This is a genomic window from Nonomuraea maheshkhaliensis (assembly GCF_039529435.1).
Taxonomy (GTDB): Bacteria; Actinomycetota; Actinomycetes; order Streptosporangiales; family Streptosporangiaceae; genus Nonomuraea; species Nonomuraea maheshkhaliensis.
Genome location: NZ_BAAAMU010000049.1, coordinates 1 through 54,774 on the forward strand (window position 1 = coordinate 1; position 54,774 = coordinate 54,774).

Below are 54,774 nucleotides of genomic sequence, written 5' to 3' on the forward strand. Positions count from 1 at the left end.
CGTCCTCTCGGCGCTGCCGGGCACCCGCGTGTGCGCCGGCCTCAGCGGCGCGCTCACCGGCGCCGCCGCGCTCAAGGGCGGCGTCGAGGAGGCGGGGCACGCCCGCCGCCTGGCCGAGGCCCGCGACGGCGGCGTGGTGACCAGCGACGAGATCTACACTCACGCGCTGCTGCTGGCCACCGTGCCGGGAGACGTGCGCCGCTCCTTCTCCTCCCGCCTGCTGTCGCCGCTGCTCGACTACGACCGCAGGCACCAGTCCGACCTCGTGCGCACGCTCGGGATCTTCCTCGACCGGGCCGGCTCGTGGAACGCCTGCGCCGAGCTGCTCCACGTGCACGTCAACACCGTGCGCTACCGCATCCGCCGGATCGAGGAGCTGACCGGCAGAGACCTGTCCACGATGGCCGACCGGGTCGACTTCTTCCTCGCGCTCAGGGACACCGCGCCGCCCCGGTGACGGGGCCGCTCAGGTGACTGGGCCGCTCAGGTGACTGGGCCGCTCAGGTGGTGACCGAGTCTCTGGCCGGTCCCGCGGCCTCACGCTCCTTGATCGCCCGTTCCAGCCAGTACGCGCTGCCCATGCTCTCGGCCAGCGCGACCGCCTCCGCGCCGCGCCGCATCGCCTCCCGGCCCTGGCCGAGCAGGCGGTGGGCGCGCGCCAGGTAGACCAGGCAGCCCACCTCCGTCATCTTGCTGAACCGGGCGGGCCCCGAGGCGTCGGTGAGCACGGACAGCGCCGTGGCGAGCTCGCCCAGCTCGATCAGCGCCCTGCCCCTGGCCAGCGCGAACTCCACCAGCCGCAGCCCGTCGCCCGCGCGGCGGGCCATCTCCGCCCCCTCGTCCAGCGCCCCCAGCGCCTCGTCGAAGCGGCCGAGCTCGATGCAGACGCGCCCGATCGTCAGCAGCGCGTAGAGTTCCCCGACCCGCGACCCCATGCCGGACGCGATCTCCCGCTGGGCCCGCGCGTGCTCCAGCGCGTCGTCGAACTGCTCCCACTTGACGTGCGTGGAGGCCAGGTTGCCGTGCGCGCGCTGCTCGTTGAACCGGTCACCGAGCTGCCGGGCCAGGCGCAGGTGCTGTTGGCCGTGCTGGAAGACGGAGCGGTCGCCCCTCAGGTACAGGCCCGTCGCGAGGTGGGCGTGCCCCTCCATCGTGATCACCGGGTCGTCGAGGCGGCGCCCCGTCGCGAGCAGCCGTTCGCCGAGCGAGACCAGATCGGCCACCCGGTAGGCCCGCTGCTGGTACCACCACAGCGCGAAACCGATCGCCGTGCCCGCCCGCGCGATGTCGTCGTCCTGGTCGGCCATCGCCTGGAAGGCGGCAGCGAGCAGGATGGGCTCCTCCTTCCTGAGCCAGTCGTGCGCCTCGTCCGCGCCGCCGAACCTGCGGCCCCGCTCCCTGACCTCCGGATACGAGCAGTGGACCCGGTGCGGCTGGCTGGTGACGGCCGCGGCCCGCGCGGACGCGGCGTAGTAGCCGATCGCCCGCCGCAGCGGCAGGACGCGCTCTCCGGCCTCCATCAGCGCGCCGGCGAACAGCCGCACAAGGTCGTGGATGCGGTAGCGCCCCGGCTCCGTCGCCTCCAGCAGATGGGCGTCACACAGGCGTTCGAGCGCGCGCTCGACCTGGTACGGCGGCGAACCCGACAGCGCCGTCGCCGCCTCCACGGTGATGTCGGGCACGTGGAGCAGGCCGAGCAGGCCCAGCAGCCGGGCCGCGTCGCCGTCGATCTCGCGGCTGCTGCCGTTGAGCGCGCCCCAGCTGGCCGCCAGGCTCGACCGTACGGCCAGCTCGCCCGCCTCCAGTTCCCGCAGCCGCTGCCGTTCGTCGGTGAGCCGCGCCGTCAGCGCCCCCACGGCCCAGTCGGGGCGGTCGGCCAGCCGCGCGCCGGCGATCCGCAGGGCCAGGGGGAAGCCGTCGCAGAGGCGCGCCAGCCGCGTGGTCTGGCCGAGGTCGGCCGAGACGCGGTCGGCGCCGACGAGCTTGGACAGCATGGCGGTCGCCTCGGCGTCGGACAGCGGGCCCAGCCGCAGCTGAACGCAGTCGTCGCCGGCCACGAGGGACTCCCGGCTCGTCACCAGCACCGCCGTCCCGAGCGGCGCCGAGACGAACGGCCTGACCTGGCCCAGGTCGGCCGCGTTGTCGAGGAGCACGAGGAGCCGCCTGCCCTGCAGCTTGCTCCGCCACAGCGCGGCGGCCTCGTCCTCGTCCACCGGCACGGCGTCGTCGGGCGTGCCGATGCCGCGCAGCAGCCGGCTGAAGATCTCGTGCGAGGACAGCCGGGCCACGTTGGGGGTGCCGCCGCGCAGGTCGACGTACAGCTGCCCCTCGGGGAACCGGTCGCGCACCGCGTGCGCGACGTGGACGGCCAGCGCCGACTTGCCGACACCCGGAGGGCCGCAGATCACCACGAACGGATGCGGCGGATCCTCGTCCCAGGGGTCGAGCAGCGTCCGGAGCCGGACGATCTCCCGCGAGCGGCCGACGAACGCGAGCAGGTCGCGGGGCAGCTGACGGGGGATGAGGGGATCGGGCACGGCCGGCCCGCCGGTGCCGGACAGGACGACGCGGTGCGCCTGGCGCAGGCCCGCACCGGGATCGGCGCCGAGCTCCTCCGACAGCACGCGCCGGGTCTGCTCGAAGAGCGTGAGCGCCTCGGCCTGGCGGCCGCACCCGTGCAGGGCCAGCATGAGCAGCTCGCGCGGGCGTTCGCGGAGCGGATGGCCGCGGGACAGGTCCTGCAGCTGGGCGAGGCAGTCTCGCGGGCGGCCCAGCCGCAGCAGCGCCTCGGCCTGCGCCTCGACGGCGGTCAGCCGCAGCTCTTCCAGGCGGGCGCGCTCGTCGTCGCAGAAGGGGCCCGGCACGCCGCTCAGCGGCCGGCCGCGCCAGAGGGGGAGGGCCTCGTCGAGCTCGCGCACCGCCGCTTCGAGGTCGCCGGCCCTGCTCGCCCGCGCCGCCGCGGCCACCCGCCCGGCGAAGACGTGGGCGTCGACCTGCTCGGGATCGAGGTTCAGCCGGTAGCCGCCGGCGGTGCGGGCCAGCACCCCAGGGGGCTCGCGCCGACCCCTGCCGGGCTCGAAGGCCCGGCGTAACCCGGCGATGTAGGTGTAGACGCTCTGCGCGGCGCTGGGCGGGGGAGAGTCTCCCCACACGCCCTCGATCAGCTGGGCCAGGGTGACCACCCGGCCGGCCCGGACCGCCAGCATCGCCATGATCGCCTGCTGCAGCGGAGGGCCCGCATCGATGACCGCGCCGTCGAGCGCGCCGGTCACCGGTCCCAGCAGACCTATGGTCAGACCGGCCGCCCTCGGACTCCCGTGATCGACTGTCGGATCCACGTAGGGAGCTTAGACGCTCGTGGAGGCGGCAAGGGCCCCGTGACGCATGTAGAAGAAATGTAGATGCGGTCGATACCTTGTCATTCGACCGTGCTGGGTGTGTATTAGGTCACAGGGGCCCTGTCTGACCGGCCGCTCAGTATGGGCTGCGTGGACGGCAGGTGGCGGGACCAGCGGGTCCCTTCACCGGCCGCGCCATCGCGTGAGTCGGACACGGAGTGCGGTACGTGTCCGGGGTGTCGCCTTGTCCTTTCCCGGCACCGGCCGGTTCAGCAGCAACCGATGTCGGTGGCCGCGCTGGAGAGGGAAGACGTCGCGGCACCTGCGGCCGTAACATTACCTCCAAGGGCTACCGCGGCGCCGATCGCGACAGCCAGGATTGACAGGGCAATGCGCATGCGCATGGGGGTTTCTCCCTCGCCTATGTGAGTTGCTCGGACTTATCTTCTCAGGGAGCGGCTGCTGTGACCACATCTGACCTAGTCGGACTCCGTATCAAGACGGTTCGGCGGCAACGCGGCTTGTCACAGGCGCAGCTGGCCCATCCCGAGTTGTCCGACAGTTACGTCTCACTGATCGAGAGCGGTAAGCGTACTCCCACCCCTGCGGTCTTGGAGCTGCTCGCCAACAAGCTGGACTGCTCGCTGTCCTATCTGATCAACGGCGTCACCGCCGAACAGATGGAGGACATCGAGCTCGCTCTCGGCTATGCGCGGCTCGCGCTCGAGAACGGCGAGGTCGCCGAGGCCCGCACGCGTTTCGCGGAGCTCCTGGGAAACAGTAACTTGGCAGGTCTGACCGCGCTGCGTCAAGACGCCGAATTCGGGCTGGCCCTCGCCACGGAGGCCGCGGGAGACCTTGACCAGGCGATCTCCATCATGCTCAAGCTGCGCGAGGAGGAGCTCTCCCCCGAGCGCGCCATCGAGGTGGCCGTGGCGCTGTGCCGCGCCTACCGCGAGAGCGAGCGGCTCAGCGAGGCCGTCGAGGTCGGCGAGCAGCTGCTCAGCGGCAACGCCCGCCAGCCTTGGAACGATCTTCTCGTCGAGCTGGCCGCAACCCTGCTGATGGCCTACTACGAGCGCGGCGACATGCTGCGCGCCAGGCAGTTCGCGGCCGAGCTGCTCAACGCCGCCGACACCCTGGGCACGCCGCGCTCCATCGTGGCGGCCAACTGGAACGCCTCCCTCGTCGCCCGCGCCACCGGTCACAACGACGAGGCCGTGACCTTCATCGAGCGGGCCCTGGCCGTCCAGCTCGAACACGGCCAGCCGCGCAACACCGCCAGGATGCGGGTCCAGTCCGCGCGCACCCGGCTGCGCACCGGCGCCCAGGACCCGATGAGCGTGCGCAACGTGCTGCGCGCGGCCATCACCGAGTTCGAGCAGACCTCCACCAGCACGATCGACCAGGCCGTCCTCTACCTGGAGCTGGCCTGCGCCGAATACATGACCCACGACCTCGACAGCGCCGCCGAGCACGCCGTGGCCAGCAGAAACCTGCTCCCCGAATACGGCCACGTCATGGGCGCCGAGGCCAACCTGCTGCTCGGCCGCATCTACGGCGAGGTCGGCAGGATGGAGGAGGGGCGCAGGCACGCCGCCGCCGTCGAGGGCTGGCTCTCGCCGCTGCCCGACTCCCGCCGCTCGGCCTCCCACTGGTACGCCACGGCCGAGACGATGGAGCAGCTCGGCGACGCCGACGGCGCGGTCGACGCCTACCAGCGCGCCCTCGCCTGCGCGGGACTGTAGAGCGGAGACCGGACCGGGCAGTGGCGTCGGTAGCCTTGGGGGTGTCATGAAGAGATCCCCGATCGCGGCCCTCACCGCGATGCTCGCCGCCGCCCTGCTCGTGTTCGGCGCCGCGGCCCCCGCGCTGGCGCACGACGTCCTCAAGAGCAGCTCCCCGGCCAAGGGCGCCAAGGTCACCTCGCTCGACGAGGTCAGGCTCGAGTTCAGCGCCAAGATGCGCATGCCGTTCGTCATCGTGCGCGGCGCCGGAGACGCTCAATACCAGAGCGGCAAGCCCGAGATCGACGGCGCCGTGGTGACGCAGGCGGTCGACGGGCCGCTGCCCGACGGGAAATACACGATCGCCTACCGGGTCGTGTCGTCCGACGGGCACCCGATCGAGGGCGAGATCCCGTTCCGGGTTGAGGGCGCGACGCCGTCCCCCAGCCCCTCTGCCGAAGCCACCGCCACCGGCTCCGCGCCCACCGAGACGCCCGCCGAGACGGGCAGCGAGACGCCCGCTGAGACGCCCGCTGAGACGGGCAGCGCCGCCCCGCAGGCTGAGCAGAGCGCGAGCCCGCCGTCACCCGCCGCGAGTGCGCCGGAGAGCCAGGCGGCCGCCGACCGCGCCTCGGCCGGACAAGACGTCTCCTTCCCCGTCTGGCTGATCGTCGTCATCGGCGCCCTCGTCGGCATCGGCATCGGCTTCCTGCTCAGCGCGCGGAAGAAGCAGCCATGAGCAGGGCCGTGCGCCTCACCCTCGCGGCCTCCGCGGCCGCGATCGCCGCCCTGGTCATCGGCATGATCGCCGGAGGCAGGGCGTTCCCCAGGATCATCCCCGGCCTGCCCGACTCCGGCGCGGTCGTCCGGTGGGGCCTGCCGCTGTCGAAGCTGCTGATGGACTCCGCCGGCGTGGTCACCGTCGGCCTGCTGCTGATGGCCGCCCTGCTGCTGCCCAACGACAAGGGCGTGCTCGGCAAGAGCGCCCTCGACTACGTCAAGGCCGCCTCGTGGGCGGCGCTGGTGTGGGCCGGATCGGCCTTTCTCGCCATCGTCTTCGGCGTCGCCGAGTCCATCGGCAGGACCGTGCCCCAGATCCTCGAACGCACGATCCTGACCAGCTACGCCACCCAGACCACGCAGGGCGTCGCGCTGACGCTCGTGGTGCTGTTCGGGGTGGCCATCGCGCTGTTCTCGCGCGGTGCCATCACCGCCGGCGCCGCCGCCGGGCTGCTGGTGTTCGCGCTCGTCACGCTGCTGCCCGCGCCGCTCACCGGACACACCTCCTCCTCGCCCAACCACGACCTGGCCACCTCCTCGGTCTCGCTGCACCTGCTCTCGCTCGCCCTGTGGGTGGGCGGGCTCGGCGTGCTGGCCCTGCACGCGCTGCGCAAGAAGCCCCAGCTCGACGTGGTCGCCACCCGGTTCTCCCGGATGGCGCTGTGGTGCTACGCCGGAGTGGGGCTGTCCGGGCTGTTCGCGCTCGTCGCGCGGCTGGGCGCGCTCTCCGACCTGTGGGTCTCCGAGTACGGCCTGCTCGCGCTGGCCAAGATCGTGGCCTTCGTGCTGCTCGGCTACGTCGGCTACTGGCACCGCCAGCGCACGCTGGCCGACCTGCGGGCCGGCAAGCCGCGGGCGTTCACCCGGCTGGCCGGCGGCGAGACGCTGCTCATGTTCGCCACCGTCGGCGTGGCCGTGGCGCTGTCGCGCACGCCGCCGCCCGAATACGCCGTCCCCGCCGACCGGGCCTTCGAGCTGCTCGGCTTCCCGCTTCCGCCGCCGCTCACGCTGGCCGGCATCTTCACGATGTGGTGGTTCGACCTGTTCTTCGCCGTCGTGGCGGCCGCCCTGGCCGGTCTCTACGGCGTGGGCGTGATCCGGCTGCTGCGGCGCGGCGACCACTGGTCGTGGGGACGCACCGCGGCCTGGTACATCGGCGTGGCCCTGCTGGTCTTCTCCACCCAGAGCGGCCTGGCCCGCTACGCCAAGGTCATGTTCGACATCCACATGATCGAGCACATGACGCTGTCCATGGTGGTGCCGATCTTCCTCGTCCTCGGCGGGCCCGTCACGCTGGCCCTGCGCGCGCTCAAGCCCGCGGCCAGGAGAGGCGACAGAGGCCCACGCGAGTGGATCACCACGATCCTGCACAGCCGCTTCACCAAGGTCGTCACCCACCCCCTCGTCGCCACCGCCATCTTCATCACCTCCACCTACGCGCTCTACTTCACGCCGTTGTTCGAGTCGGCGATGAACGAGCACCTCGGCCACATCTGGATGACCCTGCACTTCCTGATCAGCGGCAGCCTGTTCTTCTGGGTGATCATCGGGGTCGATCCCGGGCCGCACCGGCTCCCGTACGTGTGGCGGCTGCTCATGCTCTTCGTGACCATGCCGTTCCACGCCTTCTTCGGGATCGCGCTCATGATGATGGGCTCCGTGATCGCCTCAGGCTGGTACGAACAGCTCGGCCGCACCTGGGGCGACACCCTGCTGCAGACCCAGCGCGACGGCGGCGCCATCGCCTGGGGGTTCGGCGAGATCCCGACGCTGATCGTCCTGCTGGCCATCGCCGTGCAGTGGTACAAGGACGACGACAGGCAGGCCCGCCGGGCCGACCGCCGGGCCGACCGCACCGGCGCAGGAGACCCGGAACTCGACTCCTACAACGACTACCTCGCCCGTCTCAACCGCGCTGACAAGGGCGAGTAGCGGTTCGGTCATGGCCTTCTACCTTCCGACTACAAGTCTCTGGACCGACAGGTAGCCTTTCTTACAGGGGAGACGGGCATAACCCCACTGACTAGCGTGCGCAGGCCTTGAGGGGGGCGCGCAGCGCCGGTCGGGGAGCGCTGGAGTGGGGACCGGCGCTGGGCCCGGGTGCCAAGGAAGGCGAAACCATTGTCGGAAGAGACACGGATGCGCGGGGGGCAGAGCCTGGCCGAGGCGCTCGAAAGCTACCTGGCCGAATGGTCGGAACGGACGGGCATCGCGGTCGAGACCTGGGCACTGCCCTCGACCGACGTGCCCTCCCGCGTCTCGAGCGGCGTCATGGCCACCATGCGCGAGGCCCTGTCCAACGTGGAGCTGCACAGCAGGGCCAGGACCGTGTCCATCGCCGTGACGGCCGGCAAGAGCGGGCTGCGCATGACGATCAGTGACAACGGCCAGGGCTTCCCGCTGAGCGGCAACGGGCGGGGGATCGCCAGGATGCGGGCGGCCTTCGCGGAGATCGGCGGCACCCTGTCGGTGAACAGCGTGCTGGGCGAGGGCACGACGGTGACGGGGGTGGTCCCCAGCCACCGCTGACGCGTTCACGTGCTCCCGCGCCTGGGGCGCCTGCTTCCGGGGCCTTGGGCGGGTGGTCTTGGGCGGCCGGGTCAGGGGAGGGTGAGGATCTCGCTGCCCGTGTCCGTGACGACGATCGTGTGCTCGAACTGGGCCGTGCGCTTGCGGTCCTTCGTCACGGCCGTCCACTTGTCCGGCCAGATCTCGTACTCGATCGTGCCGAGCGTCAGCATCGGCTCGATCGTGAACGTCATCCCGGGCACCAGCTCCACCCGCAGCGACGGATCGTCGTAGTGGGGCACCATGAGGCCGGAGTGGAAGCTGGTGCCGATGCCGTGGCCGGTGAAGTCGCGCACCACGCCGTAGCCGAACCGCTTGGCGTACGCCTCGATGACCCGGCCGACCACGTTGAGCTGGCGGCCGGGCGCGACCGCCTTGATGGCCCGCATCGTCGCCTCACGCGTGCGCTCCACCAGCAGCCGCGACTCCTCGTCCACCTCGCCCACCAGGTAGGTGGCGTCGGTGTCGCCGTGGACGCCGCCGATGTAGGCGGTGATGTCGACGTTGACGATGTCGCCGTCGCGCAGCACGGTGTCGTCGGGGATGCCGTGGCAGATGACCTCGTTGATGGAGGTGCACAGCGACTTCGGATAGCCCTTGTAGCCGAGCGTGCTCGGGTAGGCGTTGTGGTCGAGCAGGAACTCGTGGCCGATCCGGTCGAGCTCGTCGGTCGTGACGCCGGGCCGGACGTGTCTGCCGACCTCTTCGAGAGCCTGGGCGGCGATCCGGCCGGCCACCCTCATCCGCTCGATGGTCTCGGGGCTCTTCACGTCGGACTCGCCGGTCTTGGGGCGCTTCTTGCCGACGTACTCCGGCCGCTCGATGTGCGCGGGGACCTTTCGCAGGGGTGAGACTCGCCCTGGCTGGAGCAGTGTCGTCATGAAACCTGAGTCTACGGGGCAGAATTGACCTTGTGAGCGAAGGCCAGTGGTGGTTCTGTCTCAAGCACATGCGGGTCGAGCCCGACGAGGGCTGCCCCAACAAGGACCGGATGGGTCCCTACGCCTCGGAGCAGGAGGCGGCGGGGGCACTCCAGCGCGCCGCCGACCGTAACAAGGCGTGGGACGAAGCCGACCAGGACGATGACTGACGGCACGCCGGGACCAGGGGACTATTAGGGGACGATCGCGTATGCCCTGACCGGGAACGTGCCCATGCCGGTGATCATCGGTGGCGCTGCGTGAAAGCGGAAGCCCTCGATGGGCAGCGCCGCCAGGCCGGTCATGTGTTCCACCAGGGGGATCCCCGCCGCCAGCAGGATCGAGTGCGCGGGGCGTTCGCCGTGCGCCGGGGTGTCGTCGATGTTCAGGGAGTCGATCCCGACCAGGGCCGCGCCCTGCTCGGCCAGCCACGCCGCCGACTCGGGGGCGAGATAGGGGTGGCCGTGCAGGTAGGCGTCGGTGCCGAAGTGCCGGTCCCAGCCGGTGTGGATGAGCACGGCCCGGCCCCGTACGTCCAGCTCCTCGCTGACGCGCACGGCGCGGCCGGCGTCCGTGGTGCGCGCGGTGCCGCGCACGTCCGGCTCCGTGCCTGCGTGTACCGCGCGGACGACCAGGCCGGGAAGGTCGGCCAGTTTGGTGAGCGGCACCTGTGACAGGTCCGGGCCGCCGGCGTAGCGGTGGAAGGGGGTGTCGAGGTAGGTGCCGGTGTTGGCGGCCAGCGTGATGGTGCCGATGTGGAATTCCGTACCCGGCGCGTACACCTCCCGCGAGTCCTCCCTGCTCAGGTGCACACCCAGGCGCGGGCCCGGAATGCCGGGATAGGTGCGCATGCCGTCGGTGATGCGGTGGCTGAGCTCGACGATCATTTGTGCACCGTCCCGATCCGGGCCAGTTTGACCAGGGCCACCATGCCGATGGCGGCCCACACGAGGTTGAGCCCGGCCGACGGCCAGGCGGCGTTGTAGGCGCTGTTGATCATCAGGCCGAGCGAGCCGGCGAGGTTGATGAGCTGGTACGCGGTCCCGTCGCCCGACAGGCGGGAGGACGAGACGAGCGCGTAGCCGGCCAGCAGCAGGGCGGCGCCGAGCCAGCCGGCGACGGCGAGCAGGAGATCCATGGCGTCATTGTCGGGATCGCGGGCCTGTAGCACAAATGAAGGATCCTTCACGGCGCGCGTAAGCTGACCTGCATGGACATCGACCCCCGGCGGCTGCGCGTCTTACGCGAGGTCGCGCGGCGCGGCGGCGTGATGCGGGCCGCCGAGGCGCTCTACCTGACGCCCTCCGCCGTCTCCCAGCAGCTCGCCCAGCTGGAGCGCGAGGTCGGGCTCGCGCTCATCGACCGCTCCCAGCGCAGCGTGTCGCTCACCCCGGCGGGGCGGGTGCTGGCCGGCTACGCCGAACGGGTCGAGGAGGAGCTGAACGAGGCCAAGCGCGAGCTCACCCGCTTCACCGAGCGCCTGGCCGGGCCGGTGCGCATCGCCGCCTTCCCCACGGTGATCAAGCACGTGCTGGTGCCCGCCATGCGTGCGCTGGCCGTACGCCATCCGAAGATCTCGCTCATCATCCACGAGATCTACGGGCAGCCGGCGCTGCAGGAGCTGCGGCTCGGGGCGGTCGACCTGCTCATCACCGAGCAGGACATGAGCCTGCCCGCCCTGTCGCAGCCGTCGCTGAGCACGAGGCTGCTGTACGTGGACGAATACCGCATCGTGGTCCCGCCGGACTGGACGGAGCCGCCGGCCACCGTCGCCGACCTCATCCGGCTGCCCTGGGTGGCGGGCGAGCCGAACCAGGCGTGCGGGCAGGCGCTGGAGCGGCTGGCCGGGCTGCACGGGTTCGAGCCGCGCAAGGTGCACGTCATCACCGAGTTCGGGCCGACGCTGGCGCTGGTGGCGGCGGGGCACGGGGTGGCGATCGTGCCCACGCTGGCGCTGCTCGACGTGCCGGAGGGCGAGGTACGGGTGAGCGAGGTGCGCGACGTGGGGGCCCGCAGGCTGGACGCCGTCACCCGCGTGAGCCGTACGCGGTCGGGGGAGCCCGACCCGGTGCAGGCCGTGGTGATCGGCGCGATCGAGGAGGCCACCGCGGACCTGGCAGCCTCCCTGCGCGGGCGACTGGGAGAGCCGCCGGCCGAGTCCGGCGAACGGTCGCGGCCCGAGCCCGGCGAACGGTCGCGAGCCGAGCCCGGTGAGCGGCGGGGCGAGCCGGGTGAACGGTCGCAAGCGGGGCAGGCTGGGCGAGCTGGACAGACTGGGAGGGGCGGGCCGTCGCGGGAGGAGTCGGGCGAAGCGGGTTAGTCGGTCAGGCGGGGGCCGCTGACCTTGTCCAGGAGGCTCGCCAGGCGGGCGCGCAGGCCGGGGCGCCGTTCGAGCTCGCCGGCCGCCGCGCTGACCAGGTGCTGCGCCCCGTCGAACGTCACCGGCCCGTCGCGCGGCACCGTGATCGCGTCGTGCGCCAGCCCGGTCAGCTCGGGATCGCCGCCCTCGATCGCCAGGACGGTGGCCCCGACGCGCCGCGCGTCGTCCACCCGTTCGAGCAGCGGGACCGGTGCCTGCCGTTCGGACAGCACGAACAACGTCTCCCCGCGAGCGGCCCGCTCCAGCCGGTCGAGGCCGACGCGCAGGTGCGGGGGAGCGTCCACCGGCGGCGACCAGCGCACCAGAGTGGGGGCGAGCTGCGGCAGACCGGACAGGCGGGCCTCGTCGGCGAGGTGGGCGGTCACATGCCAGGGCTCCTCGTCGGGGGTGCCCACCACCAGCAGCCCGCCCGGCGAACGCGTGGCACGAAGCGCCAGGCCCAGCTCGCGGGCGCGGTCGAGCCAGCCGGTCTCGGCGAGCAGTTCGCGCAGGAGTGCCACCGATCCTGAGTCCATCACCCCATGGTGCCTGACGGGCACGGACGTGGTGACCGATTCGGTGCCGATGCACGGGCACGAGGCGTGCTCCGCCGGGCGTCGCCGCCGCAAGAAGGGCCCACCCGGATCGCGGGCCCGGCGGGCCTGACATGATCTGGCTATGACAGACGTGAACGGGCTTTCCATCGCCATCCTCGGCGGCACCGGTGACCAGGGGAAGGGGCTGGCGCGGCGCTTCGCGCTGGCGGGGCACCCGGTGCTGATCGGCTCGCGCAGCGCGCAGCGCGCCCAGGAGGCGGCCGACTCCATCGGCGCCGGCGCGACCGGTGACGAGAACGCCGCCGTCGCCGCCCGTGCCGACATCGTGATCGTGGCGGTGCCGTACGAGGGGCACAAGGCGCTGCTGGAGTCCCTCCGGGGCGAGCTGGCCGGCAAGATCGTCGTTGACTGCGTCAACCCGCTCGGGTTCGACAAGCAGGGCGCCTACGCGCTTCCGGTCGAGGAGGGCAGCGCCGCCCAGCAGGCGGCGGCCGTGCTGCCCGACAGCCGGGTGGTGGCGGCCTTCCACCACGTGTCGGCCGTGCTGCTGATGGACCCGGCGGTGGACAAGGTCGATCTCGACGTGCTGGTGCTGGGCGACGACCGCGAGGCCACCGACCTGGTGCGAGCGCTGGCCGAGGCCATTCCTGGGGTGCGCGGGGTGTACGGCGGGCGGTTGCGCAACGCGCACCAGATCGAGGCGCTGACCGCCAACATCATCTCCGTCAACCGCCGCTACAAGGCCCACGCCGGCCTGCGCATCACCGACATCTGACCCTCTACGGGACGATCTCCGGCCTGGGCGGGCTCACGAGGAATGCGCCGCCACAAGTGATCGGCTCATCAGACATGGGCGGCCACCGGACACGGGTGATCGAGCGCGGGTTCGGCGGGCGTTCGGCGGCTGTTACAGCCAGCCGCCGTCCTCGGCGATCCGGATGGCGTCGATCTTGTTACGGGCTCCCGTCTTGGTGATCGCCCCGGTCAGGTAGTTGCGTACCGTGCCGGGGGACAGGTGGAGGCGGGTGGCGATCTCCTCGGCCGAGGCGCCTCTGGCCGCCTCCCTGAGCACGGTGGTCTGCCTGGGCGTGAGCGGGCTCTCGCCGTACTCCATGGCCGAGGAGACCAGCTCGGCGTCCAGGACGCGCAGCCCGGCGGCGGTGCGCCGGGCCCAGTCCGCCAGCCGGTCGCCGAGGGCCTCCTTGACCAGGAACGCCTGGATGCCGGCCGCCAGCGCCCTGCGGACGTGGCCGGGCTGGCCCATGGCGGTGAGCACCAGCACCCGGCAGGACGGCAGGCGCTCGCGGAGCACGGCGGCGGCGGTGATGCCGTCCACCACGGGCAGGTCGATGTCGAGGACGGCCACGTCGGGCCGCACCCGCATCGCCTCGGGGACGATCTCGTCGCCGCGGGTCACCTCCGCGACCACCTCGATGTCGGGCTCCAGGCGGAGCAGGGCGGTGAGGGCGGCGCGGATCATGTGCATGTCCTCGGCGAGCAGCACCCTGATCATGTCGCGGCCTCCGCCCCGACGGCCACCTCCATGGCCAGCACGAACCCGCCCTGGCCGGTCCGCGCGGCGCCGGCCGTACCACCCGCCTGGGCAGCACGCTCGACCAGGCCGGTGAGCCCCGAGCCCGGCGGCCCCACGTCGTATCCGGAGCCGGGTTCGACGCTGGATGCGGGGTCGGGGGCGCCGTCGTTGGCGAGTTCGAGGCGTAGCGTGCCCTCCTGCAGCGACGTCGTGATCGTGCAGGTCGTGGCCCGGCTGTGGCGCAGGACGTTGGTCACGCCCTCGCGTACGGCCCACGCCAGCGCCTCCTCCGACCGCCTCGGCAGCGTCACGTCGGCCAGGTGGGCCTGGACGCTCACCCCGGACGACTCCATCAGCGCCACCGCCCGGTCGACCTCGCCCGTCAGCGACATGGCCCGATAGCCCCTGGCCACCTGCCGCACATCCTGGGCCGCCTCCCTGGCGACCCGCACCAGCTCGCCCACCTCGGCGCGGGCGGTGCCGGGGTCGCGGTCGATGAGGCGGCCGGCCAGGTCTCCCTTGAGCGCGATCGCGGTGAGGCTGCGGCCCAGGCCGTCGTGCAGGTCCCGGGAGATGCGCAGCCGTTCCTTCAGTACGGCGGCGTCCGCCAGCTCGGCCCTGGCCTGTTCGAGCTCGGCGGTCACCCGGGTGAACCGGACCAGCGCGTAGATCATGGCGCCGGTCGTGGGCACGGTGACCACGTAGAACAGGGTCACGTGGGCGACCTGCGGGCCCCACCAGAGCAGCGTGCCCTCGTACAGCATGATCAGCCCGACCGCCGCGCCGGCCCAGCGCAGCGGCAGGTAGACCAGCAGCGTGCCGGCCAGCAGCGGCGTGGTCAGCGCCGACATGCCGCCCGGCAGCAGGAAGTCGGGCAGGTAGGTGGCCACCGCCTGCAGCACCACCGTCAAGGGGAAGCCTGGCGGGCGCTCGCCGCGCAGGCCCGCCCGCATGTTGACGTAGTGGGTGGCCACCACGACGAGGAAGACCACGACGGCCAGCACGCCGTACAGCGCGCCCTGGAAGAAGTAGACCAGGGCGATGATCGTGTACGCGCACGAGACGGCCGTGATGAGCGCGCTCGATAGCCGCCGGGCGGATGAGGAGACCACGACGTCGATTATGACCCCCAACGATCGGCCCCCTACGATCTGCGGGGTTCCCAGCGGAACCACAGCCGGACGGCGGCCAGGCCGGCGAGCGCCCACCCGGCCAGGACGAGGAGCGGCACGAGCAGGTCGCCGGTCCTGACGGCGTCCACCACGGCGGTGGTGGGCAGCAGGTCCAGCACCGGCCGTAGCCAGGAGGGCAGCGGGATGGGGCCCATCGCGCCCGCCGACACCCCGGCCACCAGGAAGACGGGCATGGTGACGGCGGCGGCCAGCTCAGCGCGCGGGACCACGGCCGTGTACGCGGCGCCGAGCAGCGACAGCACCGCCGAGCCCGCGACCACGACGGCGGCGAAGGCGAGCGGGTCCGGCGGGAACGGCACGTCGGCCGCGAACCGCACCGTGATCGCGCACAGCAGGATCAGCGCCACCGTCTGGGTGGCGGTGCCGGCGATCTGGCCCGCCAGGATCTGGCCGTCCGTCAGCCGGGTCGAGCGCAGCCGCTTGAGCACGAGCTGGTCGCGGCGGCTGGTCAGGGCCACCACGATGTTCATGAACGCGGTGATCGCCAGCAGGATCGCGATCGTGCTCTGGAAGATCGCCGTGGCGTTGGCGGCGCCGTCACGGGTGACGTGGCGCATGAGCACGGGCATGCCCACGGCCAGGCCGACCGGCGTGATGACCGAGCCGAACAGCATGGACTTGTCCCGCCAGAACAGGCGCGTGCCGAGACGGTAGGTGGCGGCCAGGCTCATCGTGCGTCCTCCGCGAATCGTGAGCTCTCACCGGTTCGTGCGTCCTCCGCGCCTCGTGCGTCCTCCGCGAAGCGGCCAGGCGCGGCCGGCGCGTGCTCCAGGAAGAGGTCCTCCAGGGTGGCGGCGCGGACCTCCAGGCCCTCCAGTCGCAGCCCGCGCTCGGCCGCCCAGGTGAGCAGCGTCTGCGCGGCCAGGTCGGGGTCGGCGGCCCGGCACACGGCCAGCCCGTCCGTCACGGTGGCCGGCAGCGGCAACTCGCCCGTCCCGACGTGCGCGGGCAGCCGGAAGGCCACCCGCCCGCCCCTGGCCGCGAGCGTCTCGGCCATGCCGCCGGAGGCCACGATCCGGCCCTCGTCCATGATCGCCATGGCGGACGCGAGGCGCTGCGCCTCCTCCAGGTAGTGCGTGGTGAGCAGGATGGTGGTGCCGTTCGCGGCCAGGTCGCGGATGACGGTCCAGGTGGCGGCGCGGGCCCGCGGGTCCATGCCGGTGGTCGGCTCGTCCAGGAACAGCACGTCGGGGCGGCCCAGCAGGGCCAGCGCCAGGTCGAGCCGGCGCTTCTCACCGCCGGACAGCTGCCGCACCCGGGTGCGCGCCCGCGCCGTCAGGCCCGCCAGCTCCAGCGCCTCGTCCCGGGGGCGGGGCGCGTCGGTGAAGCCGCGCCAGGCGTCGACGGTCTGCGCGACGGTCAGCTCGGGGAAGAAGCCGGCCTCCTGCAGCATGATGCCGGTACGCGGGCGTACGGCGGCCCGCTCGGCGTACGGGTCGTGACCCAGCACCCGCACGCTCCCGCCCCCAGCCCGCTGGAAGCCCGCCAGCACCTCGATCGTGGTGGTCTTGCCCGCGCCGTTCCGCCCGAGCAGGGCGAAGACCTCGCCCTCGGCCACCTCGAACGAGACGCCTCGCACCGCCTCGAATCCCTGATGGCTCTTACGGAGCCCGTTCACTTCGATGGCTGTCATGCGCACCACTGTCGCCGGGCCCCGCCGCCCGCGACAGTGAAGAATTCACGACTTCCTGGACAGCTTGAGCAGCGCGTCCGTCACGCCCTCGGGATCGACGATCTGGTGCAGGTGCAGACCGGGCAGGCGGGTCACCGACCAGCCCCGCCGGGCCGCCTCCTCCGCCGCCGCGTCGTAAGGGGGCCCGAACCACAGGAACGAGCACCTGACCTCGTCCCAGCCGGCCGGCACCGGGATCGCCTGCGTGTAATAGTCGAGCGGCAGCCTGGGCTGCTCGGCGGCGACCCGGATGCGGACGGCGGGGTCGGGCAGCATGGCCACCACGTCCTCCTCGTCCCACCAGTCGGTCCAGCGCGGCAGCACGCCGTCGGGACCGGCCAGGTCGCGCAGGAACGGCAGGAACTCCTCCTCGGCCGTCCTGACCAGCCCCTCCCTGGGCGGGACGTGCGCGTCGGCGAACACGCAGGCCACCACCCGATCGCCCAGCCCCTCCTTGATCGCGGGCAGGAAGAACCCGGCGTTGCTGTGCACGGCCAGCACCACGGGGGTGTCCGGGGTGGCGGCACGCACGGTCTCCACCACGCTGGGCCAGTAGGGCGCGCCTGCCGCCGAGACTCCGGTCAGGTCGGGCACCACGGCCGCGTGCCCGCGGCGCTCCAGCGACTCGGCCACGGGAGCCCACGTCGCGGGCCCGACGGAGGGGCTGTGCACGAGTACGAACGTCGTCTGCATCACCCCACCCTGTCAGACGATGAGGGCGCACCGGGATGGGGTGCGTCCCGCTCCGTCGTACGAGGCCCAGGCCAGGGCCAGGTTGTTCACCGCTCGCGAAAGCTCCTCCTCGGGGAACAGGTAGTGCAGCCGGAGGCGGTCGGTGTGCCCGCCCAGCGGGTCGAACGACCGGCCGGCCGCGACGGCGACCCCGTGCCGCAGCGCGACCTGGGCGAAGGAGTCGGCGTCGCCGCGCGGGAGGCGTACCCAGAGGGTCTGGCCGCCGAGCGCGGGCTCGAACGTCCAGGACGGCAGGCGAGTCCGCAGCTCGGCGCACAGGTGCTCGTGCCGCGCGCGCAGCGTGCGGATCCGCGCGGAGCGCACCTCGTCCAGCCGGCGCAGCAGCACGGCGGCGGCGAACTGGCTGACGACCTCGCCGCCGAGGTCGTGCACCGCGCGCAGCCTGGCCAGCCGCGAGACCAGGGGCGCCGCCGCGCGGATCCAGCCGACCCGAAGCCCGCCCCACACCAGCTTGCTCAGCGAGCCGACCGTGATCACCTGCTCGCCCCGCCCGAACGACGCCACCGGCGCGGGCGTCTCCTCGGCGAAGCACAGCTCGGCGCAGACCTCGTCCTCGATCAGCGGAACGTCGTGCGCGGCGGCCAGGTCGGCCAGCCGCCTGCGCGACGGGGTGTCCATGACGGCGCCGTCCGGATTGCGGGCTGTGGGGACGAAGTAGGCCAGAGCAGGACGTTCGCGTACGTCCTCGATGCCCGCCGCGGGACGGACGGCCGCCGCCGCGTGCCGGAACACCTCCAGCGCCCCCGGGTACGTCGGCGTCTCGGCCAGCACCGTGTCACCCGGCGCCAGCAGCAGCGAGGCGAGCAGCGTGAGCGCCTGCTGCGCCCCCGTCGTCACGATGATCTCCTCGGGCGAGGTCGGCACGCCCCTGCCGGTGTAGTAAGCGGCCAGCGCCGCGCGCAGCGCGGGGTCGCCGGCCGGCTGGTAGCCCATGTCGCGCAGCCCGGCCAGGCGCTCCGCGGCCTCGGCGTACGCCTCGGACAGCGCCGGTGGCGGATCCTGCGGTGCGGCGCAGGTCAGCAGCTGCACGCCGTCAGGCGGGTGCAGGATGTGCTGCAACAGGGGGTTGGCCGCCACTCCGTCGGCCGTCCTGGTGGCGGGCAGGTCGAGCGCGGCCACCCTGGTGCCGCTGCCCTGGCGGCGCACCACCCGGCTCTCCTGCTGCAGCAGGTCGTACGCGGCCACCACCGTCCCCCGGCCCACCGCCAGCCGCCTGGCCAGCACCCGGTCCGGCGGCAGCGGCTGGCCCGGATGCAGCACGCCGTCGTCGATCAGCGCCCGCAGACCGGCCGCGAGCAGCAGGTACAGTGGGCCGCGCCCCGACGCCCATCGGCCCAGCGCATCGACCAGATCATCGAGATTGGCCCCATTCATGGACCAATTCTGTCGCATTGGCTCTGACGCTGCATACTCCGGCAAGGAATCCTGGTGACATGAGCGAACTCCGCCCCGACACGAAGGCCGTGCACGTCCCGACGCCGCCCATCGACGGCAGCCGCCCGATCACCATGCCCATCTACCAGACCTCGGGCTTCGTCTTCGACGACCCCGCCGTGATGGCCGCGTCGATGGGACGCCCCGACGGATCGTACGTGTACGGGCGCTACAGCAACCCGACCGTTCGCTCGCTGGAGCTGGCCGTGGCCGGGCTGGAGGGCGGGACCAGCGCCATCGCCACCGGATCGGGCATGGGGGCGATCAACGTCGTCCTGCTCGGGCTGCTGCGGCCGGGCGACCACCTGGTGGCCCAGCGCTCCCTGTACGGCGGCACGGCCGCGATGATCAACGAGCTGGCCGAGCGGTTCGGGATCACCGTCTCCTACGTGCCGGAGAACGACCCTGCCGCCCTGCGCGCCGCCGTCCGCCCGGAGACGAAGCTCGTCTACCTGGAGACGATCAGCAACCCGATGACGCTGGTCGCCGACCTGCCCGCGATGTGCGGGGCCGCCCGCGAGCTCGGCATCCTGTCCGTGGTGGACAACACGTTCGCCACGCCGCTGCTGTGCCGGCCGTTCGAGCACGGCGCGGACATCGTCGTGCACTCCACCACCAAATACCTGTCCGGCCACACCGACGTGGTGGGCGGCATCGCGGTCTTCGCCGACCAGGAGCTCTACGAGCAGTCGTGGCGCTTCGCGATCGAGCTCGGCGCTTCGGCCGACCCGTTCGCGGCCTGGCTGACACTGCGCGGGCTGCAGACGCTCGCGCTGCGCATGGACCGCCACTGCTCCAACGCCGAACTCCTGGCCACCCGCCTGGCCGAGCACCCCGCCGTGACCGCCGTCCACTGGCCGGGGCTGGCCTCGCATCCGTCGTACGAGCTGGCGGGCAAGCTGCTGCCCGGGTTCGGCGGGGTGTTCTCGTTCGACCTGGCCGGCGGGCGGGCGGCGGGGGAGAAGTTCATGAGCTCCGTACGACTGGCGCTGCTCGCGCCCTCGCTCGGCGGCGTCGAGACGCTCATCCTGCACCCCGCGACCACCTCGCACCGCTCGCTGAGCCCCGACGAGCTGCGGCGCAGCGGCATCGGGGAGGGCACGGTACGCGTCTCCGCCGGCATCGAGCATCCCGAGGACCTGTGGGCCGACGTGGCCCAGGCCCTGGCATAGCCTCGCATCATGTGCGCTGTTACTCATGAGGACGTTCTGGCGGCGGCCGCCAGGATCGGCGGTCACGTGCTCCGCACGCCGGTCATCGAGATCGCCGACGGGTTGTGGCTGAAGCTGGAGCTGCTCCAGCACTCGGGCTCGTTCAAGGTGCGCGGGGCGTTCAACCGCATGTTGTCGGCCGGCGAGCTGCCGGAGAGCGGGGTGATCGCCGCCAGCGGCGGCAACCACGGGTTGGCGGTGGCCTTCGCGGCGCGGGCGCTCGGGGCGCGGGCCGAGATCTTCGTCCCCGAGGTGACCAGCCCGGTGAAGGTGGCGGGCCTGGCGGTGCTGGGGGCGCACATCACCCAGACCGGCGCCATCTACGCGGAGGCCGCCGAGGCCGCCGCCAAGCGGGCCGCCGAGAGCGGCGCCCTCATGGTGCACGCGTACGACCAGCCCGAGGTGGTGGCCGGGCAGGGCACCACCGGGCTGGAGCTCATGGAGCAGACCGGCGGCGTGGACACGGTCCTGGCGGCGGTCGGAGGCGGCGGCTTCGCGGCCGGCATCACGGTCGGCACGTCGGCCGGGGAAGGTGGCGGGCCGCGGATCGTCGCGGTCGAGCCCGAGCGGATCCCGACCCTGCACGCGGCGCGCCGGGCGGGCGAGCCGGTGCCGGTGGAGGTCAGCGGCGTGGCGGCCGACGCGCTGGGCGCCTCCAGGGTCGGCGGGCTGGCGTTCGAGATCCTGTCCGGCGACCGGGTGGAGAGCGTCCTCGTGACGGACGAGGCGATCGTGGCGGCCCGGCGCACCCTCTGGGAGCGGCACCGGGTGGTGGCCGAGCACTCCGGCGCCGCCGCCTACGCGGCCCTGCTGTCGGGCGTCTACACCCCGGCGCCAGGGGAACGGGTGGCCGTGGTGGTGTGCGGCTCCAACACCGATCCCGCCACCCTGACCACGGACTGACCGCCACCCGCCCGCCGACCCCGTCCGCACGCCGGTGCGGGGTGGCCGATGGAAGGCCGGCCACCCCGTGGGGTCAGCTGTAGGTGTGTTCGGGCGTGGGGAACGCCCCGGACCTCACCTCGTCGGCGAAGGCGCGTACCGCGCGGTCCATCTCCTCCGCCAGCCCCGAGTACCGCTTGACGAACCTGGCCGGCCGCGGCGTGAGCCCCATCAGGTCCTGCCACACCAGCACCTGCGCGTCCGTGGCGGCACCTGCCCCGATGCCGATCGTCGGGATCGCCAGCGACGTCGTCACCCGCTGCGCCAGGTCGGCCGGCACGCACTCCAGCACCACGCTGAACGCCCCGGCCCGCTCCAGGTCCTTGGCGTCCGACATGAGCTCGTCGCCGGACTGCCCGCGCCCCTGCACGCGATAGCCGCCCATGACGTTGACCGACTGCGGGGTCAGCCCGAGGTGCGCCATCACCGGCACGCCGGCCGACACCAGCGCCTCCACCTGCGGCAGGACCCGGCGGCCGCCCTCCAGCTTGACCGCGTGGGCGCCCGCCTCCTTCATGAAGCGGGCCGCCGACTCCAGCGCCTGCGCCGGCGAGGCCTGGTAGGAGCCGAACGGCAGGTCGGCCACCACGAGGGCACGCGACGAGCCGCGTACGACCGCCGCCGTCAGGGGCAGCAGGTCGTCGACCGTGACCGGCAGCGTGGAGTCGTAGCCGTAGACGACCATCGCCGCGGAGTCGCCCACCAGCAGCACCGGGATGCCGGCCGCGTCGAACACCCCCGCCGTCATCGCGTCGTAGGCGGTGAGCATCGGCCACCGCTCTCCGCGCTCCTTGGCGGCGGCGAGGTCGCGGACGGTGACGCGGCGTCCGGCCGCGCCGCCGTACAGCGTCGTCGTCGAAGAAGTCGTTGAAGTTGAAGAGGACATGAGTAACCCTCCAGAACCGTCTCGAGGCGCCCCAGCGGCGTCCCCGGACTCATTCCGATGATGTCACGCGGCCTCCCGGCCGAAAACCGGTGGCGAAACTGTCGGTGCCTCTTGCCAGAATCAATGCGGAGGTAACAAACACCATGGCTCTCGCCCCTTACCGGCGCCTGTTCAAGATCCCCGGCGTCCCCACGTTGCTCCTGGTGGGGCTGCTCGCTCGCGTGCCGGCCACGGCCACGGGCATGGCGCTGACCCTGCACGTGGCCGAGGTGATGGGCCTTCGCTACGGCCCGGCGGGGGTGGTCGCCATGGCCAGCACGATCGGCATGGCCATCGGCTCGCCGCTGGCGGGCAGATTCGTCGACAGACACGGTCTTCGTCCCGTCCTGGCGGTCACCACGGTGGCGCAGGCGGCCTTCTGGTCGTGCGCGTGGGCGCTGCCGTTCCCCGCCCTGGTGGTGGCGGCGGCGCTGGCCGGGCTGCTGGGGCTGCCGGTGTTCAGCGTGACCAGGCAGTGCCTGGCCGCCATCGTGCCGGTCGAGCAGCGGCGCACCGGGTTCGCGCTCGACTCGATCATGGTCGAGCTGTCCTACATGGCCGGGCCCGCGCTCGCCGTCGCGGGCATCACGACGCTCGGCAGCGGCGTGACGATGACGGTCATCGGCGCCGGCATGTCCGTGGCCGGCCTGGGGCTGATCGTGCTCAACCCGCCCATCCGCTCGGCCGAGGAGCTGGTGGCGGAGGCCGAGGGCGGCAAGACGCGGGTGTCGCGCCGTCAGTGGCTCACCCCGGCCTTCGTGGCGCTGCTCGGCACGGCGGCCGCGGCCACGTTCGTGCTCACCGCGACCGAGCTGTCCCTGGTCGCCACCATGAACCAGGCGGGTCAGACCGCGTGGGTGGGGCTGGCCGTGGCCATCTGGTGCGTCTTCTCGCTCATCGGCGGCTTCGTGTACGGCGGCCTGTCCAGAGGGCTGTCACCCCTGACCCTGATCGCCGCGATGGGCCTGGCGACCGTTCCCGTGGCGCTGGTCGGGGGCGGATGGCACTGGCTGATCCTGGCGCTGCTGCCCGCCGGGCTGCTCTGCGCGCCGTCCCTGTCCGCCACGGTCGACGTGCTCACCCGATGGGTGCCCAGCGAGGCGAGGGGCGAGGCGATGGGCTTCCACGGCACCGCCCTGCTGATCGGCGGCGCGGCCTCGGCGCCCATCGCGGGCGTCGTCATCGACGGGATGGGGCCGCAGTGGGCGTTCGTGGTGGCCGGGCTGGCGGGCGTGGCCATGGTGCTGGCCGCGCTCCCGTTCTGGCGCCGCCGCCCGGCGCCGGCCACCGTTGTGGCGTCACCGGCCGCGGCCGCGGTTGTCGAAGCGGTCGAGGTGGCGGAGACGGCCGAGCCGGCGTCGGCGGTCCCGGCGAGTGCGCCGGTGCCGTCGCCGCGCGACTGACCGTCGGCGGGCCTGGTCCCGGGGTGCTCGTGCGTCGAGTGATGAAGATGTGGTCAACGTCACCCGAGAGTTGAGACGGTTTTCTGGGCCGTCGGCGTTGCAGCACGGTGTGGCCCGGCGTGACCCTCTCTGAGCTGCGCCGAGGCCGGTCGCGCTGAAGACCGGCGGGTGGGCCGCCAGCGCGACGGACGCCGTTCCGCGGGGCGTCCCATCCCTCGCGGGACCTGGCCGTACGCCGGCCCGCAGGTTCGGGGAAATGCGCCTGACCTGGGCGGATGCAGGCTCACCTCAGGCGTCGGGCCCTGGACGGCGAGAGTTTACCCAGGGTTTACGAAACGGGACCGTTGCGTATCGGAATGGCTTGCGATACGGTGACGTTGCGAAACTTAGACGTATCGAAATTAAGGACTCTCCATGGAAGTGACCACGGGGCATCCACGCCGATGGGGGATCCTCGGCGTGCTGGTGTTCAGCCTGCTGGCGGTCGTCCTGGACAACACGATCCTCAACGTCGCGATGAAGACCATCGCCGACAAGACGGTCGGTCTGGGCGCCACGCAGAGCGAGCTGGAATGGGCGATCAACTCCTACACACTGGTGTTCGCCGGATTGTTGTTCACGTTCGGGGTGATCGGTGACAGGACCGGACGCAAGCGCATGTTGTTCATCGGCATGGCGCTGTTCGGGCTGGCCTCACTCGCCAGTGCCTACTCCCAGGATCCGATGCAGCTGATCCTGGCCAGGGCGGCGATGGGCATCGGCGGCGCGGCGATCATGCCGGCCACGCTGGCGATCATCTCGAACGTCTTCCCGCCCGCCGAGCGGGGCAAGGCGATCGGGGTGTGGGCCGGTGGCGTCGGGATCGCGGTGGCCATCGGGCCGATCACCGGCGGGCTGCTGATCGAGCACTTCTGGTGGGGCTCGGTCTTCCTGGTGAACGTGCCGATCGTGGTGATCAGCATGATCCTCATCGCGACCATCGTGCCCGAGTCCCGCGACCCGAAGCCGTCCAGGCTCGACCCGGTCGGCGTGGTGCTGTCGATCATCGGTCTGGTGGCCGTCGTGTACGGCATCATCCGCGGCGGCGAGCTGGCCACCGTGGCCAGCGCCGAGGTGCTGGTGCCCACGCTGTTCGGGCTGGCGGTGCTGGGCGTGTTCGTCTGGTGGGAGCGGCGCATCGACCACCCGGTCTTCGACGTGCGCAGCTTCGTCGACGCCCGGTTCAGCACGGCCATCGGCCTCATGGGCATCATGTTCTTCGCGATGATGGGCGGGATGTTCTTCCTCACGTTCTACCTGCAGATCGTGCTGGGGTTCACGCCGATCCAGGCGGGCGCGCTGATGATCCCGTTCGCCGCGGCTCAGCTGATCTTCGCGCCGCTCAGCCAGCGGGTGAACGAGCGCTTCGGCGCCAAGCTGTCGGCCGGCGTCAGCATGGGCGTGGTGACACTGGTGCTGGCCAGCTACGCGTTCCTGGACCAGAACACGCCCATCCCGCTGATCGAGGTCATCTTCTTCGTCCAGGGCGCCGCGATGGCCAACATCATGCCGCCCGCCACCACCGCCATCATGGAGTCGCTGCCCAGGGAGAAGGCCGGCGTCGGCTCGGCCATGAGCAACACCGTCCGCCAGGTGTCCGGGGCGCTCGGCGTGGCCGTGCTCGGCTCGGTGCTGTCGTCCAGCTACCGGGGCGGCATCGCGCCCGCGCTGGACGGGCTGCCCGCGGGCGTCCAGCACGCGGCCGGTGAGTCGATCATGGCGACGATGGGCGTCGTGCAGCAGCTCGGCGAGCGGGGCCAGGCGCTGGTCCAGCCCGCGTTCCACGCCTTCATCGAAGGCATGCACATCACGGCGGCGGTCTCGGCGGTGATCGCGCTGATCGGCCTCGCCGTGGTGGTGCGGTGGATGCCCGGCAAGCCACGCGCCGCCAAGCACGCCGAGCGGCGGGAACCGGTGCTGTCGTCCTCCTCCGGGTGACGGGAGACACCGGCCGATGCGGCGATCAGTCGCTCACGAGGGAGGCGGACGCGCGGGAGGCGCGCCGCCTCCCCATGTCGGACCACAGCGCTCGCGCGCTGTAGATGTATGGTGAGGCCGCGATGTCGATCCAGGAATCCGCGAGTGCCCGCCCGGCGGGCCGTCCGCGCAGCGAGAAGGCCGAGAAGGCGATCATCGAGGCGACCCTCGACCTGATCGCCGAGGGCATGGGCGTGTCCGAGCTGACCATCGAGGCGATCGCGTCGAAGGCGGGCGTCGGCAAGACCACGATCTACCGGCGCTGGTCCAACAAGGAAGACCTGATCGTGGACGCCCTGGCCACACTCAGGGCGCCGATGCCGAAACTGCCCGGCACATCCGTACGCGACGACCTGATCAGCCTGCTCGAGGCGATGCGCAGGGAGTCGGGCGACACGCGCGGCCGGTGCGTGATGAACATCGCGATGAGCGAGGCCGACCGCTATCCCCGGCTGATGGAACGCTTCCTCAAGCGTGCCGTCGAGCCGCGCCGGCAGGCGATGCGCGCCGTGATCGAGCGCGGCGTCACCACCGGCGAGCTCAAGCCGGAGCTCGACGTCGACATGGGCATGGCGCTCATCTCCGGCGCCATGCTGTGGCACACCAAGTGGGGCCCGGCCGGCGACCTCCCGTCCGACCTGCCCCAGCGCGTCGTGGACGCGGCCCTGGCCGGAATGGCGCCCTGAGGCGTCACTCCTCCCGTCGCAGGTAGAAGTCCGGCTTGGCGAGGAAGCGCCGCCAGTGATCGACCAGCTGGAGGTCCTCCCAGGCGGTCGTACGCATGCCGTGCTCACCGAGCTCGATGATCTGCGCGCCCGGCAGACCGGTCAGGATCGGTGAATGGGTGGCACAGATGATCTGCCCGCCCTCGTCCGCGACACGCTGCATCAGGCCGGCCAGGCGTACGCAGGACAGAAATGACAGTGCGGCTTCCGGCTCGTCCATCAGATAGAGCCCCGGCCCCGACACCATGCGTTCGAGAACGGTGAAGAACCCTTCGCCGTGGGACTGCTCCGTCAGATCTTCGTCCCAGAAGCCCGGCCGGCCGGAGACGTTCTGCCCGAGGTTGAACAGCGTTTCGGCGCGGAAGAAGAACGCGCGCCGCTTGAGCCGGGGACCATGCAGCAGCCACGTTCCCGAAGCGGTGAGATCGGCGTCGAGAACCTCGCCCAGCGGGGTCATCGGCCCGGTGCTGGCGTACTTGGTACCGGCCTTGCCGCCGGCGGAATTGATGCCGGCCACGTCGGCGATCGCTTCCATGATGGTGGACTTGCCCGAGCCGTTCTCTCCGACGAAGAAGGTGACCCGGGCGGTCAGCTCAAGACCTCGCTCCGCCAGCCGGCGAACAGGAGGCAGCGCGGCGGGCCAGCCCTCCGGAAGCTGAGGGACGGTCAGGTGGGTGAGCAGCATGGTCAAGTATCTTCCTGCGGGCTGGATCAACCGGACAGAGCGAGGTCGGAGGGGAGCAACTGCTCGGTGAGCAGGCGGCGGACCCGCTCGGGGCCGGTCGTCCAGGGCCGCAGCAACTCCCATCCATGGAAATATCCGAAAATATACGGACTCGCCGGGGACGGCGTCAGCAGTCCGGCCGCCAGCGCCACCTCGTGGTCGTCGTAGAGCGCCCATCTCTTCAGGTATGAGGACAACTCCGGCATGCCTCGCCCCTCGGCCGCCAGGAACGCGGCGTTGCCCCAGACGCCCCACAGCACGTTCCTGGCGTGGTGGACGGCGGCGAAGTCGCTTCCGTCCGGCCGGATCCCGGCCCTGGGCAGGATGTTCGCGTTCAACCACTCCTGGGCCTCGTCCCCGGGGAACAGCAGCTCCTCGGCGAGCAGCCCGAGCCCCTCGCTGAGCACGAACGCCGGCGAGAGCATGAACCGCACCGGCGTGTGCCGCGCCTTGAGCATCGACTCGGCGATGTGCCCGGGATGGCCCTCATGGGCCACGAGATAGAGCAGGTCGGCCAGATTGAAGGGGATCGCCCTGTTGACGTAGATCGTGGACCTCAAGTCTCCCTCGTAGTCGCCCGCCCCGTGGAAGTTCACGCCCTCCACCAGCCGGCACGCCACCACCTCGCCCGGTGGCAGGGGGATGATCGCGTTCGTCCTGGTCCGGGTCTCGTCCACGGCCAGGGCCACCAGCTCGGGCAGCCGTTCGATCGGCTCCAGCGTGTGGGCCTGCCGCCAGGCCCGCAGCCGCCCGGCCAGCGAGCCGGGGCCCTTCGGCAGGGCCCGGTCCAGCTCGGCGTGCGCCTGCTCGAACAGCTCCTCCGGCACCCACCGGGGCGTCAGGCCCAGGCACTCCCGCCCGTACTCGGCGAGTGGCGGCCGGTCGCCGTCCAGGTGACGGGCCACGGCACGCAGGGCACGTACCTGGGCGGCCAGAAAGGGCGTGGGGGCACTCTCCAGCAGCCGTTCCGCCTCCTCCGCCAGCGCGCCGGGGACGGCGGGCGGCTCGGCAGCCACCTGCTCGCTCCACTCGGCGGGGCCGCGGTAGATGAGCATCGTGCCGCCGGCGCCGCCGCTCATCAGGCGATCGACGCGCAAGGCCAGCAGCGCGTGGTCGTGGTCCCAGTTCATGAGTTCTCCTTCCGCCTTGATGGGGCAAGCTAGCCGTACGGTTTTCCGTACAGTGCACGGCTCTGGTTTTTGGAGGGATCGGTGCCGGAGACCATCTGGTTCCGCGACGACGGGCCGCCGCGCCGGCCCCGGTTGTCGCGCGAGCGCATCGCCGCGGCCGCCGTCGCGCACCTCGACGCCGAGGGCGTCGGCGGATTCTCGATGCGCGGCCTCGCGGCGCGCCTCAAAGCGGGGACGATGTCGCTGTACGAGTACGTCCAGAGCAAGGAGGACGTGCTGGACCTGGCCCTCGACGAGGTGATCGGCGAGATCGCCGAACCGGGCGGGCCGCTCCCGTGGCGGGACCTGCTGACCCGGCAGCTCACCCAGAGCCGCGCCGTCATGCGCCGCCATCCCTGGGTGCCCGCGCTCACCGCCACCCGCCCGCTGCTGGGCCCGAACGCGCTGGCCCGCTCCCGCCTGTTCTACGGGGCGCTGGCCGGCGCCGGGGTGGCCGGGCCCGAGCTCACCGCCGCCGTGGGGACGCTGACGTCGTACGTGAACGGGTTCGTCGCCGCGGAGAACACCTGGTGGGCCACGGTCCGGACGCCTGCGGCCGACGCGGAACTGCGGGCCAGGGTGGCCGGGCACCTTCGGGGGCGGATGTCCGAGTACGCCGGGCAGACGCGGGTGGACGAGGCGGAGAACGCGGACTTCGACCGGCAGTTCGCGCTCGGCCTCGACATCGTCCTCGACGGCATCGCCGCCCGGCTACGACCTGAGACGCCGGCCCCTGAGGGCCCCGGGCCTGAGACGCGACTGTTGTGACCTTCGTCCCGAAGACCCCCGGCAAGGGGGAGCAGCTCGGGGCCGGCTGCCTTTGCCGCGAGGGCGGGGGTCAGGCGTCGGACGGGTCGCGCAGGGCGAGGGCCTCGGCGTCGGTCAGCCCCTTGCGGGCGGCCACCCGCCGGCGCGCCCGTACCTGCGCACTCGTACGAGGACGGAACTTCGGCTGCTGCCCGCACCCGCACGGCTCGAACCCCTCGTACCGCAGCCCGGCCCCCAGCACGGCGGCCACGGCCCGCCACCCACGCTCGTCGCCCCGGCGCGGCGCGGCGAAGTCATGACCGGCGAACAGCATCGGCTTGCGGCACCGGACACAGCGGCTCGCCTCCGCACGCCACGGCTGCTTGCAGCTGCGGCGGCAGGGGACGCACACATAGTGGACCTTGTAGTGGACCTCCGCGTAGGTGCACATGACTGCCAGGTTACCGGCCGGACGATCACGACCGCAGGCCGATCTGGCCGCGGGACCGGTTCGGCGCCGGCTCGGAGCGGGGATCGGCGTTGCCGCCCAAGGCGGAGGTGAGCAGGCTGTCGAGCGCCTCCTGGGACGTCCGCAGCCGGTCGATCTCGTCGGCGATGCGCTGCTGCTCATGCCGCAGGTCGGTGACCATCCCTGGGCAGCCGGTCGGGACCATCCGTTCGCTGTCGTCGTCGTGCACGCAGTCGAGCAGGCGGGCGATGACGGCGGTCGGCAGGCCGGCGGCGAGCATCGCGCGGATGTGGCGCACGCCGGCCACGTCCGCCTCCGCGTACTCGCGGTAGCCGTTGGGCAGCCGCCGGGGCCGCAGCAGCCCCTGCTCCTCGTAGTAGCGCAGCAGCCGCCTGCTCACCCCGGTCTCGCGCGCCAGGTCGCCGATCTTCATGCGTTCGCCTTGACCTTCACATCGATGTGACGCCTTACCGTCCCGACTGTCAGTCGCAACAACGTCAAGGAGGAGATCGATGCCGGGAGCGGTCATCATCGGGGCGGGCCCGGGAATCGGGCGGTCGGTCGCCCGCCGATTCGCGAAGGAAGGGCTGCGGGTGGCCCTCGTCTCGCGTACGGGCGGCGCCCTCGGCCTGGAGGGGGCGCTCGCGTACCGGGCCGACAGCACGAACGAGGACGAACTGCGCGCCGCACTCGACGCGGCGGCGCAGGAGCTCGGGACGCCGGACGTCGTGGTCTACAACGCCGCGATCATCCGCCGCGACTCGCCGGGGGAGGCGAGCGCCCGCGTGCAGCTCGACGCCTGGGCGGTCAACGTGGTCGGCGCGCTCGTCGCGGCCGCGCACGTGGCCCCCGCGATGGCCGCACGGGGCGGGGGCACGTTCATCGTGACGGGCGGCATGCCCGAGCCCAAGGCGGGGTACGTCAGCCTGTCCCTCGGCAAGGCCGGCGTGCGGACGCTGGTGGCGCTGCTGGACGAGGAGTACGGGGCGGCCGGCGTCCACGCGGCCAGCGTCACCGTCGCCGGCCCTGTCGCCCCCGGCACGGACTTCGACCCTGACGACATCGCCGAGCATTATTGGCGCCTGCACACCCAGCCACGGGAACGGTGGGAACGGGAGGTCCTCCACGCCGGCACCGCATAGGAACGGAACAGCCGGCTCGGGGGTCGTTCGGTGGCTCGTGTGGGGGTGGGTTCGGGCGATTCACCGGTTCACCCGCTGAACGATCGGTTCCAAGGGGGTTCGGAGTTGGTTCGGCAGCGTGGTGGGGTGAGGCGGAGGGCTCGTCAGGGCGTCCTCGACCTCGTTGAGGGCTCCTGGGGCGTCTTCGCCGGTGTGGCGCAGGTCGGTCCAGAAGGGTGCGCGCGCCCATCGTGTCGTCGCGCGGCCAGCCCCGGTCTGAGGGCCCAGAGTGAGCCGTCGTGAGTCGGTCCGAGGGGTTCAGGGTGAGTCGTTGTGAGTCGTGCGGAGGATCGTTCGAGCGGCTTCTGCGGCCGGTGGTGGGGTCAGGCGGTGAGTTTCCAGAACCAGCCGAGGGGACGTAGGCCCAGGCGCCGCGCCACCCGTTGTGAGGAGTGGTTGTCCGCGCTCGTGCTGTAGAACAACCGGATGCCGGGCAGCATCCCCGCCCAGACGGCTGTGGCGGCGGCGGCATAGCCTCGGCCTCTGCAGGCGGGTGAGGTCCAGGTGCCGGCTTCGGCGCCGGCCGGGGTCAGGCGGGCGGTGTGGCAGAGGGCCGCCACCTCGCCGTTCTCGACGATCATCGCCCAGGGGGCGCCTTCGCCGCCGCCGACGAGTTCGTCCCACTCGTCGGGGTCCCAGCCCTCGGCCCGTAGCGGGTGTACGAGGGCGGTGTGCGCGGGCTCGTCCGATCTGAGCATGTCGACGGGGGCGTCGTAGCGGACGGGGGGCGTCACCAGGTAGCTCGGCCCGCCGGACACGGTCACGCTGTCGCCGCCCAGCAGGGCCCGGCAAGCCTCCAGCGCGCCAGGCATCGCCCCGGAGGCAGCCCCGGACGCTGTCCTGGAGGCTCTCGTGGAGGCTCTCGTGGACGTCGTCATGCCGTGGGTGGTGTCGGTCGCCGCTCCGGAGACTGTCGTGGATGCCGATCCGACGGCCGTCCCCGACGCAGCTCCCGAGGCTGTCTCGGGCACCGTTTCGGAAGCCGCCCCGGGTGTGGCTCCAGGGGCTGTCCCGGGTGGTGTTACCAAGGCTGTTTCGGACGCCGCCTTGCCGGGCGGCCGGGGTGTCGGTGTGGTGGCGAGGGTGAGGAGGGTTTGGGCGAGAGGGGTGGGGAGCGTGTGGGAGACGGCGGCGATCAGGCCGTCGGCTGCCACGCCGATCACCATGGACTCCGGGCCGGGGAGACGGCCCTGCTCGTCGAGTCGCCAGATGACGCCCAGTTCGATCTGGAGCAGGTCGGCGTCTGACGGGTCGCCGGTTGTCGAAGTCGTTGGCACGCCGGTCATCTGGTCAGCTTAGGGAACCTGGGGCGGCGATCAGGGTGAAGGGGACGGTGGCGGCCACCCTTCCGTTGACGATCACGTCGAGCTCCCTGGCGCCGGGTGGCTCGTCGCGGGTGGTGACCGGTCGGAAAGAGTGGCTCTTGCGTACGGTGAACGTCTCGCCGGGGCCGGTCGCCTCTCGCTGGCCCAGGTGGAAGACACGGCGGGAGCCCGTCCGTCTGACGGCGTATTTCAGCAGGACCGGCCCGGCCGCGCCCGCTGTGACCGTGACGGTGAAGGCCAGCTTGCCGCCCACGGATACGGTGTCGGCCTCCAGGGCCAGCCCTTCGACAGCGCCGCTGCCCGGTGTGGCGCCCACCAGGGTCAGTGCCTCGGGGTGACCGGAGCGCAGCAGCCCGCGTACGGCGTGGCGGAGCACCTTCTCCACGTGGGAGCCGCCGTCGGAACGCCAGCGCGCCAGCAGCCGGATCGCCGCCTCCGGATGGTCTTTGGCCAGGTCGTTGACGTGGTTGGCGACCGAGCGGCGCACGTATTCGCTCGGGTCGTCGCGCAGCCGGTCGAGCAGGGGCAGGGTCGGGCCCGGCGTCATCAGCCAGCCGACCCGCCCGGCCCAGGGCAGCCTCGGACGTGAGCCTTCGGAGGCCAGGCGTCTCAGGTGCTCGTCCGGCGACTCCGCCCAGTCATACATGATCTTCAACGCGTCGTCGCGATAGCGCTCCAGATAGGGGCGTACGGCGAACTCGCCCGTGGCGTAAGGGGTCAGCACCGCCAGCGTGTCCATCGCCTCGTGCAGGTGGTCGAGGCCTCTGCCCGCCGTGTGCTCGGTGGCCGGCCAGCCGCTCCACATGTCCAGCGTGAGCCCCGACCGGACGCACTCGCGGATCAGCTCGGCGGCCTGCGGATAGGGGAGCGGCAGCGCGTCGTGGAGCGCGGCGGCGACGTGGGCGACGCGTGCCTTGAGCTCCAGCCCGCCGAGGCCGGCCAGGGACTGCTCGACGAACCGGTCACGGGGGAAGCGGCCCCAGGCCGCGGCCAGCCCGTCGGCCAGCACCGACACGGTCCGGAGGTTGATCATTTCCTTGAGAGGTTGAGCCACGCGGCAACTGTGCCAGGCCCCACCGACAATTCATGGCGCCACCAAGTCGTTCATGGCTCCCACCGTGACCGGCAGACTGCCGCCGTCTTGTCGTCGGTGATCGTCGAGTGCTGCTTCGTCGGCATCGCTTCATCGCCGTCGATCGCCGGGCGTCGATCGCCGGGCGATGATCACGCGCCGTCGCGCAGGCGGGTGAAGTAGTGCCGCATCGACGGGTAGTAGGCGTCGAAGCTGGGAGCCGGTGAGCCGTCGCGGGAGGCGACGAGCAGGTCCAGGTAGTACTCCCAGCCGGGGCCGATGTCGCCGATCCCGTCCTCCGACTCCAGGTGCTGGACGAAGCGCAGCTCGGTCACGCCGCCCGTCTCGGTCAGCAGCAGTTCGAGGTGCCAGGCGCCGGACTCGTCGAGCGAGGAGATCGCCAGCCGGCGCGGCGGCTCGCACGCGTCGATGCGCATGTCGTACCAGGGCGTCTGCTCCTCGAAACGCAGCTGCACCTTGATCGTGTTGCCGGGCGCCGCGTCGCCCTCCCAGGGGCCGAACCAGCGGGCCGTGCGGTCGGACTCGGTGATGCTGGCCCACACGTCTTCGGCGGGCGCGCGGAAGGCCCGGGTGAGGACGAGGTCGCTGCCTTCCTCCGTGCGGAACAGCCTGCCTGTGGGGATGGGGCTCGGGCTCATGCCGAATGTTCCTCTCTGCTGCTTGGACTGCTGGTTTGGGCGGTGTCGCGGCGTTCGCGGCGCGTCCTGTAGACCTCGGTCTCCAGCGCGTCGAAGCGATGCTCCCAGCCGGACGGGCGCACGAACGCCGCCAGCCAGGCGATGAGCTCGGTGAACGGCTCCGGGTCGAGCGTGTAGAAGCGCTGCCTGCCGACGAGCTCGTCGCGCACCAGGCCGCTCTCCCGCAGCACCCGCAGGTGGCGGCTCACAGCGGGTCTGCTGATCGCGAACTGCCCGGCGAGCTCGCCTGCTGTCAGTCGTCCGTCTCTGAGCAGTACGAGGATCCGCCGCCGCACCGGATCCGCGATCGCTCCCGCCACCTCGTCCACCCGGAAAGCGTAACCTACTAGTTACGCGTTTCGCCAGCCGCCGGCCGCCAGAGGTCTGCGGAAGTCGGGCATCCAGCCGAGGTACGCGGACAGGTCACGCCAAAGAGGGCGCCTCACGTCGGTGCGGGCGTGTCGGGGGCAGGGGAGAGTCGGGGCCGGAGAGGACGGATCGAGGCGCGGCTCGCCGGGGTGAGGCCCGGCCGCCGGATCTGCCCCGAGCGTGGGTGCGGCGCGGCAAGCCGCCTCGCCCTCGGCCACGCCCGCCGACACCGTCGCGGCGTCGGCGGACACGAGGCGGAAGCCAGTGCGAGGGGGCGCGGTCGTCTGAGGAGGCGTCCCCGCCCGCGTGTGTGCCGCACCGGCGACGGTTCGGCAACCGTCGCCGGTCCCGTGTCGTTGTCTGCCGATCCGGTCGCCGCGCCGGCCCTCGCCGCCGCGCGGTGGACAGGCCGTCAGCCGGTGGTCTCCCGCCAGCGGTTGGTGATGGGCAGACGACGGTCGCGGCCGAAGTTCTTCGGGGTGATCTTCGGGCCGGGCGGATACTGCCGGCGCTTGTATTCAGCCACGTCCACCAGCCGGATCACCCGCGTGACCAGGTCGGGATCGTGGCCGGCCGCGATGAGCTCCTGGGAGCCCATGTCCTTCTCGACGTAGTCGTCAAGCAGCCGGTCCAGCACCTCGTACGGCGGCAGCGAGTCGGTGTCGCGCTGGTCAGGTCGCAGCTCGGCGCTGGGTTCCTTGGTGATCGAGTTCTCCGGGATCGGCTGCTCGGCCGGCAGCAGGAAGCCCTCGCCGGAGTGGGCGTTGCGCCACCTCGACAGCTCCCACACCATGGTCTTCGGCACGTCCTTGATCGGGGCGAAGCCGCCGGCCGAGTCGCCGTAGAGGGTGGAGTAGCCGGTGGCCAGCTCGCTCTTGTTGCCGGTCGTGAGCACCAGGTGGCCGTGCTCGTTCGACAGGCCCATGAGGATCATGCCGCGTACCCTGGCCTGGAGGTTCTCGGCGGCCAGGCCCGACAGCTCGATCTCCTTCTCGAACGCGCTGACGATGTCGGCGATCGGCGCCACCCGCGCCGTGATGCCCTGCCTGCGCACCAGCTCCTCGGCGTCGGCCAGCGAGTGGTCGGAGGAGTAGCGCGAGGGCATGAGCACCACGTTGACCCGCGAGGGGCCGATGGCGTCGGCGGCGATGGTGGCCGTCAGGGCGGAGTCGATGCCGCCCGACAGGCCGAGGATGACCGACTCGAAGCCGTTCTTGGCCACGTAGTCGCGTACCGCGAGGACGAGCGCGGAGTAGACCTCGGCGTGCGGGTCGAGCCGTTCGGCGACGCGGCCGGGCTCGGGCTCGTAGGGCGCGACGGGCTCGGAGGAGAGGATCAGCCGCTCGACCGTGATGGTGGAGCCGTCGCCCGCGTCGTACGGGTAGGACCCGGGCCCGGCGTCCGCCACCGGCAGGCCGTCGAGGTCGACGACCAGCAGCTCCTCCTTGAACTGGCCGGCCCGCGCCACCGGCTCACCGGCGGCGTCGACCACGATCGAGTCGCCGTCGAAGACGAGCTCGTCCTGCCCGCCGATCTGGTTGACGTAGGCGAGGGCGCACCCCGCCTCGCGGGCCCGCCGCGCGCACAACTCCAGCCGTACGTCGTCCTTCTCCTTCTCGTACGGCGAGGCGTTCGGCGCCACCAGCAGCCCGGCCCCGGCCTGCCCGACGACGGACACGGGACCTCCCTCCTGCCAGAGGTCCTCGCACACCGCGATCGCGACGTCGACCCCGTGCAGCCGGAAGATCGGCAGCCGATCACCGCGCACGAAGTAGCGGTATTCGTCGAACACCCCGTAGTTGGGCAGGTGATGCTTGGCCGTGCGGGTCACCACCTCCCCTCGGTGGAGGAGGGCGGCGGCGTCGAGCGGGGCGCCCTTGGGCTGCCCGACCCTGGGCGCCAGGCCGGCCCGGTCGACGTAGCCGACGACCACGGGCAGCTCGCCCAGGCCCTCCCGCTCCAGGCGGCGGGCCACCTCCTCCAGCGTGTCGATACTGGCGTCCACGAAGGACGTGCGCAGCACGAGGTCCTCGACCGGATAGCCGGTGAGGAACATCTCGGTGAAGACGACGAGGTGAGCTCCGCGTTCGGCGGCGTCGCGGGTCCACGCGACCAGCCGGTCCGCGTTGGCGCTCAGGTCGCCTACGGTCGGGTTCGTCTGTGCCAGGGCAATGCGCAGTTGTGCCACGCGAACAGCCTAGTATGCCGACTTTTTTATCGTCAAAGCGACGAAAAGTCGCTCATTTCGCCCCCGGTGTGACCAGCCCCGACTCGTACGCCGCCATCACCAGCTGCGCCCGGTCGAACAGCCCGAGATGCTCCAGCAGCCCCTTGACCACCAGGCCCACCTCCTCCTCCGCCAGCGCGAGCGTCTGCCCGATCTGCCGGTCGGTCAGCCCCCTGGCCACGAGTTTGAGCACGTCGAGCCGGTCGTCGGAGAGCCCGGCCAGCGCCGGGGGAGAGGCCGGGTCGGTGCGCCCGGCGAACGCCGCGATCAGCCGCGTGGTGACCGCGGGGTCGATGAGCGAGTCGCCCGCCGCCGCGGCCCTGATCGCGGCCAGGAACTGCTCGGGCGCCGACGTCTTCAGCACGAACCCGCTCACCCCGGCCCGCAGCGCCGCGTACAGGTTCTCGTCGCTGCCGAACGTGGTCATCATCACCACCTTCGGCGGCCGTTCGCCGGCCAGGATCCTGCGCGCCGCGGCCAGGCCGTCGAGGCGTGGCATCTGGATGTCGAGCAGCGCCACGTCGGGCCGCTCCGTGCGGGCGGCCGCGATCGCCTCCTCGCCGTCGGACGCCTCGCCGACCGGCTCCACCCCGGCCTCGCTCTCCAGCATGGCCCGCAGCCCGGCCCGCACCAGCGCCTGGTCATCGGCCACGAGGACGCGCAGCACGCCGGGCTCGCGAACGGCCGCAGGGGCCGCCTGGGGCTCGTCCAGGCGCTGTGCCAGCATGTCGGCCTCCAGGCTCTTGAGCCCGGCCGACAGGTCGAGACCCAGCTCGTCCCGCCACACGGCGCGCGCCCTGCGCAGCGCCGCCAGCGCGTCGCCCTGGCGGCCCGTCCGGTAGAGCGCCACGGCCAGCAGCCGCCAGCCCTCCTCGCGCAGCGGGTACGCCGACGCGTGCGCCTCCAGGTCCGCCACCAGCGACGTCGCCCGCCCCAGCGTGAGCCCGGCGCCCGCCCGCCGCTCGACGGCGATCAGCCGCAACTCCTCCAACCGGCTCGCCTCGGTCGCGGCCCAGCTCAGCTCCCCGAACTCGGCCAGCGCCGGCCCGCGCCACAGCCCCAGCGCGCTGTCCATGGCGGCCCACACCTGCGCGGGCGTGCCGTCGGTCCGCATCAGCGCCTCGAAGTGCCAGGCGTCCACCTCCTCGGCACGGGCGCGCAGGGCGTACCCGGGAGAGGCGGAGACCAGCACGCCGGCCTGCTCGCGGGGCGCGCGGCCGGGTTCGAGCGCGCGGCGCAGGCGGGAGACGTACCCCTGGATGGTGGAGAGCGCCTGCGCCGGCGGGCCGCCCGGCCAGAGCTCGTCGATGAGGGTGTTGACGGGGACGGCGCGGCCACCGGCCACGAGCAGGCGCGCGAGCACCGCCCGCTGCCGCTGGCCGCCGAGGTCGAGGGGGGTTCCGTCGGCCCAGGCCTGGAACGGTCCGAGAGCGGTGAAGGTCAGCATGTCAGGCGTAACTGTAGAGGGGGCGGCGGGTCCGGGTACATGGCGAAATTTCGCCATCGGTCCCGCGCCGCCCCCGAGGTCGGTCAGCGGCGTCTGATGGCCGGGCCGAGCAGGAGCATGCCGATCGCCGAAGCGAAGCCGACCCCGCCGATCGTGAACCACAGTGCCCGCGACCCCAGCTCCAGCAGCGGCCCGCCGAGCAGCGGCGCCAGCATCCCCGCCAGCGACCAGGCGAACCCGGACAGCCCCGCGTACCGCCCCCGCAGCTCGGGCGGCGCCAGCCGGGCCACCACGGCGCCGGCGATGCCCGCCGTCATGATCTCGCCGGCCGTCCACACCGCGATCGTCACCACCAGGCCCAGCGTGGTGGTCACGTACGCGGTCATCGCGAACCCGGCCCCCATCACCGCCAGCCCCAGCGCGAGCGTCCTGGCCGGGTCCATGCGCCCGAGCCACCCCGACACCAGCGGCTGCACGATCACGATGAGCACCCCGTTGAGCGCCATGGCCGTGCCGAACTGGCCGGGCGTCAGCTTCACCACGCCCGTCATCGCCACCGGCAGCATGCTCATCGTCTGCGCGTACACCAGCGCGTTGCCCAGCACCACCAGCGTGAACCCGACCATGACCCGGTCGCGCAGCACCACCAGGAACCCGCCCGCCGAGTGACCGCCCTCGGGCCTGGTCTCGGGCACCGCCCGCCACACCAGCACGGCGAAGACCACGCCCGACAGCGCGTCGATCCAGAACAGCCAGATGAACCCGATTCCGGCCAGCCAGCCGCCCGCCGTCATGCCGACCGAGTAGCCGAGGTTGACGCCCCAGAACAGCAGCCCGTACGCCCTGGGCCGCTCCTTGGGCGGGATCAGGTCGGCGACCAGCGCGTTCGACGCGGGCCGGTAGGCGTCGATCACCAGGCCGAGCGCGAACATCGAGGCCAGGATCGCCGGCAGCGACGTGCTGTAGCCCAGCGCCAGCATGGCCGCCGACGTGGCCAGCATGCCGCCGGACAGCGTGGCCCGGCGCCCGATCCTGTCGGTGAGCACGCCCGCGACGACCTGCGACAGCAGCGACCCCGCCCCGAACACGCCCATCACCAGGCCCGCCGCGACGATGGACAGGCCGCGGCTCTGCGTCAAATAGACGCCGGTGAACGGCACGACCATGGTGCCCAGCCGGTTCACCAGGGTGCCGGCCCACAGGGCCCAGAACGGACGCGGCAGACCGTCTAATTGCGACCGCAGGAAAGACGGCCGCTCCACTGTTGCTCTTGACACGGAAGTAAGGGTGATATGTCGGCATTCGGGGGGCGAACGATTTAGTGCACACTAAAAGGATGACCGTTACCTGGGTGATGAAGCCGGAGGACGTGGCGCGCATCAGGTTCGCCTTCTCGCCGATGTGGGAGCTCGTGACCAGCCTGCGCACCCTCCAGCAGCCGGCCAGGCAGTCCATCCACCTGCCCTGGCTCAAGGCCGTGCGCGCCAAGGCGCGGGCGCTCGACCTGGCTGAGCTGTTCGCGCTCGTGCCGCCGTCCGGATACCTGGCCGACTTCGTCACCCCGCCGCCCGACACGCCGATGCCCGACTTCGCCGCCGAGCTCGACCGGGTCAGGAAGGCGGACCCGGCACGGGCCGCGGAGGAGGCCGCGAAGGTGCGCGGCACCGACGCCGCCGTCATCGCGCGGTTCACGGCCGACCCCGAGGCGGGCGTGGCCAGGGTCGCCGACACGCTGAAGACGTACTGGGACGAATGTTTCGCCGAGTTCTGGCCCCGCGTGTACGCCCTGCTCGAACGCGACGTGCTGCGCCGCTCGCGGCAACTGGCGCAGGGCGGGGCGCGCGAGCTGTTCGCCGGGCTCGGCCCGGCCGTGACGTGGACGGGGGAGCGGCTGATCATCGACCGGCCCTGGTACGAGTCGGGCGAGACGCACGGCGACGGGCTCGTGCTGGTGCCCAGCGCCTTCTACTGGCCGGCCGTGGCGGTGATGACGGCGCCGTACCAGTCGATGCTCGTCTACCCGGTGCACGGCGTCGGCACGCTGTGGGAGCAGGGCCCGCCGCCCGCGCCGGGCGCGCTGGCCGCGCTGATCGGCAAGAGCCGGGCCCAGATCCTGCTCGCGCTCGCCGAGCCCGCCACCACCACCGCGCTCGCCGGGCGCATGTCCCTCACACCGGGCGCGATCAGCCAGCACCTCGGCGTGCTGAGCGGAGGCGGGCTCGCGGTGGGGATGCGGCTCGGCAAGCAGGTCGTCTACCGCCGCACCCCCACCGGCGACGCGCTCGCCGGTCAGGCGTAACGCTTCGACTCCAGCAGCCAGTCGAGGTGGGCGCGCGGCGCCGCCAGGTAGGCGCAGGCCACCTTGCTGACGTCTCTGGCCGCCTTCGGCTCCAGGTCGTCCAGCGGCAGCCGCCTGGCCGCCTCGCTCATGTCCTGGCAGCGCGCCGCGATGCGGTCGAGCACCCACGCCGTCGCCGCCCGCTCGCCCAGCCCGAGCTGGCGCATCGCCAGCACGACGAAGTTGTGCGCGTCGCCGTGCTCCTTGGGCCGCGAGGCCACGTCGTTGCACCACGCGGTGACGTCGCTGCAGGCGTTCACCAGCCGCTGCCACGGCTCCGACTCGTGCAGCCAGCCCGGCACCTCCACCCGCAGGCACGGCTCCACCAGGTCGTACAGGTAGGGGCCCACCGTGCCCCTGCGCAGCGCCGGGTACTCCTCCAGCGTCGGCATCCGCCCGGCCGCGCGGTTCTCGGCCTCCGTACGGCAGGCGTCGTACTGGCGCTGCAGCCCCACCGCGAACCTGGCCCGCCACCGGTCGCTCATCCGCGCGCTCGTCACCCGCCACAGGTCGGCGAAGGCCGCCTCCAGCGGATGGCGCGAGGCGCCCTTGAGCATGCCGTGGAAGACCTCCAGCGGGCCCGAGCGCTCGTCGAGCTCGTCGTCCAGGTGGAACAGCCAGGTCAGCCACTGCGCGAACAGCGCCGCCGCGGCCGCGTCGAACTCGGCGAAGGCCCGGCCCGCCATGCGGTGGTAGCCCACGTCGGGGTCGGCGCGCAAGCCGGTGCGCCTGGCCCAGTCGATCACCGCGGCCTCGATCGCGTACACGGCCGGATGCATCCGGCACGGCGCCGCCATGGCGGGCACCCGCTCGGTGAGCGGCAGCAGCGCCTGCGCGGCCGGGCCGCCCCTGCGCGGCAGCGGCAGCATGGACGCCAGGGCGGAGCGCAGGGCGGTGCGCACGGTGGCCAGCACGGTGGTGGTCACCGTGCCAGTGGTGGTGCCAGTGGTGGTGCCCGTGGTGGTGCTCGTCGTACTGATCATCGTCGTGTTCACAGCCGCCTTCACCGGACTTTCCGCCGGACTCGTCCCCGGGCTCTCGCCCTGGCTCTTCGCCGGGTCCTGCTCCCGGTCGTGCTCCCGGCTCTGCTCCGGGCTCTGCGCTCGGCTCTTCACTGGGTGCTTCACAGGGGCCCGTAGAGCCAGTTGCCCGCGGCGTTGGGGTCGTCGCTGCGGTAGTAGTCGGCGGCGGCCAGGACCAGCTCGTCCACGGTGAGCGCGCCCCTGCCCTCCCGGTCGAGCCGGTCGAACGCCTCGTCCACGTCGTCGTAGGCCACGCCGAACGCGCACAGCATCGTCCGGAACTCGGCCGGCCCGATCCGCCCGTCGCCGTCGGCGTCGCACAGCTCGGCCACCGCCAGCGTGGCCGGCTTGAACACCGGGTCGTACCGGTCGCCGGTGACGAACGCCGCCGTCATCCCCCGCAGGAAGTCCGGGCGCGTGATGCCGGAGTCGCCGTCGCGCTCCAGCGCCTCCGACAGGGTGGACCAGATGCCGTCGAAGCTGTCCACGAGGCTCGCCCCGGTGACCGAAGTGGGGGACTCCCCGAAGCCCACCAGGATGCGCGCGCCCAGCCCCAGCAGGTCCTCACGCTCGACGACGCCGTTTCCGGTCGCGTCGATGTGGTCGAACGCCCGATCGAGCTTGTGATTGAGCAGGTCGATAGCCACCAATGCCTCCCCCGAGACTGACTGCGTGATCACAGTAAGTCGGGGCGGGGGGCTTTGTCAGCGAGGCTCGCACCGGCACCCCCCGTAACGTGTGCGAAACACGGGCACGGCATGCTGGTATATAGCCTGTACTGTCAGTTCAAACGAGGGGATGCTGTGGACCGCCAGCAGGAGTTCGTGCTCCGCACGCTCGAGGAACGCGACATCCGGTTCATCCGGCTGTGGTTCACAGACGTGCTCGGCTTCCTCAAGTCCGTGGCCATCGCGCCGGCCGAGCTCGAAGGGGCCTTCGCCGAGGGCATCGGGTTCGACGGCTCCGCGATCGAGGGCTTCGCCCGGGTCTACGAGTCCGACATGCTGGCCAAGCCCGATCCGGCCACGTTCCAGATCCTGCCCTGGCGCAGCGAGACGCCGGGCGCGGCGCGCATCTTCTGCGACATCCTCATGCCCGACGGCTCGCCGTCGCACGCCGACCCGCGCTGGGTGCTCAAGCGCACGCTCGCCAAGTGCGCCGACATGGGCTTCACCTTCTACACCCATCCCGAGATCGAGTTCTTCCTGCTGAAGAACCGGCCAGAGCCCGGTCAGCGGCCCGAGCCGATCGATTCGGGCGGCTACTTCGACCACACGCCCCACAGCTCCGGCCACGACTTCCGCCGCCAGGCGATCATGATGCTGGAGTCGATGGGCATCTCCGTCGAGTTCAGCCACCACGAGGGCGCGCCCGGCCAGCAGGAGATCGACCTGCGTTACGCCGACGCGCTCACCACGGCCGACAACATCATGACCTTCCGCCTGGTCATGAAGGAGGTCGCGCTGGAGCAGGGCATCTGGGCCTCGTTCATGCCCAAGCCGTTCACCGAGCACCCCGGCTCCGGCATGCACACGCACATGTCGCTGTTCGAGGGCGACAGAAACGCCTTCTACGAGGCCGGCTCCGACTACCGGCTGTCCAAGATCGGGCGCTCCTTCATCGCCGGCCTGCTCAGGCACGCCGCCGAGATCACGGCCATCACCAACCAGTGGGTCAACTCCTACAAGCGGCTCTGGGGCGGCGCCGAGGCCATCGCGGGCCAGGGCGGCGAGGCCCCCTCCTACGTGTGCTGGGGCCACAACAACCGGTCCGCGCTGGTCAGGGTGCCGATGTACAAGCCGCACAAGGGCGGCTCGACCCGCATCGAGTTCCGCTCGCTCGACTCGGCCTGCAACCCCTACCTGGCCTTCGCGCTGATCCTGGCGGCCGGGCTCAAGGGCATCGAGGAGAGTTACGAGCTGCCCGCCGCCGCCGAGGACAACGTCTGGACCCTGACCAGCGCCGAACGCCGGGCGCTCGGCATCCAGCCGCTGCCCGGCTCGCTCAACGACGCGATCGAGGTCATGGAGCGCAGCGAACTCGTGGCCGAGACGCTGGGCGAGCACGTCTTCGACTTCTTCCTGCGCAACAAGCGCAGCGAGTGGCGCGAATACCGCCGCCACGTGACCGAGTTCGAGCTGGGCCGCTACCTGCCGGTGCTCTGAGGTCCGATCGGGGGCCGCGCGGGCTCGGCCGGGGCCGGCTCGAAGACGATGGCCCGCAGCCGGGCGGCCTGCGTCCGGTCGACGACGCGGGCCCCCGCCGCGGGCGCCGGGTCGCCGTTCCTGACCCGGGTCAGCAGCAGCTCCCAGCTGCGCCGGTGGCGCGCGAACGTACGCGGCGCGACCACCCGGCCCCGCTCCCGCTGGCCCGCGAGCGCCGCCTCCGGCGGCGCGTCCAGCAGCAGCAGGTGGAAGTCCGCGCCGTGCCTGCGCGCCAGCCAGGCGAAGCCCCGCAGCACGTACGCCCCGCAGCCCCGGTTGTGGGCGACGACCGAGTGACCCGCGAGCAGGGCCCGCCTGATGCGGCCGACATGGGTGCCGAACACCACGGCGCGGCGCAGCGGATAGGGGGCCCAGACGAGCCGGCCGTGCCAGTGGTGCTTCGACTGCGCGGAGTCGATCACCGCGACCGTGCCGGCCATGAGGGGGACGCTCTCGGCGCCGTGCAGCCCGTACAGGCGGCGCAGCAGCGTCGTCTTCCCCGCGCCCGGCAGCCCGGTCAGGATGACCAGGGATCCGGGCGGGAACCGCAACCTGGCCCCCGGCACAGACTCACCCCCGCGAACTCGCCTTCTCCTCCGCCCAGCCGCGTCAGCATAGGGCGTGTGCGGTTCCAGCCTCCCCGAGGCGGGCCGCGAACGCGCGCGGAAGCCGATATCCGACCGTTCCGTTCCGGTCACGGCCTCCCCGCGCCGGGTGCCGTGGCGATCGGGACGGGAGTATCGGGGGATTGGTCGCGAGACGTGGGAAACCCCGTTAAGGTACTGCCAACGCCTTGATCGGCCTCACTCCCCGAGCACTTCGGAGTGAGGCCGATTTTCGTTGCTTCTGACCCCCGAGTCACATCCCAGCGATGTGGGACGCCTAGCGTCGTGATGCCCGGGTGAGGGAAGTTCCGAGCCCCCTTGAGGCGTTATGGAGCTGTACGGAGCGACCGCCGGACCCCCACGCCTCCGGGAAACCGGGTGTCCAGTAAAATCGGTCTGCTCTTTATGATATTTCCGGACTTTTCGCCGTGTGTGGCGATATAGGAGGGTGTGGCATGACGACGGCTGCCCTGCAGACCGTGTTGACCGTTCCCGAGCGCTACCGTGGTCCCGTGGGTCTCGCCAACGGCGGGTGGATCGCGGGCACCATGGCCGAGGCGCTGAACGGTGGTCGATCAGCCGTCGAGGTCACCCTCCACGCCCCCACGCCGCTGGAGACCGAGCTGCGGCTGGAACACGTGGCCAACACCGTGTCCCTGTCCCACGGCGACAAGCTGCTGGTCGAGGCCATCCCGGTGGCCGAGGACCTGGAGGGGCCGGCGTTCGTGCCGTTCAACGACGCCGCCCGCGCCGAGGCCGGGTTCGCGGGGCTGAAGGCCCACCCGTTCGCCGAGTGCTTCGCCTGCGGCCTGCGCGAGCCTGGCGACGGCCTGCGCATCTTCCCCGGCCCCGTGGAGGGCACCGACCTGGTCGCGGCCGGCTGGGTGGTGCCGCACACGGTGACGGGCGAGGACGGCGTGCCCGCCTCGATCGTCGGCGCGGTGCTCGACTGCATCTCCGGCTGGGCCCACTTCGGCCCGGGCGAGAGCGCCCTGCTCGGCCGGCTGGTCGTGCAGATCCACGGCACGGTCCTGCCCGGCGGGCGCTACTCGGTGGTCGCCCGCCCGACCGGCCGCGACGGCCGCAAGATGTTCGGCCAGAGCGCCATCTACGAGGCTGACGGCACCCTGGTCGCCGCCGCGCGCGCCACCTGGATCGCTCCACGCTAGCCCGGACTTCCGAAGGCCCCCGACCGTCCGGCCGGGGGCCTTCGCCGTTCCGTGAGGGGATCACTCCCGGCGCGGCGGGCCGCCGTACGGGGTCACTCGGGGGCGGTGAGGTGGTTCACCACGGTCGCGACGCAGCGTTCGTCGAACAGGATCGTGTAGTGGTTGCAGTCCGGCACCACCTCGTCCCGCAGGCCGGGCAGCCGGGCGGCCCACGGCAGGGCCAGGTCGTCGGGCAGCAGGCCGGTGTCCTGGTCGAGCAGCCCGCGCGGGGCCCGCAGCAGGCGCAGCGGCGAGGTGATCGCCTCCAGCGCGGCGGCGATCCGGTCCGTCTCCAGGCGCAGCCAGCGCCCGTCCTCCAGCACCGCCTCCCCGGCCGCGCGCGAGCGCAGGGCTCCGTCCGGCCCGGTCAGGTCGTAGCGTACGTACGCCTCCACGTCGGCGTTCCAGTTCCCGGCGAAGGCTGGATGCGCCTTGAAGAAGTCCACGTACGCCTCCGCCGACGGATACGTCCGCCGCAGCCGCTCCAGCGCCGGGCCCAGCGTGGCCTCCGTGGCCGCGTCGGCGTCCATCCCCTCGGGCAGCGGCGGCAGCGGCATGCCGCCGTCCACCAGCACGATCCGGGCGAAGTGGCGCCGCGCACCGGCCAGCGCCGCCACGTACGCGCCCATGGAGTGCCCCGTCAGCACCGCGTCGGGGCCCGCCTTGACGTGCTCGGCCACCCGCAGCACGTCCTCGGCGTGCCGGTCGAGCCCGTACGGGCCGGGCAGGGAGGCGCTGTGGCCGCGCCCGCGCAGGTCCATCGCGACCAGCGACCAGCCGTCGGGCAGCCGCCGGCCGACCGCGCCCCAGGCCATCAGCGACGCGGTGATCCCGTGCACGGCGATGATCTTGCGTGGTCCGGTGCCGAAGGTGGCGATCCGCAGGCCGCCGGCCTCATCGAATTCGACGCTCATGGTCGGAGCTTAGGCGCAGCTCAGCTGGGACGAATAGCCGGATAATGGGCGATATGCGGATCACCGTCATCGAACACGAGGCCGAGGCCGGGCTGGGATACCTGGCGGGCTGGCTGGGACTGGCCTGCGAGGTCGTGCGGCCGTACCTGGGGGAGGAGGTGCCCGACCGGGCGGCCGACGGGCTGATCGTGCTCGGGGGCGCGGCCGCGGCCTGGGAGGACGAGCGCAGTCCCTGGCAGCCGGCCACCCGCGACCTGCTGCGCCGCGCCGTGGACGACGCCACGCCCACGCTGGCCGTCTGCCTGGGTGCGCAGTTGCTCACCATGGCCTGCGGCGGCACGGTGGAGCGCGGGGCGCACGGCGTGGAGGTGGGCGCGCGCGAGGTCGTCGCCCTGCCCGCCGCCGCCTCCGACCGGCTGCTGTCGGGCGTCGGCCGGGCCGTGGCGATCCAGTACCACCAGGACGCCATCACCCGGCTGCCCGAAGGCGCGGTGCCGCTGATGACCGGCGACCCGTACGAGAACCAGGCTTATCGGCTCGGCCCGGCGGCCTGGGCGGTGCAGTTCCACCCCGAGGCCACGCCCGAGATCTTCGCCGCGTGGACGGCCGATCCGCCCCTGGACACGGCCGAGGAGCTGAACGCCGAGGTCAAGGCGGCCGAGAGCGCGCTGGTGTCGGCCTGGCGGCCGCTCGCGCGAGCCTTCGCCGACGTCGTCAGAACCGCCGCCCGCCCCTGACGCCTCACCGGCGCCCGCTCCCGGCTTCGGCCCGGCGTCCGCGCGGGAGCCAGGCCCCGCGCCCCCGCTCGTGGCCGTTCTTCGGCTGATCCTGGCCGGTGAGGGGGTGGGCCAGGGTGTGCACGGCCGCCAGGATCAGCGGGAGCGCCACCACGCCGCCGTACCCCGGCCGCACCGGCACTCCTGACGCCCGCAGCCGCCGCCACGCCCACACCGCGTACGGGAGCACGACGACGGGCGCGGTCGCCGCCCCGGGCGTGTAGCCGCGGAACAGTGCCGCCTGGGCCAGGTGCAACACCCCGTGCGCGCCGAAGCCGGCCAGCGCGGCCTGGAACACGGCGCTGCGCCCGCCCGTGCGCGCCCCCAGCGCCGCCGCCCCCGCCATCACCCCGCCCATCAGCCCGATGGCCACGTTCACGTGCCGCTGCGAGACCTCCAGCCGTTCCCACGGCACCCCGGGGAGACGTTCCTCCAGGCGGGGCCGGGCCGTGCGGGTCCAGCGCGCCATCGTGGCCAGCTCTTCGGCGTCGTGCACCGCCCACGCGGCCAGCAGCCCCCACGCGACCGTCGACGGCACCCGGCCGCCCGTCTCCCGCTCCGCCGCCGGCACCCGGTCGCCCGTCTCGCGTTCCGTCATCGATCCTGCCCTTCTCGAAACGCAACGCAACGTTGCGTTCTCATGTTATGGCCGGGCGGGAGAGAGCTGTCAAGATGGAGGGGTGCCCAGGATCGAATCCACCGCCGCGCGGCTCGCCAAGCTCGGCTTCGCCGACGGCGCCAGGGCCGCCCAGCTCGTCCGCCAGTCCGCGGTCGATCTCGACGACGTCCTCGGCCAGCTGGTGGACGTCGCCGATCCCGATCTGGCGCTGGCCTCCCTGACCCGGCTCGCCGAGCGCGACCCCGGCGTGCTCGACGCCCTGCGCGCCGACGAAGGGCTCAGACGCAGGCTGCTGGCCGTGCTCGGTGTCAGCGCCGCGCTCGGCGAGCATCTCGTACGCCACCCCGCCCAGGTCGCGCTCCTGGCCCGGCCCCGGCTCGGCGACCCCGGCCCCGAGCTGCTCCGCGCCGTCGGCGCCGTACCGGATGCGGAAGAGCCGCGGGCCTCGGCGCCGGACGCGCTGGTGGCGTTGCGGGTGGCGTACCGGGGCAGGCTGGCTCATCTGGCCGCCCGCGACCTCACCGGCGAGGCGACGCTGGCGGAGGTCACCTCCGAGCTGTCCGGCCTGGCCGGCGCCGCCCTGGAGGCCGCCCTGGCCATCGCCAGGGCCGAGGTCGAGACCGACGACGTCCGCCTCGCGGTCGTCGGCATGGGCAAGTGCGGCGCCAGGGAGCTCAACTACATCAGCGACGTCGACGTGATCTTCGTGGCCGAGCCGAAGGAGGGCGCCGACGAGGCCAAGGCGCTGCGTGCCGCCACCCGCCTGGCCCAGGCGATGATGCGGGCCTGCACCGCGACCACCCCTGAGGGCTCGCTGTGGGAGGTGGACGCCGGGCTGCGGCCCGAGGGCCGATCGGGGCCGCTGGTGCGCACGCTGGCCAGCCATCTCGCCTACTACCGGCGCTGGGCCAAGACCTGGGAGTTCCAGGCGCTGCTCAAGGCCCGGCCGGTGGCGGGCGACCTGGAGCTGGGCGCCGCCTACGTCGAGGCGGTCAACGAGATGGTGTGGGCGGCGGCCACCCGCGAGCACTTCGTCGAGGACGTGCAGGCGATGCGCCGCCGGGTCGAGGCCCACGTGCGCGCCGAGGGCGAGCGCCAGCTCAAGCTGGGCCCGGGCGGGCTGCGCGACATCGAGTTCGCGGTGCAGCTGCTGCAGCTCGTGCACGGCAGGCTCGATCCGCTGCTGCGCCGCAGGGCCACGCTCCCCGCGCTGGCCGCGCTGTCGCGGGGCGGCTACGTGGGGCGCGAGGACTCCAAGGGGCTGGCGGAGGCGTACACGTTCCTGCGCCAGGTCGAGCACCTGCTCCAGCTGCACCGGCTGCGGCGCACCCACATCGTGCCCACCGACACCGACGACCTGCGCCGGCTCGGCCGGGCGCTCGGCATGCAGGCCGACCCGGTGGGGGAGTTCACGGCCCGGTGGCGGCGGCACGCGATGGAGGCGCGGCGGCTGCACGAGAAGCTGTTCTACCGGCCGCTGCTGCAGGCCGTGGCGCGGCTGCCGGAGTCGGAGGCGAGGCTGTCCACCACGGCGGCGGCGGCCCGGCTGGAGGCGCTCGGCTACGTCGACCCCAACGGCGCGCTGCGCCACATCGCCGGCCTCGCCTCCGGGGTCTCCAGGCGGGCCGCGATCCAGCGCACGCTGCTGCCCGTCATGCTCGGCTGGTTCGCCGACACGCCCGACCCCGACGCCGCGCTGCTGGGGTTCCGGCAGGTCAGCGACAAGCTCGGCACCACGCCGTGGTACCTGCGGCTGCTGCGCGACGAGACGGCGGTGGCCGCCAGGATGGCCCGCGTGCTCGGCACCAGCCGCTACGCCACCGGCCTGCTCATGCACGCTCCCGACGCGGTCGCGATCCTGGGCTCTGACGCCGACCTGGCCGTACGCGGCCGCGAATCGCTGCTCGGCGAGGCGTCGGCCGCGGTCTCCCGGCACGAGGGCGCCCCGGAGACCGCCGTCGCCGCGGTGCGGGCGCTGCGGCGCAGGGAGCTGTTCCGCACGGCGGTGGCCGACATCTCCGGCCTCATCGACGTCGAGACGGTCGGCTGCGCGCTCTCGGAGATCGCCGACGTGACGCTGCAGGCCGCCCTGGACGCCGCCCTCGGCCGGGCGGCCGGTCTCACCTCGTTCGCGATCATCGCCATGGGCCGGCTCGGCGGCATGGAGTGCTCCTACGCCAGCGACGCCGACGTCATGTTCGTGCACTCGCCGCTGCCCGGCGTGGACGAGCGCGAGGCCACCGACGCCGCCTACGCCGTGGCCAACGAGGTGCGCCGGCTGCTGTCGCTGCCCGCGCCCGACCCGCCCCTGATCATCGACCCCGACCTGCGGCCCGAGGGCCGGCAGGGCCCGCTGGTGCGCACGCTCGCCTCCTACCGCGCCTACTACGCGCGCTGGTCGTCGCCGTGGGAGGCGCAGGCGCTGCTGCGGGCCAGGTTCTCGGCGGGTGACGCGCGGCTGGGGGCGGAGTTCACGTCCATGATCGACGAGCTGCGCTATCCGCGCGACGGGCTGCGCGGCGACGCGATCAGGGAGATCAGGCGGCTCAAGGCCCGGATGGAGGCCGAGCGCCTGCCGCGCGGCGCCGATCCCGCGCTGCACACCAAGCTCGGCCCCGGCGGGCTGTCCGACGTGGAATGGGTGGCCCAGCTGCTGCAGCTGTGCCACGCCGGCGCGCGGCCGTCCCTGCGCACCACCCGTACGCTGGAGGCGCTGCGCGCGGCGGTGGCGGAGGAGCTGCTCGACCCGGCCGACGAGACGGTTCTGGCCGAGGCCTGGACCTTCGCCTCCCGCGTACGTGACGCGATCATGCTGGTCAAGGGGCGGCCCGGCGACAGCGTGCCGGCCGACTCGGGAGAGCGCAGGCGTATCGCCCAGACGCTCGGCTACCCGCCCGACGGCTCCGAGGACTTCCTCGACGACTACCGCCGGGTGACGCGCCGGGCCAGGAAGGTCGTGGACAGGGTCTTCTACGGCGCCTGAGCATTGCGCACCACGCCGCGTGGGTGTATGAATGCGCGGTGTTATCCGTATATGTGGACCTTGCCCTTGGGCTGGTGGTGGCGTTCCTGCTGCTGTCACTGCTGGTGAGCGGGCTCAACGAGGCTTTCGTGCGGGTGTTCGCCATCCGCAGCAAGTTCCTGTGGGCCTACCTCAGGGACACCATGGACGGCGCCGACAAGAAGACCGGGTCGTGGCTGCCTGCCGGCGCGGCCGGCGTGTTCAGCGTGCTGCCGTTCCTGCGCGACCCGCGCCCCACGCACAGCGGCGACCCGGCGCCGGCCAAGGCCGGGGAGGTGCCCGAGGCCAGAACCGGGCGCGCCATGATGAACCTGCTCTACGAGCGGGTCCGCGAGATCGACCACGCCAAGCGCGGCAAGACCAGCATCGCCGACATCCCGCCCGCGCGCTTCGCGATGGCCGTCATGGAGCTGGCCGCCGCCGGGGACGGCGACATGCGGCAGTTCCTGGACAGCCTGCGGAAGATCGACAGCCCCCTGTACGGGCACCTCAAGGGCGTGTGGGAGAGCGCCCAGGGCGACCTCGACCGGTTCAGGCAGGGGGTGGAGAGCTGGTTCGACGGGGAGATGCAGCGGCTGTCCATGCTGTACAAGCGCTACGTCAAGTGGGTGGTGGCGGCGCTCGGCATCGTGGTGACGCTGCTGTTCAGCATGGACGGGCTGGAGTACGCCAAGACGCTGCTGCGCGACAACGCCTACCGCGCCTCGGTCACGGCGGTGGCCGGGCCGGAGGCGTACGACCAGTTGCAGGCGAAGTGCCAGGGCGGCGATCCGGTGCCGTGCGTCACCGAGGTGCTCAGCGAACCCGCCCTGGTCAAGCTGATGGGGCAGGCGATGGTCAGCGTGTCGATCCCGGCCGAGGGCGATCCGAGCGTGCACGCGAACCTCGCCGTCTGGTGGGAGCGGGTCAGCACGCCGAGCCACTGGCCCGGGTTCCTGCTGACGTACGTGGCGCTGCTGTTCGGGGCGCCGTTCTGGTGGGACGTGTTCCGCCGCGTCACGGGGATCAAGGCCAAGCGCTCATGAGCCGGGCGCTCACGGCGACGGGCTGACCCGCCCGCCGCCCGTGGCGGCCAGGGCGATCACGTCGGCCAGGGCGGACAGCTCGTCCGGGTCGTCGGTGAGCCGGGCGGTGGCCAGCCGCAGGTGGTGGCGTTGCGTGGGGCCGATGACGTAGCGGCTGCCCGGCGCGACCGAGATCCCGTGCGCGGCCAGCGTGACCAGGGCCGCCGGCTCGTCGCGCACCGGCACCCACAGCGCCAGCCCGTCCCCGCCGCCGGTGTGGACGCCGCGCGCGGCCAGCTCGGCGGCCAGGCGGGTGCGGCGGCGCGCGTACACCTCGCGGGCGTGCCCCACCCGCGAGCGCACGTCCGCGTCGCCGAGCAGGTGGGCCAGCGTGTCCTGGAGGATCCTGCTGGTCCAGCCGGTGCCGAAGCTGCGCAGCACGCGGACCCGCTCCACCGCGTCCGCCGCCCCGCCGATGACGGCGATGCGCAGGTCGGGCCCGTGCGACTTGGAGTAGGAGCGGACCAGCACCGTACGGTCGGGGAAGCGGGCGCCCAGGCTCACCATCGGCGAGACCGACAGCTCGCCCATCCCGTCGTCCTCGACGATGAGCGTCTTGGCCGGCTCCAGCAGCGCCGCCAGCTCCGCCGAGCGCTCCCGCGTCACCGCGTGGCCGCAGGGCGACTGGCCGCGCGGCTGGTAGACGAACGCCACCGGCCTGGCCCGCAGCGCCTGCGCCAGGGCGGCGGGGATCGGGCCGTGCTCGTCGCAGGCGACCGGGATGATCTGCGCGCCGGTCCGCTCCAGGATGTCCAGGAGCCTGGCCCCGGTGGGCTCCTCGATCGCGATCCGGTCGCCAGGCAGGGCCGTGGTCTGGCAGAGCAGCTGGACGCCCTCGTACCCGCCGCCGACGGCCAGCCAGCCGCGCGCGGGGAAGGGCCAGTCCGGCTCGACGGCGGCGCGCAGGCGGGGCGTGATCGTCTCGCGGGCGTAGTCGTTGAGGCCCTGCACGCCGGCCGCCGCCGCCAGCGCGGCCTCCAGCGGCGGCAGCAGCGCCGTGTCAGGGGAGGCGATGGTCAGGTCGATGGCCAGGCGGTCGCCCCAGTGGCCGAGGCGCTCGTACCGGATCGGGCGGGGCACGTCGGGCGGGCCGAGCACGACCGTGCCGCGCCGCCGGTCGGTGCGGATCATGCCGTGGCGGCGCAGCTCCGACCAGGCCTCGGCCACCGTCCCCGAGCTGACGCCGAGCTCCCTGGCCAGGCCGCGGACCGTCGGCAGACGGGTCTGCGCCGTCACCGTGCCCTCCCTGATCAGGTCGGTGAGCGCGGCGGCGATGCCGCGCGCGCTCGGGTCGCCGATCTGCCGCGCCAGCCAAGCGACGTCCACTTTGTCCCCCTGTAAATCTTTGTTCAGCAACAAAGATCTTCTTGTGTGGCTTCATGCCTGAACATATGGTTTCTGGAAATCAAGCGCAATTCGTGACTGTTTGGGGGATTTGGTGGCGAAGATTCGCCTTGCCGTGCGGGATTGGGACCATCTCGTGCCGGTCGTGACAGGGGCCGTGCGGCCCGAAGGGTTCGAGGTGGACCTCGACTCCCGCGCCGTCACGCCGGACGTGCTCCAGGAGCCCGGCCTCGACGGGGGCGAGACGTCCTTCAGCCGGTACGTGCTCGGCCGCGCCTCGGGCGACGACCGGCTCGTGGGGCTGCCGGTCTTCGTGATGCGCGGCTTCCGGCACCGGTGCGTCCTCGTACGGAGCGACAGCGAGCTGACCTCGCTGGAGGAGCTCAAGGGCGCCAGGATCGGCCTCACCGGCTGGCCCGACTCGGGCAACACCTGGACCAGGGCGCTGCTGCGCGAGGCGGGCGTCGACCTCGCCGGCATCACCTGGACGGTCGGCCCCCTCGTGGCGGGCGAGACCGGCAAGGACAGGATCGGGCCGGTGCCGTTCCCCGACAACGTCTCCGTGACCGGCGACGGCCTGGCAGAAGGGCTTGCGGACGGCCACTACGACGCGATCATGACGCCGTTCATGCCGGAGGAGTTCTTCACCCCCGGCAGCCGCTTCCGCCACCTGCTGCCCGACCACCGCGCCGCCGAGCTGGCCTACTACGAGCGGACCGGCTTCGTGCCCGGCATCCACCTGGTGGCGCTCAAGCGCGAGAGCGTCGAACGCCACCCGTGGCTGCCGCAGGCCGTGACGGAGCTGTTCGAGCGCTCCAAGCGGCACTGGGTGCTGCGCCGGCGGCTGCTCGCCGACACCACGCCATGGCTGCTCGCCGAGCTCGCCGGCACCGCCGAGACCTTCGGCCGGGACTGGATGCCGTACGACGCCGCCCGGAACGCCCCCATGGTCGCCGCCTTCTGCGAGGAGCTGCACGCCCAGGGGATCTCCCACCGCCGGATCGAAGCCGAGGAGGTTTTCGCCGCATGAAGACCCAGCTGAGGATCGCCGTCGGACAGTTCGCCTCCGCGGAGGACTGGAACGACAACCTCAAGACCTGCCACGAGCTCATCGACGCGGCCGCGGCCGGCGGGGCCGACCTGCTGGTCCTGCCCGAGGGCGCGCTCTCCCTCTTCGTGGACGAGCCCGCCCGCATCCGCCAGGCCGCCCAGCCGCTGGACGGGCCGTTCGTCAGGGGCCTGGTCGAGCACACGCGTGGCTCCTCGGCCACCGTGATCGCCGGCGTGCACGTGCCGGAGGCGGACGGCCGGGTGTCGAACGTCCTCGTGGCTGCCAGGGACGGCGAGATCGTCGCCACGTACGTGAAACTGCACCTGTACGACGCCTTCGGCCGCCGCGAGTCCGACAACGTCGTCCCCGGCACGAACGCGCCCGTCGTGATCGACTGCGCCGGCTGGAAGGTCGGCCTGATGACCTGCTACGACGTGCGCTTCCCCGAGCTGGCCCGGCTGCTGGCCGACCAGGGCGCCCAGGTGCTCGCGCTGCCCGCCGCGTGGGTGCGCGGCCCGGCCAAGGAGTGGCACTGGGAGGTCATGGTCACCGCCCGCGCCCTGGAGAACACCTGCTACGTGGCCGCCTCCGGCGAGTGCGGCCGGCGCAACATCGGCGCCAGCATGATCGTCGACCCCCTCGGCATCACCCGGGCCCGCCTGGGCGACGCGCCGGGGCTGCTCTGGGCCGACGCCGACGCGGGCGAGCTCGCCGGTGCCCGCCGCACCCTGCCCGTCCTCGACAACCGGCGCTTCGCCGTGGACCCGCGATTGGAGCGACATGCCTGATCACGACCTGCCCCAGCGTCCCCTGCGAGGACGCGTCAAGGGGCGTGCCGCCCGCAGGGGCAGCACCGCCGCTCTGGCCGCCGCCGTGTCCGCGGCCGTGCTCGCGCTGGCCGGATGCGGCGCCAACCCGGAGGAGGCCGAGGGGGTGCTGAACTCCCAGGAGCCCGCCGGTCCCGGCGCCGCCGCTCAGAGCAAGGACCAGAGCCTGCACGACCGGCTGCCCGGCAAGGTCAAGCAGTCCGGCAAGCTGGTCTCGGTCAACAACGGCTCGTTCCCGCCGTACGAGATCGCCGGGGCCGACGGCAGGTCGCTGACCGGCGCCGCCGCCGACATG

54 protein-coding genes (1 of these 54 only partly in view) are annotated in these 54,774 nt (G+C 72.4%); 25 read left to right on the plus strand and 29 right to left on the minus strand.

Annotated features, from left to right (window positions below; genetic code table 11):
* Positions 1–457 (plus strand): PucR family transcriptional regulator (locus tag ABFX54_RS29015; RefSeq protein ID WP_346109729.1); only part of this gene is annotated, 457 nt, incomplete at its 5' end.
* Positions 458–500: 43 nt separating this feature from the next.
* On the opposite strand, the gene ABFX54_RS29020 is transcribed toward ABFX54_RS29015, so the two are convergent.
* On the minus strand, positions 501–3,338 hold the full coding sequence (locus tag ABFX54_RS29020) for an AfsR/SARP family transcriptional regulator (protein ID WP_346109730.1): 2,838 nt from the start codon (positions 3,336–3,338) through the stop codon (positions 501–503).
* A gap of 464 nt (positions 3,339–3,802) precedes the next feature.
* On the opposite strand from ABFX54_RS29020, the gene ABFX54_RS29025 reads away from it, so the two are divergent.
* The 4 genes from ABFX54_RS29025 (at position 3,803) to ABFX54_RS29040 (ending at position 8,374) form a co-directional block, all read left to right on the plus strand.
* On the plus strand, positions 3,803–5,086 hold the full coding sequence (locus tag ABFX54_RS29025) for a helix-turn-helix domain-containing protein (protein ID WP_346109731.1): 1,284 nt from the start codon (positions 3,803–3,805) through the stop codon (positions 5,084–5,086).
* Between the two features lie 46 nt (positions 5,087–5,132).
* Entirely contained in the window at positions 5,133–5,804 is a 672-nt protein-coding gene (locus ABFX54_RS29030; RefSeq protein ID WP_346109732.1) for a copper resistance CopC family protein, read from the plus strand.
* Complete coding sequence (locus ABFX54_RS29035; protein ID WP_346109733.1) at positions 5,801–7,777, plus strand: bifunctional copper resistance protein CopD/cytochrome c oxidase assembly protein; 1,977 nt, start codon at positions 5,801–5,803, stop codon at positions 7,775–7,777. The genes ABFX54_RS29030 and ABFX54_RS29035 overlap by 4 nt, the downstream gene beginning before the upstream one ends.
* A gap of 207 nt (positions 7,778–7,984) precedes the next feature.
* On the plus strand, positions 7,985–8,374 hold the full coding sequence (locus ABFX54_RS29040) for a sensor histidine kinase (protein WP_346109734.1): 390 nt from the start codon (positions 7,985–7,987) through the stop codon (positions 8,372–8,374).
* A 71-nt stretch (positions 8,375–8,445) separates the two neighbouring features.
* Here ABFX54_RS29040 and map read toward each other — a convergent pair whose 3' ends face one another.
* Positions 8,446–9,294 (minus strand): type I methionyl aminopeptidase, encoded by an 849-nt coding sequence (map, locus tag ABFX54_RS29045; protein ID WP_346109735.1) that lies wholly within the window; start codon positions 9,292–9,294, stop codon positions 8,446–8,448.
* A 32-nt stretch (positions 9,295–9,326) separates the two neighbouring features.
* Between map and ABFX54_RS29050 the strand changes: the two genes are divergently transcribed.
* Positions 9,327–9,503 (plus strand): hypothetical protein, encoded by a 177-nt coding sequence (locus ABFX54_RS29050; RefSeq protein ID WP_326626525.1) that lies wholly within the window; start codon positions 9,327–9,329, stop codon positions 9,501–9,503.
* A gap of 24 nt (positions 9,504–9,527) precedes the next feature.
* Here the strand turns inward: ABFX54_RS29050 and ABFX54_RS29055 are convergent, their stop codons facing one another.
* Entirely contained in the window at positions 9,528–10,220 is a 693-nt protein-coding gene (locus tag ABFX54_RS29055) for a cyclase family protein (RefSeq protein ID WP_346109736.1), read from the minus strand.
* Positions 10,217–10,471 carry a CBU_0592 family membrane protein gene (locus ABFX54_RS29060; protein WP_346109737.1) on the minus strand — a complete coding sequence of 85 codons (255 nt, stop codon included), beginning with the start codon at positions 10,469–10,471 and terminating at the stop codon, positions 10,217–10,219. Before ABFX54_RS29060 ends, ABFX54_RS29055 begins: the two co-directional genes overlap by 4 nt.
* Positions 10,472–10,543: 72 nt before the next feature.
* On the opposite strand from ABFX54_RS29060, the gene ABFX54_RS29065 reads away from it, so the two are divergent.
* On the plus strand, positions 10,544–11,653 hold the full coding sequence (locus ABFX54_RS29065; protein WP_346109738.1) for a LysR family transcriptional regulator: 1,110 nt from the start codon (positions 10,544–10,546) through the stop codon (positions 11,651–11,653).
* Here ABFX54_RS29065 and ABFX54_RS29070 read toward each other — a convergent pair.
* A complete protein-coding gene (locus ABFX54_RS29070) occupies positions 11,650–12,228 on the minus strand; it encodes a hypothetical protein (protein WP_346109739.1) in 579 nt (192 codons plus the stop codon). The genes ABFX54_RS29065 and ABFX54_RS29070 overlap by 4 nt on opposite strands.
* A 142-nt stretch (positions 12,229–12,370) precedes the next feature.
* Between ABFX54_RS29070 and npdG the strand changes: the two genes are divergently transcribed.
* Positions 12,371–13,024 carry an NADPH-dependent F420 reductase gene (npdG, locus tag ABFX54_RS29075; protein WP_346109740.1) on the plus strand — a complete coding sequence of 218 codons (654 nt, stop codon included), beginning with the start codon at positions 12,371–12,373 and terminating at the stop codon, positions 13,022–13,024.
* A 132-nt stretch (positions 13,025–13,156) separates the two neighbouring features.
* Here the strand turns inward: npdG and ABFX54_RS29080 are convergent, their stop codons facing one another.
* Genes ABFX54_RS29080 through ABFX54_RS29105 form a run of 6 tightly spaced genes read right to left on the minus strand, consistent with a single transcriptional unit; the run spans position 13,157 to position 18,775 of the window.
* A complete protein-coding gene (locus tag ABFX54_RS29080) occupies positions 13,157–13,762 on the minus strand; it encodes a response regulator transcription factor (RefSeq protein WP_346109741.1) in 606 nt (201 codons plus the stop codon).
* Complete coding sequence (locus ABFX54_RS29085) at positions 13,759–14,895, minus strand: histidine kinase (RefSeq protein ID WP_346109742.1); 1,137 nt, start codon at positions 14,893–14,895, stop codon at positions 13,759–13,761. The genes ABFX54_RS29080 and ABFX54_RS29085 overlap by 4 nt, the downstream gene beginning before the upstream one ends.
* 32 nt (positions 14,896–14,927) lie before the next feature.
* Positions 14,928–15,647 (minus strand): ABC transporter permease, encoded by a 720-nt coding sequence (locus tag ABFX54_RS29090; protein ID WP_346109743.1) that lies wholly within the window; start codon positions 15,645–15,647, stop codon positions 14,928–14,930.
* Positions 15,644–16,609 carry an ABC transporter ATP-binding protein gene (locus ABFX54_RS29095; RefSeq protein WP_346109744.1) on the minus strand — a complete coding sequence of 322 codons (966 nt, stop codon included), beginning with the start codon at positions 16,607–16,609 and terminating at the stop codon, positions 15,644–15,646. The genes ABFX54_RS29090 and ABFX54_RS29095 overlap by 4 nt, the downstream gene beginning before the upstream one ends.
* A gap of 45 nt (positions 16,610–16,654) precedes the next feature.
* Positions 16,655–17,341, minus strand: coding sequence for an alpha/beta fold hydrolase (locus ABFX54_RS29100; protein WP_346109745.1), 687 nt, complete (start codon positions 17,339–17,341; stop codon positions 16,655–16,657).
* Positions 17,342–17,353: 12 nt separating this feature from the next.
* Entirely contained in the window at positions 17,354–18,775 is a 1,422-nt protein-coding gene (locus ABFX54_RS29105; RefSeq protein ID WP_346109746.1) for an aminotransferase-like domain-containing protein, read from the minus strand.
* Between the two features lie 59 nt (positions 18,776–18,834).
* Here ABFX54_RS29105 and ABFX54_RS29110 point away from each other — a divergent pair, with 59 nt between their 5' ends.
* Both ABFX54_RS29110 and ABFX54_RS29115 read left to right on the plus strand, forming a co-directional pair.
* On the plus strand, positions 18,835–20,007 hold the full coding sequence (locus ABFX54_RS29110) for a trans-sulfuration enzyme family protein (protein WP_346109747.1): 1,173 nt from the start codon (positions 18,835–18,837) through the stop codon (positions 20,005–20,007).
* Between the two features lie 9 nt (positions 20,008–20,016).
* A complete protein-coding gene (locus tag ABFX54_RS29115; RefSeq protein WP_346109748.1) occupies positions 20,017–20,949 on the plus strand; it encodes a threonine/serine dehydratase in 933 nt (310 codons plus the stop codon).
* A 73-nt stretch (positions 20,950–21,022) separates the two neighbouring features.
* Here the strand turns inward: ABFX54_RS29115 and panB are convergent, their stop codons facing one another.
* Complete coding sequence (gene panB, locus ABFX54_RS29120) at positions 21,023–21,874, minus strand: 3-methyl-2-oxobutanoate hydroxymethyltransferase (protein WP_346109749.1); 852 nt, start codon at positions 21,872–21,874, stop codon at positions 21,023–21,025.
* A gap of 143 nt (positions 21,875–22,017) precedes the next feature.
* Between panB and ABFX54_RS29125 the strand changes: the two genes are divergently transcribed.
* The 3 genes from ABFX54_RS29125 to ABFX54_RS29135 all read left to right on the plus strand — a co-directional run bounded on the left by ABFX54_RS29125 (position 22,018) and on the right by ABFX54_RS29135 (position 26,018).
* Positions 22,018–23,316, plus strand: a complete 1,299-nt coding sequence (locus ABFX54_RS29125) for an MFS transporter (protein ID WP_346109750.1) — start codon at positions 22,018–22,020, stop codon at positions 23,314–23,316.
* A gap of 414 nt (positions 23,317–23,730) precedes the next feature.
* Entirely contained in the window at positions 23,731–25,293 is a 1,563-nt protein-coding gene (locus tag ABFX54_RS29130; RefSeq protein WP_346109751.1) for an MFS transporter, read from the plus strand.
* A 122-nt stretch (positions 25,294–25,415) separates the two neighbouring features.
* A complete protein-coding gene (locus tag ABFX54_RS29135) occupies positions 25,416–26,018 on the plus strand; it encodes a TetR/AcrR family transcriptional regulator (protein ID WP_346109752.1) in 603 nt (200 codons plus the stop codon).
* Positions 26,019–26,022: 4 nt separating this feature from the next.
* On the opposite strand, the gene ABFX54_RS29140 is transcribed toward ABFX54_RS29135, so the two are convergent.
* Both ABFX54_RS29140 and ABFX54_RS29145 read right to left on the minus strand, forming a co-directional pair.
* On the minus strand, positions 26,023–26,742 hold the full coding sequence (locus ABFX54_RS29140; RefSeq protein ID WP_346109802.1) for an AAA family ATPase: 720 nt from the start codon (positions 26,740–26,742) through the stop codon (positions 26,023–26,025).
* Between the two features lie 26 nt (positions 26,743–26,768).
* A complete protein-coding gene (locus ABFX54_RS29145; protein ID WP_346109753.1) occupies positions 26,769–27,911 on the minus strand; it encodes a hypothetical protein in 1,143 nt (380 codons plus the stop codon).
* An 81-nt stretch (positions 27,912–27,992) separates the two neighbouring features.
* Between ABFX54_RS29145 and ABFX54_RS29150 the strand changes: the two genes are divergently transcribed.
* On the plus strand, positions 27,993–28,718 hold the full coding sequence (locus tag ABFX54_RS29150; RefSeq protein WP_346109754.1) for a TetR/AcrR family transcriptional regulator: 726 nt from the start codon (positions 27,993–27,995) through the stop codon (positions 28,716–28,718).
* Between the two features lie 70 nt (positions 28,719–28,788).
* Here ABFX54_RS29150 and ABFX54_RS29155 read toward each other — a convergent pair whose 3' ends face one another.
* Together ABFX54_RS29155 and ABFX54_RS29160 are read right to left on the minus strand one after the other, a co-directional pair.
* Positions 28,789–29,148 (minus strand): hypothetical protein, encoded by a 360-nt coding sequence (locus tag ABFX54_RS29155; RefSeq protein ID WP_346109755.1) that lies wholly within the window; start codon positions 29,146–29,148, stop codon positions 28,789–28,791.
* 25 nt (positions 29,149–29,173) lie between these two features.
* Positions 29,174–29,599: a MerR family transcriptional regulator gene (locus tag ABFX54_RS29160; RefSeq protein WP_346109756.1), complete on the minus strand. Its 426-nt coding sequence runs from the start codon at positions 29,597–29,599 to the stop codon at positions 29,174–29,176.
* Between the two features lie 79 nt (positions 29,600–29,678).
* Between ABFX54_RS29160 and ABFX54_RS29165 the strand changes: the two genes are divergently transcribed.
* Positions 29,679–30,308, plus strand: a complete 630-nt coding sequence (locus ABFX54_RS29165; RefSeq protein WP_346109757.1) for an SDR family NAD(P)-dependent oxidoreductase — start codon at positions 29,679–29,681, stop codon at positions 30,306–30,308.
* Between the two features lie 362 nt (positions 30,309–30,670).
* On the opposite strand, the gene ABFX54_RS29170 is transcribed toward ABFX54_RS29165, so the two are convergent.
* Entirely contained in the window at positions 30,671–31,159 is a 489-nt protein-coding gene (locus tag ABFX54_RS29170) for a GNAT family N-acetyltransferase (protein ID WP_346109758.1), read from the minus strand.
* A gap of 40 nt (positions 31,160–31,199) precedes the next feature.
* Between ABFX54_RS29170 and ABFX54_RS29175 the strand changes: the two genes are divergently transcribed.
* Entirely contained in the window at positions 31,200–31,646 is a 447-nt protein-coding gene (locus tag ABFX54_RS29175) for a hypothetical protein (RefSeq protein WP_346109759.1), read from the plus strand.
* Here the strand turns inward: ABFX54_RS29175 and ABFX54_RS29180 are convergent.
* The 6 genes from ABFX54_RS29180 to ABFX54_RS29205 form a co-directional block, all read right to left on the minus strand.
* On the minus strand, positions 31,638–32,705 hold the full coding sequence (locus tag ABFX54_RS29180) for a DNA alkylation repair protein (RefSeq protein WP_346109760.1): 1,068 nt from the start codon (positions 32,703–32,705) through the stop codon (positions 31,638–31,640). The genes ABFX54_RS29175 and ABFX54_RS29180 overlap by 9 nt on opposite strands.
* Positions 32,706–32,896: 191 nt before the next feature.
* Positions 32,897–33,403 carry an SRPBCC family protein gene (locus tag ABFX54_RS29185; RefSeq protein WP_346109761.1) on the minus strand — a complete coding sequence of 169 codons (507 nt, stop codon included), beginning with the start codon at positions 33,401–33,403 and terminating at the stop codon, positions 32,897–32,899.
* Positions 33,400–33,771: a metalloregulator ArsR/SmtB family transcription factor gene (locus tag ABFX54_RS29190; protein WP_346109762.1), complete on the minus strand. Its 372-nt coding sequence runs from the start codon at positions 33,769–33,771 to the stop codon at positions 33,400–33,402. The genes ABFX54_RS29185 and ABFX54_RS29190 overlap by 4 nt, the downstream gene beginning before the upstream one ends.
* A 452-nt stretch (positions 33,772–34,223) precedes the next feature.
* Positions 34,224–35,999 (minus strand): NAD+ synthase, encoded by a 1,776-nt coding sequence (locus ABFX54_RS29195; RefSeq protein ID WP_346109763.1) that lies wholly within the window; start codon positions 35,997–35,999, stop codon positions 34,224–34,226.
* Positions 36,000–36,051: 52 nt separating this feature from the next.
* Positions 36,052–37,485, minus strand: coding sequence for a BTAD domain-containing putative transcriptional regulator (locus tag ABFX54_RS29200; protein ID WP_346109764.1), 1,434 nt, complete (start codon positions 37,483–37,485; stop codon positions 36,052–36,054).
* Between the two features lie 83 nt (positions 37,486–37,568).
* Positions 37,569–38,762 carry an MDR family MFS transporter gene (locus ABFX54_RS29205; RefSeq protein WP_346109765.1) on the minus strand — a complete coding sequence of 398 codons (1,194 nt, stop codon included), beginning with the start codon at positions 38,760–38,762 and terminating at the stop codon, positions 37,569–37,571.
* Between the two features lie 59 nt (positions 38,763–38,821).
* Between ABFX54_RS29205 and ABFX54_RS29210 the strand changes: the two genes are divergently transcribed.
* Positions 38,822–39,784, plus strand: a complete 963-nt coding sequence (locus ABFX54_RS29210) for a DUF5937 family protein (RefSeq protein WP_346109766.1) — start codon at positions 38,822–38,824, stop codon at positions 39,782–39,784.
* On the opposite strand, the gene ABFX54_RS29215 is transcribed toward ABFX54_RS29210, so the two are convergent.
* Both ABFX54_RS29215 and ABFX54_RS29220 read right to left on the minus strand, forming a co-directional pair.
* The gene (locus ABFX54_RS29215) at positions 39,775–40,818 is read right to left on the minus strand and encodes a terpene synthase family protein (protein ID WP_346109767.1); all 1,044 of its coding nucleotides are present in this window, start codon (positions 40,816–40,818) and stop codon (positions 39,775–39,777) included. The genes ABFX54_RS29210 and ABFX54_RS29215 overlap by 10 nt on opposite strands.
* 128 nt (positions 40,819–40,946) lie before the next feature.
* Entirely contained in the window at positions 40,947–41,492 is a 546-nt protein-coding gene (locus ABFX54_RS29220) for an EF-hand domain-containing protein (protein WP_346109768.1), read from the minus strand.
* A 156-nt stretch (positions 41,493–41,648) separates the two neighbouring features.
* Between ABFX54_RS29220 and ABFX54_RS29225 the strand changes: the two genes are divergently transcribed.
* Positions 41,649–43,010 (plus strand): glutamine synthetase family protein, encoded by a 1,362-nt coding sequence (locus ABFX54_RS29225; RefSeq protein WP_326626459.1) that lies wholly within the window; start codon positions 41,649–41,651, stop codon positions 43,008–43,010.
* Here the strand turns inward: ABFX54_RS29225 and ABFX54_RS29230 are convergent.
* The gene (locus ABFX54_RS29230) at positions 42,992–43,615 is read right to left on the minus strand and encodes an AAA family ATPase (protein ID WP_346109769.1); all 624 of its coding nucleotides are present in this window, start codon (positions 43,613–43,615) and stop codon (positions 42,992–42,994) included. The two genes, ABFX54_RS29225 and ABFX54_RS29230, sit on opposite strands and share 19 nt — an antisense overlap.
* Before the next feature lie 494 nt (positions 43,616–44,109).
* Between ABFX54_RS29230 and ABFX54_RS29235 the strand changes: the two genes are divergently transcribed.
* Entirely contained in the window at positions 44,110–44,823 is a 714-nt protein-coding gene (locus ABFX54_RS29235) for a PaaI family thioesterase (RefSeq protein ID WP_346109770.1), read from the plus strand.
* 92 nt (positions 44,824–44,915) lie between these two features.
* On the opposite strand, the gene ABFX54_RS29240 is transcribed toward ABFX54_RS29235, so the two are convergent.
* Positions 44,916–45,776: an alpha/beta fold hydrolase gene (locus ABFX54_RS29240; RefSeq protein ID WP_346109771.1), complete on the minus strand. Its 861-nt coding sequence runs from the start codon at positions 45,774–45,776 to the stop codon at positions 44,916–44,918.
* Positions 45,777–45,829: 53 nt separating this feature from the next.
* Between ABFX54_RS29240 and ABFX54_RS29245 the strand changes: the two genes are divergently transcribed.
* Positions 45,830–46,513: a type 1 glutamine amidotransferase gene (locus tag ABFX54_RS29245; protein ID WP_346109772.1), complete on the plus strand. Its 684-nt coding sequence runs from the start codon at positions 45,830–45,832 to the stop codon at positions 46,511–46,513.
* Between the two features lie 4 nt (positions 46,514–46,517).
* Here the strand turns inward: ABFX54_RS29245 and ABFX54_RS29250 are convergent, their stop codons facing one another.
* Positions 46,518–47,150 (minus strand): HXXEE domain-containing protein, encoded by a 633-nt coding sequence (locus ABFX54_RS29250; RefSeq protein ID WP_346109773.1) that lies wholly within the window; start codon positions 47,148–47,150, stop codon positions 46,518–46,520.
* A gap of 82 nt (positions 47,151–47,232) precedes the next feature.
* On the opposite strand from ABFX54_RS29250, the gene ABFX54_RS29255 reads away from it, so the two are divergent.
* Positions 47,233–50,154 carry a bifunctional [glutamine synthetase] adenylyltransferase/[glutamine synthetase]-adenylyl-L-tyrosine phosphorylase gene (locus ABFX54_RS29255; RefSeq protein ID WP_346109774.1) on the plus strand — a complete coding sequence of 974 codons (2,922 nt, stop codon included), beginning with the start codon at positions 47,233–47,235 and terminating at the stop codon, positions 50,152–50,154.
* A 53-nt stretch (positions 50,155–50,207) separates the two neighbouring features.
* Positions 50,208–51,218 carry a hypothetical protein gene (locus ABFX54_RS29260; RefSeq protein WP_346109775.1) on the plus strand — a complete coding sequence of 337 codons (1,011 nt, stop codon included), beginning with the start codon at positions 50,208–50,210 and terminating at the stop codon, positions 51,216–51,218.
* Positions 51,219–51,227: 9 nt separating this feature from the next.
* On the opposite strand, the gene ABFX54_RS29265 is transcribed toward ABFX54_RS29260, so the two are convergent.
* The gene (locus ABFX54_RS29265; RefSeq protein ID WP_346109776.1) at positions 51,228–52,583 is read right to left on the minus strand and encodes an aminotransferase-like domain-containing protein; all 1,356 of its coding nucleotides are present in this window, start codon (positions 52,581–52,583) and stop codon (positions 51,228–51,230) included.
* 163 nt (positions 52,584–52,746) lie between these two features.
* On the opposite strand from ABFX54_RS29265, the gene ABFX54_RS29270 reads away from it, so the two are divergent.
* The 3 genes in view from ABFX54_RS29270 to ABFX54_RS29280 are tightly spaced (each overlapping or abutting the next) and all read left to right on the plus strand, a layout consistent with a single transcriptional unit that may run on beyond the window.
* Complete coding sequence (locus ABFX54_RS29270; protein ID WP_346109777.1) at positions 52,747–53,631, plus strand: substrate-binding domain-containing protein; 885 nt, start codon at positions 52,747–52,749, stop codon at positions 53,629–53,631.
* Positions 53,628–54,440 (plus strand): deaminated glutathione amidase, encoded by an 813-nt coding sequence (locus ABFX54_RS29275; RefSeq protein ID WP_346109778.1) that lies wholly within the window; start codon positions 53,628–53,630, stop codon positions 54,438–54,440. The genes ABFX54_RS29270 and ABFX54_RS29275 overlap by 4 nt, the downstream gene beginning before the upstream one ends.
* Positions 54,433–54,774, plus strand: partial view of an ABC transporter substrate-binding protein gene (locus ABFX54_RS29280; protein WP_346109779.1) — the 5' end (the start) only. It continues 654 nt past the right edge of the window; 342 of the gene's 996 nt are visible here — the first part of the coding sequence; it begins with the start codon at positions 54,433–54,435; its stop codon lies beyond the right edge, outside the window. Before ABFX54_RS29275 ends, ABFX54_RS29280 begins: the two co-directional genes overlap by 8 nt.

Coding starts and splice junctions, on each gene's coding strand:
- ABFX54_RS29035 (WP_346109733.1), top strand. CDS start 5,801: ATGAGCAGGGCCGTGCGCCTCACCCTCGCGGCCTCCGCGGCCGCGATC.
- ABFX54_RS29180 (WP_346109760.1), bottom strand. CDS start 32,705: ATGATCAACCTCCGGACCGTGTCGGTGCTGGCCGACGGGCTGGCCGCG.
- ABFX54_RS29155 (WP_346109755.1), bottom strand. CDS start 29,148: ATGTGCACCTACGCGGAGGTCCACTACAAGGTCCACTATGTGTGCGTC.
- ABFX54_RS29160 (WP_346109756.1), bottom strand. CDS start 29,599: ATGAAGATCGGCGACCTGGCGCGCGAGACCGGGGTGAGCAGGCGGCTG.
- ABFX54_RS29115 (WP_346109748.1), top strand. CDS start 20,017: ATGTGCGCTGTTACTCATGAGGACGTTCTGGCGGCGGCCGCCAGGATC.
- ABFX54_RS29100 (WP_346109745.1), bottom strand. CDS start 17,341: ATGCAGACGACGTTCGTACTCGTGCACAGCCCCTCCGTCGGGCCCGCG.
- ABFX54_RS29210 (WP_346109766.1), top strand. CDS start 38,822: ATGACCGTTACCTGGGTGATGAAGCCGGAGGACGTGGCGCGCATCAGG.
- ABFX54_RS29055 (WP_346109736.1), bottom strand. CDS start 10,220: ATGATCGTCGAGCTCAGCCACCGCATCACCGACGGCATGCGCACCTAT.
- ABFX54_RS29110 (WP_346109747.1), top strand. CDS start 18,835: ATGAGCGAACTCCGCCCCGACACGAAGGCCGTGCACGTCCCGACGCCG.
- ABFX54_RS29130 (WP_346109751.1), top strand. CDS start 23,731: ATGGAAGTGACCACGGGGCATCCACGCCGATGGGGGATCCTCGGCGTG.
- ABFX54_RS29065 (WP_346109738.1), top strand. CDS start 10,544: ATGGACATCGACCCCCGGCGGCTGCGCGTCTTACGCGAGGTCGCGCGG.
- ABFX54_RS29140 (WP_346109802.1), bottom strand. CDS start 26,742: ATGCTGCTCACCCACCTGACCGTCCCTCAGCTTCCGGAGGGCTGGCCC.
- npdG (WP_346109740.1), top strand. CDS start 12,371: ATGACAGACGTGAACGGGCTTTCCATCGCCATCCTCGGCGGCACCGGT.
- ABFX54_RS29135 (WP_346109752.1), top strand. CDS start 25,416: ATGTCGATCCAGGAATCCGCGAGTGCCCGCCCGGCGGGCCGTCCGCGC.
- panB (WP_346109749.1), bottom strand. CDS start 21,874: ATGTCCTCTTCAACTTCAACGACTTCTTCGACGACGACGCTGTACGGC.
- ABFX54_RS29080 (WP_346109741.1), bottom strand. CDS start 13,762: ATGATCAGGGTGCTGCTCGCCGAGGACATGCACATGATCCGCGCCGCC.
- ABFX54_RS29145 (WP_346109753.1), bottom strand. CDS start 27,911: ATGAACTGGGACCACGACCACGCGCTGCTGGCCTTGCGCGTCGATCGC.
- ABFX54_RS29275 (WP_346109778.1), top strand. CDS start 53,628: ATGAAGACCCAGCTGAGGATCGCCGTCGGACAGTTCGCCTCCGCGGAG.
- ABFX54_RS29170 (WP_346109758.1), bottom strand. CDS start 31,159: ATGCCTGGCGCGCTGGAGGCTTGCCGGGCCCTGCTGGGCGGCGACAGC.
- ABFX54_RS29030 (WP_346109732.1), top strand. CDS start 5,133: ATGAAGAGATCCCCGATCGCGGCCCTCACCGCGATGCTCGCCGCCGCC.
- ABFX54_RS29070 (WP_346109739.1), bottom strand. CDS start 12,228: ATGGACTCAGGATCGGTGGCACTCCTGCGCGAACTGCTCGCCGAGACC.
- ABFX54_RS29095 (WP_346109744.1), bottom strand. CDS start 16,609: ATGACAGCCATCGAAGTGAACGGGCTCCGTAAGAGCCATCAGGGATTC.
- ABFX54_RS29165 (WP_346109757.1), top strand. CDS start 29,679: ATGCCGGGAGCGGTCATCATCGGGGCGGGCCCGGGAATCGGGCGGTCG.
- ABFX54_RS29240 (WP_346109771.1), bottom strand. CDS start 45,776: ATGAGCGTCGAATTCGATGAGGCCGGCGGCCTGCGGATCGCCACCTTC.
- ABFX54_RS29250 (WP_346109773.1), bottom strand. CDS start 47,150: ATGACGGAACGCGAGACGGGCGACCGGGTGCCGGCGGCGGAGCGGGAG.
- ABFX54_RS29235 (WP_346109770.1), top strand. CDS start 44,110: ATGACGACGGCTGCCCTGCAGACCGTGTTGACCGTTCCCGAGCGCTAC.
- ABFX54_RS29200 (WP_346109764.1), bottom strand. CDS start 37,485: ATGCTGACCTTCACCGCTCTCGGACCGTTCCAGGCCTGGGCCGACGGA.
- ABFX54_RS29185 (WP_346109761.1), bottom strand. CDS start 33,403: ATGAGCCCGAGCCCCATCCCCACAGGCAGGCTGTTCCGCACGGAGGAA.
- ABFX54_RS29090 (WP_346109743.1), bottom strand. CDS start 15,647: ATGAGCCTGGCCGCCACCTACCGTCTCGGCACGCGCCTGTTCTGGCGG.
- ABFX54_RS29125 (WP_346109750.1), top strand. CDS start 22,018: ATGGCTCTCGCCCCTTACCGGCGCCTGTTCAAGATCCCCGGCGTCCCC.
- ABFX54_RS29105 (WP_346109746.1), bottom strand. CDS start 18,775: ATGAATGGGGCCAATCTCGATGATCTGGTCGATGCGCTGGGCCGATGG.
- ABFX54_RS29245 (WP_346109772.1), top strand. CDS start 45,830: ATGCGGATCACCGTCATCGAACACGAGGCCGAGGCCGGGCTGGGATAC.
- ABFX54_RS29040 (WP_346109734.1), top strand. CDS start 7,985: ATGCGCGGGGGGCAGAGCCTGGCCGAGGCGCTCGAAAGCTACCTGGCC.
- map (WP_346109735.1), bottom strand. CDS start 9,294: ATGACGACACTGCTCCAGCCAGGGCGAGTCTCACCCCTGCGAAAGGTC.
- ABFX54_RS29060 (WP_346109737.1), bottom strand. CDS start 10,471: ATGGATCTCCTGCTCGCCGTCGCCGGCTGGCTCGGCGCCGCCCTGCTG.